Raw genomic sequence first — 56148 nt, 5'->3', positions numbered from 1 at the left:
GCATCCGCATCGGCGACACCGCCCGAGTGCGCCTGGGCGCCTATCTCGGCGAAGGCACCACGGTGATGCACGAAGGGTTCGTTAACTTCAACGCCGGCACCGAGGGCCCCGGCATGATCGAAGGCCGCATCTCCGCCGGCGTCATGGTGGGTAAAGGCTCTGACCTGGGCGGCGGTTGCTCGACCATGGGGACGCTGTCCGGCGGTGGCAACATGGTGATCAAGGTCGGCGAGGGCTGCCTGATCGGCGCCAACGCGGGCATCGGCATCCCGCTGGGCGACCGCTGCACGGTGGAAGCCGGGCTGTATATCACGGCGGGGTCGAAAGTCACACTGCTGGATGACCAGGGCCAGGAGGTCAATACCGTCGCTGCGCGCGAGCTGGCCGGCCAGGACGACCTGCTGCTGCGCCGCAACTCGCAGAACGGCCGCATCGAATGCCTGACCAATAAAAGCGCCATCGCGCTCAACGAGGCGCTGCATGCCCATAACTGAGCCGGAGGGGCTGTCGCCGACGCTGCAGCTGGCCTTTGATCTGCTGCGCCGCGCGTCGGTCACGCCCGACGACGAAGGCTGCCAGGATCTGATGATCGAGCGCTTGAGGGCGCTCGATTTCCACATCGAGTCACTGCCGTTTGGCGATGTGAAAAACGTCTGGGCGGTGCGCGGCCATCACGGCCCGGTGCTGGCCTTTGCCGGGCATACCGATGTGGTGCCCAGCGGGCCGCATACCAACTGGGAATTTCCGCCCTTCACGCCCTGCATCAACGACGATGGCATGCTGTGCGGTCGCGGTGCCGCAGACATGAAAGGCAGCCTGGCCGCCATGCTCACCGCCGTCGAGCGCTTCGTCGACGCCCACCCCGACCACGACGGACGCATCGCGTTTTTGATCACATCCGACGAAGAAGGCCCCGCCGTCGACGGCACCCGCGCGGTGGTCGAGCATCTACGCGAGCGCAACGAACGCCTCGACTACTGCATCGTCGGCGAGCCGTCCTCTACGGCGCGGCTTGGCGATGCCATCAAGAACGGCCGGCGCGGCTCGCTGGGCGGCATCCTGCATGTGAAAGGCGTACAGGGCCACGTGGCCTACCCTCACCTGGCGCGCAACCCTATCCATCAGGTAATGCCCGCGCTCGACGCCCTAGTCAATGAACATTGGGATGCCGGCAACGATTTCTTCCCGGCGACCAGCTTTCAGGTATCCAACCTGCGGGCGGGCACCGGGGCGACCAACGTCATCCCCGGCGAGGTGGAAGTGGTGTTCAATTTCCGTTACTCCACGGAAGTCACCCACGAAACCCTGCGGCGGCGTACCGAAGCGCTGCTGGATCAGCACGGCCTTGAGTATCACATCGACTGGACGCTCAACGGCGAGCCGTTCCTGACCGCCGAGGGCGAGCTGGTCGACGCCGCCATTCGCGGTGTCGAAGCGGTCACCGGCGAGCGACCGGCGCTTTCCACGAGCGGCGGCACCTCGGATGGCCGCTTCATTGCCACCCTGGGCGCCCAAGTGGTCGAGCTGGGGCCTCTCAACGACACCATCCACAAGGTAGACGAGCGCGTCCGGGCCAGCGACCTGGATGCATTGAGCCGGATCTACGAAGCCACGCTGCAGGCGTTGCTCACCTCCGGCGAGGTCAACGTATGATGGAGCGCTATCCGGATATCGAGATCTACCTGGCAAGCGTTGCCCACCCCGCCCTCAACGACTGGCTGGCGAAGGCGCTGGACGCCCCGCCGCTGACGTCGGCGGGCAAAGGCAAGTGGCGTACCCAAGGCCACCACCAGGGGCACAAGGTGCCGGTGCTGCTGGTCGAAAACGCCGCCGATGGGTTTGCCAGCCTGTGGCTCGATAGCGGCCACAGCCCCTGGCAAACCGATCAGGAAGCCGCCCAATACGCGGCGGAAGCCCTGCAGACCGAAATTCGCTGCTCGCTGGGCGGCTGGCATCCGGGCGATGATCCCGATCGTTTCTGGCAGGTGCTGCCCGACGGCCGTGAAGGGCCCATCGAGTGGCCCGACTCGGGCCGCTAGTTCCCCAAAACGTATTTGACCCCGCCGGAGCGGGGTCAAATGTCGTGCGAAGCAATCTCAAGCGGGACTGATCGTTACTCGATGATGCTCACGTCGTCGGCCTGCAAACCACGCTCGTTTTTAATCACGTGATAACGCACGATCTGGCCTTCTGCCAGCATGCGCGGCCCGCGACCACGAATCGCCCGGAAATGGACAAACACATCGTCGCCGTTATCGCGGGTAATGAAGCCGTAGCCTTTGTTGGTATTGAACCACTTCACTTCGCCCTCTTCGCGGCCGTCATTGGGGTCGATGATATCGTCATCGTCCGGCGCGCTGGGGGCTTGAGACTGACGCGGTGCCGGCTTGGCACGCACTGCCACATCCGGCGACACCACCACGGGTGGCGCCAGCGCGGCAGTCGCTAACGTACCGATACACAGCACAACGAAGCTGCCGATGGCCACGGCGATGTAGATGCCGCCAGCCCCGGTCACAGCCAGCTCGTCAAGCCACCGCTCAGCCAGCGGTGCGTCGGTTAAATGAACAATCCCCGCCAGCAGCAATGGCGTGGGGGCGGCAAGCAAGACACTGATCAAGATACAGCGAAACACAACTTTTGGGTTCATGGATAAAAAAAGCTCTCTTGTTGTATGGGTAACAGAAGAAGGACAATACCCAGTTCAGCCGGGCTTGACGACCCGATGAACCGAGCTACTACACAAGGTTGCAATGTTACCATGACATCTTCTTTATCGCCTGCCGACCTGATTCAACAGCTTGAATCTTTAGAAAGCCGCCTGGCCTATCAAGAGCACTGGCTCGACACCCTGGATCAAGCGGTCGCCCAGCAGGAGCGTCGGCTGGCGACGCTCGAACAGCTCAGCGCGCTGATGCGCGAGCGCCTGCGCGAACAGCACCAGGCGCTACAGGCCGGTGACGACCCCGACGGCAGCCGTCCCGAAGACGACATACCGCCCCACTACTGATCCACAATCCCGATCGATAACTTACCGGTTCACCGCCTCGGCGGGGTCGATGCTCGTCAGACCAAAGGCATCCGCCACCGCCGCGTAGGTTACCTGGCCGTCATGCACGTTGAGCCCCGGCAAGAAATGCGGGTTGTCGCGCAAGGCCTGCTGCCAGCCCTTGTCGGCCAGGTCGAGGACAAAGGGCAGCGTGGCGTTGGTCAGCCCCAGCGTCGAGGTGCGCGCGACCGCGCCGGGCATGTTGGCCACGCAGTAATGCACGATGCCGTCGACGATGTAGGTCGGCTCCGCATGGGTCGTGGGCTTGCTGGTCTCAAAACAGCCGCCCTGATCGATGGCCACGTCCACCAGCACGCTGCCAGGTTGCATATCCGCAAGCATCGCCCTAGTGATCAGCTTCGGCGCGGCGGCGCCGGGAATCAGCACCGCACCAATGATCATGTCCGCCGTTCTCGCCGCTTCGTCCAGCGCGTCCGCCGTCGAATAGACGGTCTTGATACGGCCCTGATAGCGGTCGTCCAGGACTTCCAACCGAGCAATCGACTTGTCGAGGATGGTCACCTCGGCACCCAGCCCCAAGGCCATCCGCGCGGCGTTTTCACCCACCACGCCGCCGCCGATCACGGTCACCTTACCCGGCGCCACGCCGGGGACACCCGGCAACAGCACGCCGGCGCCGCCCTGCGCCTTTTCCAGGCTGTGGGCGCCGGCCTGCACGGCCATACGGCCGGCCACGGTGCTCATGGGCGCCAGCAACGGCAGGCCGCCTTTCGCATCGGTAATCGTTTCATAGGCAATGCAGGTGGCGCCGCTTTCTATCAGCCCCTGGGTCAGCGATTCCTCGGCGGCCAGATGCAGGTAGGTAAACAGCGTGTGCTGAGGTGTCAGACGGGCGACTTCCTCCGCCTGGGGCTCCTTCACCTTGAGAATCAGCTCGGCGTCTTGCCAGAGCGTCGCCACATCGGCCTCGATGCGCGCACCGGCGGCTTCGTAGTCGCGGTCGGCAAACCCGGCGCCCTCGCCGGCGCCCGCCTGAACACTCACCTGATGACCACGGCCGGTCAGCTCCCGCGCCCCGGTCGGGGTCAAGGCGACCCGATATTCATGGTTTTTTATCTCTTTGGGAACGGCAATGCGCATGTCTGTTACTCCTGATGGTGTCGGTAGCAATTCGTTACTTTTCATCCATTACAGCACAGCTTTTATGCCTCTCCCTACCCCGAAATTAAAAACAAAAAAAACGCCGGTTAAGGCGTTTCTCAGGAGAAAAATCTAGCGATTACCGGCTAAAGGCAAAAAAATCATCGCTATTCGTCGACGACGGCGTCACCGTAAAGTCGTCGATACTCGTCGGGCAGACGCATGGGCCGCCCGCTGGACAGCGCCACACAGGCAAAGCGGGTGCGGGCATTCAACAGCGTTTTGCTATCGCTTATGCGCTTTAGCTGAAAGCGGCGGGTGAGACTAAAGCGGCCGTCGCAGGCGACGATCCAGGTCGCCAGCTTGAGCGCATCACCGGCGTAGGCCGGGGCCAGGTAATCCAACTCATGGCGATGGACGACCATGGCGCGATCCAACTCCCGGTAACGCGCAAGCGACAGCCCCAGCGCCTCCGAGTGGGCCCAGCTAATCTGTTCCACCCAGCGCAGGTATTCGCTGTTATTGACGTGCCGATAGGCATCGATCGCCTCATCGGTCACGTCAATCTCGATCACAAAAGGCTCGGGTAGCGCCCATTCCATTGTTCAGGCTCCTTCACCAGTCGTTGCGAACTAGTCGCGGAAAACGCGCACGCCCAGCGCCTTCAGGTACGACGTTTCCGGAATGGCCGGGTGCACCGGATGGTCCGGCCCCTGATGCCCCTGGTAGATCACCTGGCCGTGACGGTCCTGGTGGCGAACCGCGCCGCGCACCACGTCGACCAGGCGCTCAGGCGCCAGGTGCATCGAGCAGGACGCCGATAGCAGCAAGCCGTCGCGGCCGAGCAGGCGCATCGCCTCACGGTTCAGTCGCGCATAGGCGCGTTCGCCGTTGGGGATATCCTTGCGCTTCTTGATAAACGCCGGCGGGTCGAGCACCACCACGTCGAACTGCTCGCCGTCGGCCTTGAGGGCCGCCAGCGCCTCGAACGCATCACCTTCCCCCACGGCCACCTGTTCCTGAACGCCATTCAGCTCGGCGTTGCGGGCCACCTGCTCGAGCGCCGGGCCAGAGCCATCCACGCACAGCACCTCAGAGGCGCCGTTGGCAGCGGCCTGCACGCCCCAGCCCCCGACGTAGCTGAAGACGTCCAGCACGCGCTTGCCGGCGACCTGGCGATTGAGCCACGCACGGTTGACGCGGTGGTCGAAGAACCAGCCGGTTTTCTGGCCGTCGAGCACCGGCACGGCAAAGCGTACGCCGTTCTCTTCCAGCAGCACTTCGTCGGGCAAGGTGCCCTTGACCACGTCCACGTGGGCTTCCAGGCCTTCCTGACGACGGCCACCGGTGTCGTTGCGGAACACAATCGCGCTGGGCTTGATGACCTTTTCCAGCGCATCGACGATGTCCTCGGCCAGCGCCTGCATACCCGCGGTGTTCAACTGCACCACGACCACGTCGCCAAAGCGGTCGATCACCAGCCCCGGCAGCAGGTCACCCTCACCGTGGATCAGGCGGTAGAAGGGTTGATCAAACAGCTGCTGACGCAGGGCCAGCGCCTGGTTGAAGCGGTGCACCAACAGCGAGCGATCCAGACGCATCTCAGGGTCCCGGGACATCACCCGGGCGCAAATCAGCGAATGCGGATTCACGTAGGCCACGCCGAGGGTCTTGCCATTGGACGCTTCGACCAGGGCGGCTTCACCCGGCGCAAAATCCTTCAGCGGCGTTTCCTTGATATCGACTTCGTTGGAATAAATCCACAGGTGGCCCGCCTTGAGGCGGCGGTCAGCGTTTTTATTCAGGCGCAGGCGTTGGGTCACAGCAATCTCCAAAAGAGCGCCTCAAGAGCGTTGGCTCCCAAGGCACGGGCAAATCAGTAGCAAATCGTTAACGCTGGCAGCCGGGACAAAAAACGCTTGCCCGCTGGCCAAGGGTGATACGGCGTAGCTCTGTTCCGCAGCGCATGCAGGGTTGGCCGTGCCGGCCATACACATTGAGACGCTGGGCAAAATAACCGGGCTCGCCCTGGCCGCTGACAAAATCGCGCAGCGTCGTGCCGCCCTGAATGATAGCAGCGGCCAGCACCTCCTTCACGGCGGCGGCCAGCGTCTCGTAGCGGGCCAGAGACACTCGGCCCGCCGCCCGACGCGGATCGATACCCGCCATGAACAGGGCTTCAGCGGCGTAGATATTACCCGCCCCGACCACCACGCGGTTATCCATCAGAAACGGCTTCACTGCGACGCGCTTGTTGCGTGACAGGCGATACAGCCAGCGGCCGTTGAAGGCGTCATCAAGCGGCTCCGGGCCGAGGTGCGCCAGGCGCTTGTCGGCGCTGCCGTCACCCAACTGCCAGTCGACGAACCCGAAGCGGCGGGGATCGTGGTAGCGCAGTACATGGCCGCTTTCGGTCACCACATCCACGTGGTCATGTTTCTTGGGCAAGTCACCTACCCGGGCAATGCGCAGGCTGCCCGACATGCCCAGGTGCCATAACAGCGTGGCAGCCCCCGCCGGCGCCTCGAGCGGCATCTGCAGGTATTTGGCACGCCGCTGCAATTCCCCGACCCGTGCGCCCACCAGCCGCTCGGCGAGGTCCTCGGGCACCGGCACGCGCAGCCGCGGCTGGCGCACCCGCACTTCGGTGATTTCCTGGCCTTGCAGATACGGCGCGATACCGCGCCGGGTGGTTTCAACTTCGGGCAGCTCGGGCATGATGAGAGCCTTTGATGACAGCGTGGTGACGGTCGTTCAAGCCCGCCATATCGAGGCCTTGCCGGGGCATAACACCCAGGCATGCAAAAACCCGGCTGTGTAGGCCGGGTTTTTAACAGGTGCTCGCCTGCAGTGAAAGCCAGTCATCGCAACCGCGATTACTTGATTTTGGCTTCCTTGTACATGACGTGCTTACGGACCACCGGGTCGTATTTCTTGAATTCGAACTTATCCGGGGTGTTCCGCTTGTTTTTATCAGTGGTGTAGAAGTGACCGGTACCGGCACTGGACACCAACTTGATCTTATCGCGCATGGTTTAACTCTCCCAAAATGCAGTCTTAGATGGCGTCGCCGCGCTTACGGATATCAGCCAGAACCGTCTCAATACCTTTCTTGTCAATGATACGCATGCCCTTGGAGGATACGCGCAGCTTGACGAAGCGGCTTTCAGACTCAACCCAAAAGCGATGGGTGTGAAGGTTCGGCAAGAAACGACGACGTGTCTTACGCTGGGAGTGCGAAACGTTATTACCAGTTACCGGACGCTTACCGGTAACCTGACATACTTTGGACATGAGAGCCTCCAACTGCTTGGCCAGGATTTAATTACCTGAGTGTTCAAAACTGTCGGGCAAACCGGAGCAGGGAGGGCGTCAACGCGGTTAACCGCCTAGCTATACCCAAATCCGTTATTCAACCCAAGTTCAAAGGTGGCACTTTATACCAGAGCACTCGCCATTCAGCAAGAAAAACCGTGACAAAAGGCCGAAAAACCGCCTTTTGATCCATGCTACTTAACATCGTTGCTGATTGGCCGGGTAGCGTGCTTACAGCCAACCCCGCTCGGCAAATGACACCACGTCTCCGTCCCCCACCACGAAATGATCCAGCACCCGCACATCAAAGAGGGCGAGTGCTTCTTTCAAACGTTCTGTGATTCGTCGATCAGCATCGCTGGGCTCGGCCACGCCCGAAGGGTGATTATGCGCCAGGATAACAGCGCCAGCATTGTGCGCCAGGGCACGCTTGGCAACTTCGCGGGGATAAACGGATGCGCTATCTAGGGTACCGCGAAACAGGGATTCATAGCGAATAATTCGGTGCTGTGTATCCAAAAAAAGTACCGCGAACTCCTCATGGCCAAGATGGCGCAGCTGAGCGCTCAAATAGTGGCGTACCAGCGTGGGTGAGGTCAGCGCCTCCCCGCGCGCCAGCTGCGTGGCCAGATGGCGCCTGGAAAGTTCGAGCGTGGCCTGCAGCTGGGCAAACTTGGCGCTGCCCAGCCCGCGTGCATCACAGAAGCTTGCCTGGTCGGCCTCCAGCAGCTGACGAAGGCCCCCAAAGCTTGCCAGCAGATCTCGCGCCAGGTCGACCGCCGAGCGCCCCTGCACCCCGACGCGCAGAAAGATCGCCAGCAGTTCGGCGTCCGAGAGCGCCTGGGCGCCCAGGTTCAATAATTTTTCACGCGGCCGCTCGCCTTCCGGCCAGTGGTTGATACCCATCGCTGCCTCCCTGAGCGGTGTTTCACCTTTCCCTGTGCGTGGATGCAGCATGCCAAATTGTGCAGACGAATGGTATGGTAAGCGACCTAAAGAATGCTCAACGTGGGTCTACTGCCATGTCGTCCGTGATTTCGCCAACGCCGCCAATCGCTAACGGTAAACGCGTGCTGCTGGGCATCAGTGCCGGCATCGCCGCGTATAAAAGTGCGCTGATCGTGCGCCTGCTCAAACAGGCAGGCTGCGAGGTTCGCGTGGTGATGACCAGCGGCGCCCAGGCGTTCATTACGCCGTTGACGCTCCAGGCGCTGTCCGGTGAGCCGGTGCGTACCTCGCTGCTCGATCCCGAGGCCGAGGCGGGCATGGGGCATATTGAGCTCGCCCGCTGGGCCGACGTCGTCCTGGTCGCGCCCGCCACCGCTGACCTAATGGCCCGCCTGGCCCAGGGCATGGCCGATGACCTGCTCACCACGCTGTGTCTGGCCAGCACTGCCCCCAAGCTGATGGCCCCCGCCATGAACCAGGCCATGTGGCGCCATCCCGCCACCCTGCGCAATGCCCGGCAGCTGGAAGACGACGGCTGGCAGCTGATTGGCCCCGCCGCGGGCGACCAAGCCTGCGGCGACGTCGGCCCGGGCAGAATGAGCGAGCCAGAAACCATCGCGGACGCGCTGCTTCAGCATCTGGCGACCCCCACCATCGCGCCCGCCAGCAGCGAGGCGCCGCACGTGGTAATCACCGCCGGCCCGACCCGCGAAGCCCTCGACCCGGTTCGCTACCTCTCGAACCACAGCTCCGGCAAGATGGGCTACGCCCTCGCCGCCGCTGCGGCCACCCAGGGGGCGCGTGTCACCCTGATCAGCGGGCCAGTGAGCCTCGCCACGCCGCCGGGCGTTACCCGCATTGACGTGGAATCCGCCACGGAGATGCACCGTGAAGCGCTGGCCCTTGCTTCCCAGGCGGCGCTGTTCATTGGCTGCGCGGCCGTGGCCGACTACCGCGCCGCCAGCGCCGCCGAGCACAAGATGAAAAAGACCGACGACAACGACACCCTGACGCTTACCCTGGTCAAAAACCCCGACATTATTGCCGATGTGGCAGCGCTGCCCACCGACACCCGACCCTTCGTGGTCGGCTTTGCCGCCGAAACCCAGAACGTCGAGCACTATGCCGCCGACAAGCTGACGCGCAAGGGACTCGACATGATCGTGGCCAACGACGTCAGCCATCAGGGTCTCGGCTTCGGCAGCGACGATAACGCGGCATTACTGCTATGGCGCACGCCCCAGGGGGTTGAGCGTCGGGAAGAAGCCCCGCAACGCAAGACTCAGTTGGCGGCTCGCGTTATCCAACAAGCCCTTAGACTACTACCCCCGTCTACCACCGGAGTGCCCTCATGACCGCCCGCCCTTGCCTGCAGTGCAAAGTCCTCGATGAACGACTGCGTGACTATTTACCGCATTACGCGACCGACGGGTCGGCGGGCATGGACCTTCGCGCACTGCTTGACGAGCCGCTTACTCTGCACCCGGGCGACACACAGCTCGTACGAACGGGCCTGGCAATCTATATTGAAGACCCGGGCCTTGCCGGCATGATTCTGCCGCGCTCCGGTCTGGGGCATAAACACGGCATCGTGCTGGGCAATCTGGTGGGCTTGATCGATGCCGACTACCAGGGAGAGTTGATGATTTCCGTATGGAACCGCGGCCAAAGCGCCTTTACGCTCGCGCCGTTCGAGCGGTTGGCACAGTACGTGCTTGTGCCTGTGGTGCAGGCGGCGCTTGAGCTGGTCGATCAGTTCAGCGATTCCAACCGCGGCAGCGGCGGCTTCGGCAGCACCGGCCGTCATTAATCGGTACTGGCTACTTGAGTAAGGATACTTCCATGACGACAGCTACAATTCCCGCTTCGATCTTTCGCGCCTACGACATCCGCGGCATCGTCGATGACACCCTCACCGAAGACACAGTGGAATGGATCGGCCGTGCGATCGGCGCCGAAGCCACTGACCGGGGCGAGTCCACCGTGGTGGTCGCCCGCGACGGACGTCTTTCGGGCCCACGGCTTCAGGCGGCCCTGATGCGCGGCCTGAACGCGGCGGGATGCGACGTGATCGATATCGGCATGGTGCCCACCCCGGTGCTGTATTTCGCCACCCATATTCTTGACGGTACGCGCTCCGGAGTCATGGTCACCGGCAGCCACAACCCGCCCGACTACAACGGCTTCAAGATTGTGCTCGATGGCGACACCCTATCGGGCGATGCCATCACCGCCCTCTACGAACGTTTACAGTCAGGCGATCTACCCCAAGGAGAAGGCCACATTCGCCAGGAAGACGTGCGCGACGCCTACTTAACGCGCATCCTGGGTGACGTAACGATTAACCGGCCTATCAAGGCCGTGGTCGACTGCGGCAACGGCGTGGCCGGCGAGCTTGGTCCGCAATTGATTGAGCGTCTGGGCGTTGACACCGTACCGCTGTTTGACGAGATCGATGGTACCTTCCCCAACCATCATCCCGACCCCGGCAAGCCCGAGAACCTGCAGGATCTTATTCGCACGGTGCAGGAAACCAACGCCGATATAGGCCTGGCCTTCGACGGCGACGGCGACCGCCTCGGCGTCATTACCCCTCGCGGCCGGCTGATCTACCCGGACCATCTGTTGATGGCGTTTGCCACCGATATGCTGGGCCGCAATCAAGGCGCCAAGGTCATTTTTGACGTCAAGTGCACCGGCAACCTGGTCAAGGTGATAAGCGACGCCGGGGGTGAGCCGGAAATGTGGCGCACCGGCCACTCGCTCATCAAGGCACGCATGAAGGAAACCGGCGCCCTGCTGGCCGGCGAAATGAGCGGGCATATCTTCTTCAAGGAACGCTGGTACGGCTTCGACGACGGCATTTACGCCGCCGCTCGGCTGTTGGAAATCCTGGCCAACTACGCGGGCGACGCCGATGCGTATTTTGACAGTTTCCCCCAGGACCTCGGCACGCCGGAAATCAATATCACCGTCACCGACAGCAATAAATTCAACCTGGTCGATAAACTTGCTCGGGAAGGCGACTTCGGCGATGGTATCAAGACCACGCTGGATGGCATTCGGGTCGACTACCCGGACGGATGGGGCCTTTGCCGGGCCTCCAACACCACCCCCGTGTTAGTACTGCGTTTTGAAGGAAAAAATGAAGCGGCCTTAACGCGCATTAAAGCGCAGTTTGCCAATGCACTGAAAAACGTCGACCCCGCTTTGACGCTACCCCCGGCTTAGCAACGTCATTGCGTGGCGAGACCCTGCCCACTAGAAGGCACGGCTCGCCATGGGCGTCACAGTGCGCTTAATGCCCATAAGTTAGCCTCATCATTATCAAGGGACAACGTCATGAGTTCAGCCAGTCGCGACCCCCAGGTCGTTGTGGAGGTGCTTTCCGAAGCCCTCCCCTATATTCAGCAATTTTCCGGTAAAACCGTTGTGGTCAAATACGGCGGCAACGCGATGACGGAAAGCACCCTGATCGACTCCTTTGCCCGCAACATCGTCTTGATGAAGGAAGTGGGCATTAACCCGGTGGTCGTGCATGGCGGCGGCCCCCAGATTGGCGACCTGCTGGCCAAGCTCAATATCGAATCGCGCTTTGTCAACGGCATGCGCGTCACCGACTCGCAAACCATGGACGTGGTCGAGATGGTGCTCGGCGGGCTGGTCAACAAGAGCATCGTCAATCTGATCAACCAGAGCGGCGGCAAGGCGATTGGCCTGACCGGCAAGGACGGCGCGCAGATCCGTGCCCGCCAGTTGAAGGTCGAGCATCAAAGCCCCGAAATGAAAGCCCCGGAAATCATCGACATCGGCCATGTTGGTGAGGTCGAATCGATCTCCACCGACCTGATTGAAATGCTCGCGGCGCGGGATTTCATTCCCGTGATTGCCCCGATTGGCGTGGATGAGGCAGGCCACAGCTATAACATCAACGCCGACCTTGTCGCCGGCAAGATTGCCGAAGCCCTCAACGCCGAAAAGCTCATGCTGCTGACCAACGTGGCCGGCCTGATGAATGCCGAGAGCGAAGTCCTCACCGGGTTGACCACGGCTCAAGTCGACGCCTTGATTGCCGATGGCACTATTCACGGGGGCATGCTGCCCAAGATCCGCTGCGCGCTGGACGCCGTGAAAGGCGGCGTCAACAGCGCCCATATCATCGACGGTCGCGTGCCGCATGCCGTGCTGTTGGAGATCTTCACCAACGCCGGCGTGGGCACGCTGATCACCGATACCCACTAACCGCGACGGGAGGAGCAACGTCATGAGCGATGATCGCAAACCTCGCCGCCGCGAGCAGATACTCCAGGCCCTGGCCCTGATGCTGGAGGAAGACAGCGGGAAGCGTATCACCACCGCCGCCCTGGCCCGCCAGGTCGGGGTGTCCGAAGCCGCCCTCTACCGCCACTTCCCCAGCAAGGCGCGCATGTTCGAAGGGCTGATCGACTTTATCGAAGAAAGCATCTTTGCGCGCATTAACCGCATCATGGAAGAAGTGCCCGACGCCACTAACCGCTGCCACACGATCCTGTCGCTGGTGCTCGGCTTTGCCGAAAAGAACCCGGGACTTGCCCGCGTAATGGGCGGTGATGTATTGACCGGCGAGACCGCTCGGCTGCGCCAGCGGATTCACCAGCTGTTCGAGCGCCTGGAAACCCAGTTCAAGCAGATTCTCCGCGAAGCCGAAATGCGCGAGGGCCTGCGCCCCACCATCCCCGCCTCGGCCGCTGCCAATTTGCTGGCGGCCCAGGCAGAGGGGCGTATTTCGCAGTATGTGCGCAGCGATTTCAAACGCCTGCCCACCGACTACTGGGACGACCAGTGGACGCTGCTATCCGCCCAGCTGCTGCGAGAGGCGGTGCAGCCGGCATGACCCTGCGGCGCCCGGCATAACACCTGACCCAAAAAAACGGCGCTCCCTGATGGGAGCGCCGTTTTTATTGGGCTGAAACTGCTCGCTCATGCCGCGATGGCGTCGCCCATTTTCTGACGCAACTTTTTCATTGCATTCTTCTCGAGCTGGCGAATGCGCTCGGCGCTGACGCCATAGACATCGGCCAGATCATGCAGGGTTGCCTTGTTCTCTGCCAGCCAGCGACGCTGCAGGATATCCCGCGAGCGCTCGTCAAGGCCTTCGAGCGCCAGCTGCAAACGGCGTGTGGAATCTTCCTCGAAATCGCTGTCTTCCAGCTGTGTTGCCGGGTCAGACGCCGCATCATCAAGAAAATGCACCGGCGCCTGATAGGCACTGTCTTCGTCTTCGCTGGGCGAGGCGTCAAACCCTGCATCGTAGGAGGACAGACGCCCTTCCATATCGCGCACAACGCCTGGTTTAACGTCGAGATCCTTGGCAATCGCCTCGACCTCGTCGTTATTGAGCCAGGCAAGACGCTTCTTGGCGCTGCGCAGGTTGAAGAACAGCTTGCGCTGGGCCTTGGTCGTGGCAATTTTGACGATACGCCAGTTACGCAGCACGAACTCGTGAATCTCGGCCTTGATCCAGTGCACGGCAAACGACACCAGCCGAACGCCTTGATTGGGATCGAAGCGCTTGACGGCTTTCATCAAGCCGACGTTACCTTCCTGAATTAAATCGGCTTGCGGTAGACCATACCCCGAATAACTACGGGCGATATGTACCACGAAGCGCAAATGCGATAGTACCAAACGTCGCGCTGCTTCCAGATCGCCTTCATCGTGCAGGCGGAACGCAAGCTCGCGCTCTTCATCGGCACTGAGAACTGCAATGCCGTTGACCGCTTTGATATAGCCACCCAGGTCGTGGCCTGGGGAAAGCTGTCCCACCGGTAGAAGACTAGTGCTCATGTGCAGGTGGTCTCCCTGTAACCCTTACGTGGTTTAGTGTGTCACTGTGACCTTGCCGTATGGACAAGGTTCCCTCGCCGTCGCCTGATGAGCAACGCGGGCCTTTCAGCGCGGGCGGATACTGGCAAGGTGCCGCGATACGGCGAGCCATGCCCCCAGCCAGCCAAGTAGTGTACTGCAAGATAGCAACATTGTGGAGCCTGTCACGTCCAGTTGAGGCAATGAAAAGCTGGCACCGTAGCTCGCCGCCAAGGCGGCCACCGGCATCGACAGCCAATGGTTGCCCAACGTCAGCAGGCCAAGCGCCAGCACCCCGCCGCCAACGCCGTACCAGGCGCCGCTGTACAGGAAGGGACGCCTGACAAACGCATGGGTCGCGCCGATCAGCATTACCACTTCGATTTCACGCCGTCGGCTCTCCACCGACAGGCGGATGGTATTACCCACCACCAGCAGCACGCCCAGACCAAACAGTACGCCCAGCGCCAATGCCACCCGCGTGCCCAGCGCCGCCAAGTGGCGCAGGCGCTCGACCCAGGCCAGGTCGACGCGTACTTCGTCGACACCGGCCAGGCTCTCCAAGCGCTCGGCAAGGGCCTGCATGAGGTCAGGGTCAACGCTACCCGGACGCACCACAATACTGCTCGGCAGGGGGTTATCCTCAAGCCCGGAGAGCGCATCTTCTACGCCCAGGGACTGCTGAAAGTCGGCCATGCCCTGCTCGGCGCTGACAAAGCGGGTGCTTTGCACGTCAGTATCCGCACTGACGGCCTGCTCAATGCGCTTGGCCTCCCCAGACGCGACCCCGGTGTCGAGATAAACGGTGAGCGTCGCGCTGTCATCCAGTTCCGCATCCAGCAGCCGGGCGCTATCCAGCGTGAGCCACAGCGCCGCCGGCAGCACCAGGGCAATGGCGATGGCCAGCATGGTGAGCAAATTGCCCAGCGGGTAGCGGATCAGGCGATGCAGACTGTCGATCGCCATCGCCCGGTGGTGCCTACCCCAGGCGCGCAGGCGGCTGGATCGACGCGGCTGCTGCGATCGTGCGCCCTGCTTTTGAGGGCGCTGGGCTTCCTGGGTCGCCGCGCGGGGACGCCCTGAGCGAGGCGCGGCGCCTTTGGGTTTGATACCGGTGGGTCGTTTCATGCGGCCCCCTCGTCCGCCACCAGGCGGCCATCGCGCAGGCGGATCATCCGATGCTGGAGCCGCGCGATCAGCGCCAGGTCGTGACTGGCGATCACCACCGTCGTGCCGATACGGTTAAAATCTTCGAACAGTGCCATGATGTCGGCCGACAGCTGTGGGTCAAGGTTACCCGTCGGTTCGTCGGCAAGCAGCAGGGCGGGCTTGTTGACGACCGCCCGGGCGATGCCGACGCGCTGCTGCTCACCGCCGGACAGCTCGATGGGCAGCGCTTTCTCGCGGTGCAACAGCCCGACTTTATCAAGGGCCGCACGAACGCGGCGGGCGGACTCGCGGGGTTCGATGCCCTGAATGTCCAGCGGCAACGAGACGTTGTGGTAGACACTGCGATCAAAAAGCAGCTGGTGATCCTGAAACACCACGCCAATCTGTCGGCGGTAAAACGGCACCTGGCTGGCGTGCAACTGGGCAATATCATGCCCCGCCACCACCACTCGCCCGCGACTGGGTTTTTCCAGGCGCATGATCAGGCGCAGCAGCGAGCTCTTCCCCGCGCCGGAGTGGCCGGTGAGAAACACCATCTCGCCTCTCGCCACGCGAAAGTTGAGGTGCGATAGCGCTTCGAAGCGCCCTCCGTAGCGCTTCCCCACATGCTCAAAGGCGATCATGGGTTGGCATCGTCTCCCTGACGGTCGAACAGCGCGTTAACGAAATCCTTGGACGCGAAGGGCCGCAGGTCATCCAGCCCCTCACCCACGCCGATATAGCGGATCGGCGTTTTGAGCTGCTTCGCCAGGGCGAAAATAATCCCCCCCTTGGCGGTGCCATCCAGCTTGGTCAGCGTAATACCGCTGACCGGCACGGCCTCGTTGAAGGTGCTGGCCTGGGAGATGGCGTTCTGCCCGGTTCCGGCATCCAGCACCAGCATGACTTCATGGGGCGCTGTTTCGTCGATCTTCTTCATCACCCGATGGACTTTTTTCAGCTCTTCCATCAGGTGGCCCTTGTTGTGCAGACGACCGGCGGTATCCGCGATCAGCACATCGACGCCGCGCGATTTAGCCGCCGACACCGCGTCATAGATCACCGAGGCGCTATCGGCCCCGGTATGCTGGGCGATTACCGGTACGCTGTTGCGCTCTCCCCATACCTTGAGTTGCTCCACGGCGGCGGCACGGAAGGTGTCGCCGGCGGCCAGCATGACGCTTTTGCCCTCACGCTGAAAACGCTGGGTGAGCTTGCCGATCGTGGTGGTCTTGCCCACGCCGTTGACGCCCACCACCAGGATCACGAAAGGGCCGTCGCTGTCTTTCTCAAAGCTGAGCGGCTGGGTGACCGGCTCGAGCATGGCCGCCAGCTCTTCCTGGAGACCGCGATACAGCGCCTCGGGATCCTTCAGCTCTTTACGCGAGACCCGGGCTTCCAGCCGCTCGATAATCTCGCTGGTGGCCTCGATGCCCACGTCGGCCATCAGCAACTGGGTTTCAAGATCTTCAAGCAGCTCGTCGTCGATCTGCTTTTTGCCCAGGAACAGATCGGCAATGCCGTCGGTCAGGTTCGCGCGGGTTTTGCCCAGGCCCGACTTGATACGCGCAAGCCAGCCTTTCTTTCCCCCCTTGTCGGCCACCGGCTTGTCCTGCAGCGCCGGCTTTTGGACGGGCGCTGGCTCTGGCGCTGGCGCTGGCTCTGGCTCTGGCTCTGGCTCTGGCTCTGGCTCTGGCTCTGGCTCTGGCTCTGGCTCTGGCTCTGGCACAGGGTCAGGCGCCGTCGAGCGCGCGTCAACGTCGGCTTCCTCATGCTCGGCGCTTTGCGGGTCAGACTCTGGCAAAGGCGCTTCATCGGCCGCCTGCTCTTCCGACACATCGACCTGTGACGCGTCGTCCTGCTGTTTTTCCCGCTGGGAATCCTGCTTTTGTTTACGCTTGAAAAAACCAAACATTGAGGTCATCCGACTGATAAAAGTGAAGAATGGGATTATCCTACCACCGCCAACCAAGACTTTGGATAAGGAGCCCGCTACAATCCGCGTTATGACACGACAACGCTCATCTCGCTCATCGACATCGCGCCGCCCGGCGGCCAAACCGCCTGGCAAGCTGCGCATTATCGGGGGTGATTATCGCCGCCGCCAGCTGCCGGTTCTCGACCGTCCCGGCTTACGCCCCACGCCCGACCGGGTTCGTGAAACCCTGTTCAACTGGCTTGGCCAGGCCCTGTACGGCAAAGCGGTACTCGACCTGTTTGCCGGCACCGGCGCGCTGGGGATCGAGGCGCTGTCCCGCGGCGCCGCGCAAGTCACCTTTGTCGAGCGTGACCGCCAGGTGGCCGAGCACATTTCCCGTAACCTCGAGACCCTCAATGCGGACAAGGGCCAGGTGACCGCTGCCGATGCCGAACGCTTTCTGGCACAGCCCGCCGCCCCCTACGACGTCGTCTTCCTCGACCCTCCCTTTCACCAGGGCCTGGCAGCCGAGTGCTGCCGCGCGCTGGAAACGGGGGGCTGGCTGGCGGCGGACGCGATGATCTACCTGGAAACCGAACGCGACCTGGCCCTGGAGGTGCCCGCGCACTGGGCGCTGCATCGCGAGACCCACGCCGGTGAAACCACGGCCCGGCTCTATCAACGCCACGCCCGGTAATCAGCGCTTGCGGCATCGCATTCCGGGCGTTACGCTCGCTTCAACGATTTTTACCTATTGGTTTTTCAGGCAAGCATGTCGCTTGTTTTTATCTGGAGGTGGGCATGAGCCTAGAATTATTCAATCAGCTTGAACAGCGCGTTACCGATACCGTCGAGGCGCTGGAAATGATGAAGCTGGAAAACGAGACCCTGCGCAATGAAAACACCCAGCTCAAGCAGGAACACGAAGAATGGGAGCGCCGCCTGAGCGCGCTGCTGACAAAATTCGATGACGACCCGTCTTAAATAGACCGCGACATCAATAGCGCACTCTCGCGTCCGGCGGCGCCCTCAGCCGCCGGGTAGTAATCCCGTCGCATACCGTCCTGTTGAAAGCCTGCGCCTGCATAGAGCTTGCGCGCTGACGCATTGCTTTCTCGCACCTCAAGCAGCACTCGCTCGCTTTGCCAATCGGCTGCCACCGCCAGCACCGCACCGAGTAATTCGCCGCCAATCCCTGCGCCACGACGCTCGGGCAGCACGCCAATGGCCTGCAGTTCGGCATCGAACGGCAATCGGGCCAGCAACGCATAACCGATCAGTTGGCTTTCCTGCCAGCGTCCCGCTACATAGACCGTATCGTCGATCAACGCCTCTGTCAGCAGAGCTTCGCTGACGCCGCTCTGGGCGCGCGCTTCAAGCGCCAGAAGCGCCGGCGCGTCAGTGCGGTAAAGCTCAGCGATCATCTTGTGCCAGCGACGCTGCCTGCCAGTCTTTCGCCAGGGCGCACAGCTCAGGCCACAAAGCGCGCTTGGCCGCAGGGCTTTCCAGCAATGTGGTCAATGCCGGCGCCTGCCAGACCGGCAGGCCCAGGGTGCGACTGCGATCGGCCTCCACATCCAGCACCGTCGACAGCGACTCGCTATCCGGGTCAGCAACGTCGGCGCCCCACCACAGTATCTTTTCCAGCTGCCAGTGTCGGCGACTGGCCGCGCCGCTGATAAAGGCGGTGACGCCTTCGCGGGCTTCTTCCAGCGGGTCGTCCGACACAAAGGCGTTGGCCATGGGCGGCCATTTGAACCGCGTGACCTCCGGCAGCGTGCCGTCTGCAAGCCCCGCCGCCTGACATATATTGGCGAGTAACCGCTGGGCGGCCGCGCTGAGATCCCCGGCGTGCAGGCTTAGCCAGCGTCCACCGATACACACGCACGACACATGAAACGTCAGGGGCTTGGCGGGCGCTGCGTGAGGTGACGTAGCGGGTGCCTCGTCAGGCGTTGACGTCGCAGGCGCTTCTGCAGGGTTGGCCGGGGCCTTCTGACGATCGTCAAGCAGGGCACGCACCGCCGAGGGTGACGCGGGCACGTCGTCAACGACAGGCGGCGGGTCGGCGGGTTTGGGCGAAGGCGCATCATCCAAAAGCGCCTGCAAGCGCTCGCGCGGCGGGGTTGTCGCCGCCGGCGTATCATCCCACTCGCAGGCTTCGGTCGGCCGTGCGTTGGGCAGTTGATAGCGGCACGCCCAGGCGGTAATGCCCATGGCCTCCAGGTAATGCCGACGCGCAACCTCTGGTGTCACTGCCCGCCCCCTCGACAGTTCGGCGAGTCAGGGCGCTGGCCACGACGCACTTCCCATTCGTGGGGGGTATACAGATGAAGGGCGAGCGCGTGTACCGGACCCGACAGTTCGTCGGCCAGCAGCGCATAGATTTTCTGGTGGCGCTTGACCGGCATCAGGCCGTCAAAGCTATCGCTCACCAGGGTGACCTTGAAATGCGTCTCGGCGTTCGCGGGCACGTTGTGCATGTGGCTTTCATTTTCTACCTGCAGCACGTCGGGCGCGAGCGCCGATAACTTCTGCTCTATCTGTGTCTGCAGCGTCATGGAAGCTCTCCTTAGGTCGGAAACCCTTCCATTGTACGCGCTTACTGGCCGCCAGACGATGCCCGACGCGCAACCAGCGCGCGCTGCGCAAGCGATACCCGGGAAAGGCTCGCCAGCAGCGCCAGCAGCGTGGTCGCGGCGCCCAGCCACAGCGTTACCTGCACGGGAAGCCCCAGGGCCAGCGCGGCACCGACCAGCGCCACCCCCACCGACTGGCCCACCGTGCGTGTGGTACTCATCACCCCGGACACGTTGGCGCTGCGCTCGGGCGGCAGGCTGCTCATCATTTCGCGATTGTTGGGCGGCTGGAAAAGGCCGAAGCCGATGCCGCACAGCGCGGTGCGCCAAAGACTCCCGGCAACGCCCGTGGAAGAATCGACCAGCGCCAGCGCAATCAGGCCGATGATCAGCAGCACCAGGCCCGTGCTGGACAGCACGCTGGGATTGATGCGGTCGGCCAAGCGCCCGGCCAGCGGCCCCACCAGCATGATGGCCAGCGGCCAGGGCGTGAACAGCCAGGCGGTTTCCAGGGGCGAAAAGCCCATCTGTTCCTGATAGAAGAACGACAGGGCGACAAACGTCAGCCCCTGGCCGATAAAGGCAAGCCCAGAGGCCGAGACCGCCAGCGTAAAGCGCTTTTCATTGAATACGCTGAGCGGCAGCAGGGGATAAGGCGCCCGGCGCTGGCGTTTGATAAACAGCGTGCAGGCCAGCACCGCCAGCACGCCCCAGCCGCCGCTCTGCCACAACGGTGCCGCATGACCCACGGCATCCATGGCCAGAAAGAAGCTCGCCAGCATCATCATCGACAACAACGCACCCAGCACGTCGAACCCGCCCTGGCGCGGCGCTTCCCTAGGGAGCGCACGACGGGCAAGCCACAACGAACACACGCCAAGCGGCACATTCAGCGCAAACAGCCAGGGCCAATCGGCAAACGAAAGGATCACGCCGCTGAGCGTGGGGCCAGCCGCGTAGCCTCCGGCCACCACCAGAGCACTGAGCCCCAGGGCACTGCCCAGCAAGCGCGAGGGAAAAATCGCCCGATACAGCGACGGCCCGATGGATAGCGTCGCCGCCGCCCCCAGGCCCTGCAGCGCGCGAAACACAAGCAGCGTTTCCAGGTTGCGCGACAGCGCCGCCCCCAGCGCGGCCATGACAAAGGTGGCCAATCCGACCAGGTACAGCCGCCGCCGAGTCACCAGCTCGCTGATGCCGGCAAACACCAGCAAAAACGCGGCGCACACCACCTGAAATACGTTGGTTATCCACACCGCCCGGGAGGCCGACACGTCCAGGTCAGCGGCAATGGTGGGCAGGGCCAGATTGATCATGGTGGTGTCGACCACCGCCATCAGCGTACCGGTCACCAGCGCCAGTACGGCCAGAACGCGCTCGGGTCCCGGCAGGCCGTCATCGCCGGGTCGGGTTTCAAACAATCGCATGCAGGTGAGTTCCTAAACGGCCCCATTGAAACAGCGAAACCGGCCAAAGCCGGTTTCACGATACGCTAACACCAAGACGGCGACTGCTAGTCCTGTTCGTTATCAAGCAGCAGGGCATCATCGACGTCGGATATTTCAAGGGCCGTATCATCATCAAGGTCGATAGCGAGGTAGCTATGCTCGATGCGCAGAAACGTCTGAAACAGCGACCAATCGAGCTTCTCGGGCCACTGACGTTCATCCTCTTCCCAGGCGCGCAGCTCGGTCTCCAGGATTTCCACATACCGTTCGCGAACAAACGTCTCCAGCGCTTCGGGCGTATCCATCTCCGGGATGAGATACACCGTGCTTTCACGTTCGACGTCGTCCAGGGTCAGGTCGTCGTCTCCCATGGTGGGTTCGAGCGCATTGATCCAGTCCACAAAGGGCTGGGTCGGCCTGACGCTCAGGGCGGAGCGATTAAGCAGTTTCATGGGATTCTCCTCGCCGTCGAAACGTGGTCATTATGGGCGCTAAATCGCGCCCTTACCAACTTTTCATCCGCAAAACGTACGGCTGGATGCGTTTAGTCTACCTCGGGGCGCATCGCGGGGAATAACAGCACGTCGCGAATCGAGGGGCTGTCGGTAAACAGCATCACCAGGCGGTCGATACCGATCCCTTCACCCGCCGTGGGCGGCAGACCGTACTCCAATGCGCGGACGTAGTCCGCGTCGAAGTACATGGCTTCCAGATCGCCCGCGTCTTTCTCGGCGGCCTGTTCGCGGAAGCGCTCGGCCTGGTCTTCGGCGTCGTTGAGCTCCGAGAAGCCATTGGCAATTTCACGCCCGCCGACAAAGAACTCAAAGCGGTCGGTGACGAAGGGGTTGGCGTCGTTGCGCCGCGCCAACGGGCTGACCTCAGCCGGGTACTCGGTGATGAAGGTGGGCTGGTCGAGCTTGTGCTCGGCCACGTCTTCAAAGATTTCGGTCTGGAGCTTTCCAAGCCCCCAGCTGTCCTTGACCTTTATGCCGCATTTTTCCGCCAGCGCCCGTGCCGCGTCGAGGGAATCCAGATCGCTTTCGGTGATGCCGTCGCCGTGGTCGAGTATCGCCTGGCGCAGGGTCAGGCGATTGAACGGCTTGCCGAAGTCGTAGCCGGCCCCCTGGTAGTCGATCGTGGTGGTTCCCAACACTTCCTGGGCGGCCGTGCGCAGCATCGCTTCGGTCATGTCCAAAAGGTCGTTGTAATCCGCGTAGGCCCAGTAGAACTCGACCATGGTGAACTCGGGGTTGTGCCGAGTGGACAGCCCTTCGTTGCGGAAATTGCGGTTGATTTCAAAGACCTTCTCGAAACCACCGACCACCAGACGCTTGAGGTACAGCTCCGGCGCAATGCGCAGATACATGTCGATATCCAGCGCATTATGGTGGGTGACGAACGGCCGAGCGGCCGCCCCGCCGGGGATCGGCTGGAGCATCGGCGTTTCGACTTCCATGAAGCCGCGCGCTTCGAAGAAACGGCGCATGGAGCTGATCACCGCCGCGCGGGTCTCGAACACCTTGCGCGACTGGGGGTTCATGATCAGGTCGACGTAGCGCTGGCGGTAGCGAGCTTCCTGGTCGGTCAGGCCGTGAAACTTGTCGGGCAGCGGGCGCAGGCTCTTGGTCAGCAGCTGAGCCTCTTTCATCATCACGTACAAGTCGCCCTTGCCCGACTTGTGCACCGGGCCGTGGGCGGCGACGATATCGCCAATGTCCCAGCTCTTGATGTCGTCCAGCACGTCGGCAGGCAGGCCTTTCTTGTCGACGTACAGCTGGATCTGGCCCGCTACATCCTGAATCACGATAAAGGGCCCCCGCTGTCGCATGACGCGCCCCGCCACCGAGGCGTGATGATCCAGCGCCTCGAGCTCGGCTTTATCCTTTTCGCCCAGCGCATTGTGCAGCTCGACGGTCAGGCTATCGCGGCGAAAGTCATTGGGAAACGCACTCTTGCCCTGCGCGGCCGCGCTGTCGCGACGCGCAGCAAGCTTGGCACGCCGCTCGGCGATCAGGTGGTTTTCGTTGTCTGCGGAAGACGCGTCTTGATTAGCCATCGGGCACCCTGTAAATGATCAAACCCTGAAAAGATTACAAACCTTGCTTGAGACTGGCGACGATAAACTGGTCCAGATCGCCATCGAGCACTTTTTCGCAGTTGCTCGACTGGACGTTGGTACGTAAGTCCTTGATGCGCTGGTCGTCGAGCACGTACGAACGGATCTGGCTGCCCCAGCCGATATCGGACTTGGCGTCTTCCGCCTGCTGCTTGGCCTCGTTGCGCCGCTGCATCTCGTGTTCCCACAGCTTCGCCTTCAACTGTTTCATGGCGAAGTCCCGGTTGGCATGCTGGCTACGCTGGCTCTGGCACGCCACGACAATGCCGCTGGGCTCGTGGGTAATCCGCACCGCCGAATCGGTGGTGTTGACGTGCTGGCCGCCCGCGCCGCTGGAACGATAGGTATCCACGCGCAGGTCGGAAGGGTTGATGTCCACTTCGAAGCTATCGTCAATTTCCGGCGACAGAAAGACCGAGGCAAACGACGTATGCCGACGACCGCCGGAGTCAAACGGGCTCTTGCGCACCAGCCGGTGAACGCCGGTTTCGGTACGCAGCCAGCCGAAGGCGTAATCGCCCTGGATATGCAGCGAGGCCGATTTTATCCCCGCCACGTCACCGGCGGAAATTTCGATGATATCCGCCTTGAAACCGTGGCTTTCGGCCCAGCGCAGGTACATGCGCAGCAGGATATTGGCCCAGTCCTGCGCTTCCGTGCCGCCCGACCCTGACTGGATATCCAGATAGGCGTTGTTCTGATCCATCTCGCCGGAGAACATGCGCCGAAACTCGAGCTTCTCGAGATTGGCCTGCAGGTTATCCAGCTCCTTGCGGACTTCGTCGACAGTCCCTTCGTCGTCTTCCATTTCGGCAAGCTCGAGCAGATCCTGGCTGTCGCCCAGCCCCTGTTCAAGGTCGTCAATAGTGGCCACGATCGTCTCGAGGGAGGCTCGCTCTTTACCAAGCTTCTGCGCGTAGTCCGGATCACTCCAGACGTTAGGGTCTTCCAGCTCGCGGGTGACCTCTTCTAGCCGATCCTGCTTCTCGGCATAGTCAAAGATACCCCCTAAGAACCTCTGTCCGTTCAGACAGGTCCTTGATCTGGAGGTGAATCGGGTTAGTTTCCAACATGGAGTGCCCTGGCCTTCATCAGTAAAAAAGTTCAGTGAAACGCGCTTCGAGAGAAACACGCGCCGCTGGGGTGATAAGCGATCAATCAGCGCTTAGCGTCCCAGCGGCGAAAATCTGTGACGCGTATTGTAACGAAAGCCCGCGCCTACCGCATCCATCTCACCGACTTTAGCACTGTCGCAAAAAACCCGGCCGAAGCCGGGTTTGGGTCGATGTAGCCTGACGCTAACGTCTCAGAAGCGGTAGGTCAGTTGGGCACCGAAGCCGTGGGCTTCGTTTTTGTAGTCGGCCGAATAAGTTGCGCCGCCGGCGCCATTCAACAGGTCGTTGCGGTCTTGTTCAACAAAGGTGCCACGCTCGCTCAGGTAGGAGTAAGCCACATCGATGGTAACGTCATCGGTCGGCGTCCAGCCTGCACCTAGCGAGAATATACGCCGGTCGTCGGACGGAATGCGCACGCTACGGTCGTCGTCGTTGGTCGGCGTAAAGTCGAGCGATACCCCGGCGCGTAGCGCCAGCGTTGGCGTCAGCTGGTACTCGCCGCCAGTGGCAAAGGCCCAGGCGTTGGAATAGTTTTGCTGCTCATTGGTGATCGGTCCGCCTTGATCATCCACGACGCGGATTTCCTCGAACTGGCTCCAACGCACCCAGGAGGCGCCGAACATCAGTTTCAAGCGATCGCTCATCTGCTGTGTCAACGAGAAGTTGACCGTCTCAGGCGTCGTCAGGTCCAGGTTGGCAGCGCTGGAGCGAACCACGGTCCCTGTGGGGCCGGTGGCGCTGAAATCGCCTTCCAGCTCATAATCCACTTTCGAGCGATAGGTCAGGCCCAAGGTGGTTTCAGGCACCGGCTGATAGATCACCCCGAGGTTATAGCCCCAGGCTTCATCATCACCGTCCACACGGGAGTCAATGTCGGCACTCGGATTGTACGTCGCCTCGCTGGGTACCTGGCGACGTAGTTCACCTTCTACCTGGTTGTAGGTGATACCCGCCCCGACGGACCACTGGTCGTTGAACCGGTACGATACCGTTGGCTGGGCACTCGCCACCGTTACCTCGGTAAAGTTGCCGAAGTAGCGGCCCTGGAAGTCGTCCTCGTAATCGGTCTTGGAGCCGAAGGGCGCGTATACCCCAAACCCGAAGGCCAGCTTGTCGTTGACCGGGTGAGCATAAAACGCATAGGGAATCAGGGTGCCAGGCACCATGTCACCCTCATTGCCGCCGGGTACCGCGCCTACCGGCACCTGTGAACCAGTCGGTGCCCCGCCCTGAGCGACGCCTGCATCTAGCGTGCGGCTGGCCTGCACATTAGAAAGCTCACTATTGACGTTCAGATATGTCCCACCGGCGGAAATCTGCGCGCGATCCAGGAACGACATGCCGGCGGGGTTACCGTACACGATGGTCGCGTCTTCCACATTCGAGCTGCGCCCCGCGTGACCATAGCCCTGGCCACTGACACTCTGCTCGTTGATTTGATACCCACCTGCCTGGGCTTGGCTGGCGAAAGCGGCGGCGGCAACGGCGGCTGCCAGGGCGAGCTTGTTGAATTTATTGTGCATAGTGGGCCTCTCTTCCCGATGATCCGACGAGATGGCGTTCATCCGTCATGCTTTTTTTGTACACACCAGTTTTGGCCCAAAACACCGATTCGTTCAAGGGCAAACGAGCGTTTTATTTTGTTTTTGCCTTATACATTAGTCGCACGACCGTTTTAAATCATTGTTTTATGTTTCCAGGAGGCTTTTTGTCGCCATCGCTTGACCTTTGTGTAACCCATAGGTTCTAGACTTACTTTATCTTTGAAACATGCCTGGGGAGTTCCATGAAAGTCAGCGAGCTGGCCAAACGAGGCGGCGTGACCCCCGAAACGGTGCGCCATTACACCCGGGAGCAGCTGCTCGCTCCCTCACGCCATCCTGAAAACGGCTACCAGCTGTACTCCGCCACCGACCTAGAACGGCTGCATTTCATTCAGCGGGCGCGCAAGCTGGGCTTCAGCGTCGCCGAGATTCGCGACATCCTCGCCCATGCCGACCAGGGAGACTCGCCCTGCCCGCTGGTTCGTGACCTGCTGGCCAACCGGCTGCCGCAAATCCGCGCCCAGATCCAGGAACTCGAGGCGCTAGCCCAACGGATGGAGCAGGCGCTTGAGAGCTGGCAGCACATGCCCGATGGCACCCCGGACGGGCACAGCCTTTGCCGTCTGATCGAGAGCTTCCCCGAGAAACAGGAGACCCCATGAACCAACACACCCTGACGCGCACGGTTCCCGGCATGAACTGCCAGGGCTGTGTAAAGCGCATGCGCGAGGCCATTCAACAGCAGGATCACGACGCCGACGTCGTCGGGTCGCCGGGGGAAAAGCGCCTGGATGTTACCACGACGCTCGACGACGCCACCCTTGACCAGACCCTTGAGCGGGCAGGCTACCCGCCCGGCGAGCAGTCCAGCGGTGTCCCGCCAAGTGCCGAGCAGCCCGACGACGCCGGCGATAAGCCTACGCAAAGCGACCGTTCTCAAGGCTCGGGGCATCGCCAGCAAACTCGACTGGCGATCAGCGGCATGACCTGCGCGAGCTGCGTGAAGAGCGTTCAAAAGGCACTGGAGCGCACGGCGGGGGTCGAAACCGCCAGCGTCAATTTCGGGACGCATACCGCGCAAGTGGTGGGTGATGCGAACGAGCAAGCCCTGATCGATGCCGTCAAGTCGGTGGGGTACGGCGCCGAACCGATCGTCGATATGCGCGAGGCGGAGGCAACTCGCGCCGATCAGGAAGCCCGCGACTACAAGCGGCGCCTGAAAGGCAGCGCCTGGTCGCTGGCCCTGGCCGTTCCGCTGATGCTCAGCATGTTCGTCTATCACCCTCACCCGGAGGGCGTCGGCCGCGTCTTCTGGCTGGTCATCGGGCTTTTGACCCTGGGCATTCTGGCCTTTCCCGGCCGCCACTTTTTTGTCAACGCGTGGAAAAACCTCAAGCACCATCAAGCTAACATGGACACCCTGGTGGCCATGGGCACCGGCACCGCCTGGCTTTACTCGATGATGGTCGTGGTTTTTGCCCCCTGGTTACCCGAGGTGGCGCACGGCATTTATTTTGAAGCCTCGGCCATGGTGATCGGCCTGATCCTGCTGGGTAACGCCATGGAGCTGCGCGCGCGCGGGCGCACCAGCGATGCGCTGAAACGCCTGCTTGACCTGCAAAGCCGCACCGCCCGGGTGATCCGCGACGGCGAAGAACGTGAGGTGGAGATCGACGCCGTGCGCGAAGGCGATCATATTCGCGTGCGCCCCGGCGAGCGGCTACCGGTAGATGGCGAGGTCATCGAAGGCGCCAGTTACATTGACGAATCCATGCTGACCGGCGAACCCGACCCCATCAAGAAGGGCCAGGGCGATGACGTCAGCGCGGGCACGGTCAACGGCAAAGGCGGACTGGTGTACCAAGCGACCCGCGTAGGGGCGAACACCCGCCTGGGGCAGATCACCGAACAGGTGGCCAGCGCGCAGAACTCGCGCCCGCCGATCGGCGAGCTGGCCGACAAGGTGTCGAGCATTTTCGTCCCCTCGGTGATGATCATCGCCGTGCTCACGGCCCTGGTTTGGTTCAATGTCGGCGCCGAGCCGCGGGTCATTCACATGCTGGTGACCGCCACCACGGTACTGATTATCGCCTGCCCCTGCGCACTGGGCCTGGCGACGCCGATTTCCACCATGATCGGCGTGGGCAAGGCCGCCGAGCACGGCGTGCTGGTCAGAAACGGCGAGGCACTGCAGACCGCCAGCAAGTTGACCACGCTGGTGGTCGACAAGACCGGCACACTGACCGAAGGCAAGCCCCGGGTGACCGAGGCCGAGGTGCTGAGCGACGATACGTCCACGGCACTGGGTTATATCGCGGCGCTGGAGCGCGGCTCGGAGCACCCGCTTGCCGCGGCGCTGATGGCCTATGCCGACGAGTATGACGCAGCGCCTGGCGAGATCCGTGATTTCGATAGCGTCACCGGCGGCGGGGTCAAAGCGCAAACCCGCGACGGCCAGTCGCTGCTGCTGGGCAACGCGCGCCTGATGGAAGACGCCGGGGTCGACCTTTCCGCGCGTCAGGAAAAGGCCCGCGAACTGGAAGAGAAAGCCCGCACGCTGGTGTACTTTGCCCTGGACGGGCAATTGACGGCGCTGTTTGGTATCAGCGATCCGCTGCTTGACGACGCCGTTGCCGCCGTCAAGCGGCTGCAGGATGACGGTTTGAACGTGGTCATGCTGACCGGCGACAACCCCCACACCGCCGCCGCCATTGCCCGCCAGGTCGGCATTGACGACTATCGCGCCGGGTTGCTGCCCGAGGACAAGCACGCCGACATCGAGCGGCGCCAAAAAGCAGGCGAAGTGGTCGGCATGGTCGGCGACGGCATTAACGACGCTCCGGCACTGGCCCGCGCCCACGTCGGCTTCGCGATTGGTCAGGGCACCGACGTGGCGATCGAAAGCGCTGGCATGACGCTGATGCGGGGCTCGCTGCACGGCGTCGCCGATGCCATCGAAATCAGCCGCGCCACCCTGCGCAACATCAAGCAGAACCTGGTCGGCGCCTTTGGCTACAACGTGCTGTGCATCCCCATCGCCGCCGGGGTGCTCTACCCGCTGACCGGCACGCTGCTCTCGCCGATGATTGCAGGGGCGGCAATGTCGCTTTCCTCGATCACCGTGGTCAGCAACGCCAATCGCCTGCGCCTGTGGAAAACCAGCGCCGCCCCCGCCAAAGGAGGAACCTCATGAGCTTAGTGGTCAATCTCGCCGGCCTCGGCCTGATCGCCGCCATCGTGTGGTGGTTCTGGCTGGCTTAGCCAGTACCTAACTGACGCCGATATAGCGCCCCGGCTTGTGATTCAGGGCGATGATCAGGTTGAGCGTCAGCGCCCCCAGTACCGAGTAGGCCACGCGGTCCAGCGGCAACTGGGTGAGCGCTACCAGCAGGATCACCCCGTCGATGCCCAGTTGCACGTAGCCTGCACGCAGGCCGTGTTTTTCCTGGAGGTAAAGCGCCAGGATATTGATGCCGCCGAGGCTGGTGCGGTGGCGAAACAGCATCAGCATGCCGATGCCGATCAGCGCACCGCCCATCAGCGCGGCGTACAGCGAGGGCACGGCGGCAAACGCGACCCACCCCTGGGTCAGCTCTGAAAACAGCGACACCAGGCCGATCGCCAAGAAGGTGCGCAGCGTAAAGCTCAACCCCATGCGCTTGATCGCCAGGTAGTAAAACGGCAGGTTGATGGCAAAAAACCACACCCCGAAGCCCCAGCCTGTCAGGTAGTTGAACAGCAGCGCCATGCCGGCGGTACTGCCGGTCAGCAGCACGGCGTGGGTGTAAAAGGTCACCCCGAGCGCGACAAACAGCGTGCCCAACAGCATCGCCATGACATCCTCATAGGGTTTATGAGGATCGGCAGGCAGGTCTTCCATGCGCATAGTGGCGTCCTTTTTTCATGATCCAAGCGGCCGTCAACGCAGCCAAGGGCGCGAGGATAGCCGAGCGGGTCAAACGGGGCTAGCGTGCTCCACCATCAGCTGCAGCGTTTCGCGCCCCCGCCAGCGATTGCGGTTTAGCTTGTAGGCGCAGTGCAGCGTATCGCCGACATCAAACGCCGGCAGCTCGCCGGGGGTCAGCGCGCGAAACCAGATGGCCTTGCAGGTCACCGCGCCCATGGAAAGCTCCATCATCAAATGCGCCCCTTCGGCGCCCACCGGACGCAGCGCCTCGACGATAAAACGGCCTTCGAACAGCGGCGGGTCGAATTCACGGCCATAGGGCCCCAGCGCTTCGATATCGCCAAGGGTTGAAAGCGACAGCTGTGCCGTGGAAAGCTCACCGTCGGTCCACAGGCGCGGATAAAGCACCCGCCCTTCCAACTGCTCGCCCACCGCCTGCAGGAAAGCCGCCTTGAAGGCGTCAAGCTGCTCCCGTGGCACGCCCACGCCGGCGGCGCCACTGTGGCCACCAAAGCGGGGCAGCGCTTCAGGGGCAAGCTCGTAGGTGCGCTGCAGGGCGTCGCGCAGATGCAGACCGTCCACCGAGCGCCCGGAGCCGGTGAGCATATTGGGGGCGGCCGCCCGGGTCAGCACCAGCGCCGGGCGGCCGTAGGCCTGCACCAGCCGTGAGGCGACGATGCCCTGCACCCCGGGGTGACCGTCTTCCAGCAGCACCACCACTGCCGGCTCGTCGGCGTCAAGTGCGCTGACGGCGAGGCGCCGCGCCTCTTCGGCCATGTCCGTCTCGATGGCTTTGCGGGACTGGTTATCCTGGTCGAGCACGTCGAGCTGGCGGCTGGCGACGCCGTCGCTCTCGGCGAGCATGAAGTGCAGCGCCGCATAAGGATCATCCAGCCGCGAGCGGGCGTTAATTCGCGGCCCCATCTGAAAGGCCAGGGTTTCGGCGTTGAACGGCACGCTGTCGGCGCCCAGGCGCTCGGCCATGACGCGCCAGCAGGCAGCGTCCATCCGGTTGATCAGCGTCAGGCCGTGATTGACCACGGCACGGTTGGCGGGGCTGCCGCCCAGCGATACACAGTCCGCGACCGTGCCCAGCGCCACGTAGGAAAGCCAGGGCGACAGCTTGGGTGTGGTCTCGGAAAGCACGCCCCACTCGATAAGTACGCCGCGGGCGAGTGACATCGTAAGCCACGCCACCATGCACCCGGCAATGGTGTTGTCCGGGTAGTCGCAGTCGTCCCGCGTCGGGTTGACGCAGGCGTAGGCGGAAGGCGGCGGTCCTTCGAGCGGCAGCGCGTGGTGATCGCTGACCACTACGTCGATGCCGGCGGCTTTCAGACGGGCAATACGCGGCTCGTCCGAGCTGCCGCAGTCGGCGGTGATCACCAGGGTCGGCAGCGGCTCGAGCGCCAGCGTGCGCTCGACCAGCGGCAGGCTGATCCCGTAGCCGTCGTGAATACGGTGGCCGATCAAGCTGTGCAGTTTGTGTTCAGGTACGCCAAACAGCTCGACCAGGGTCCGGCGGATCACCACGTGGGAGGTGATGCCGTCCACATCGTAGTCGGTGAGAATCCCGATCGGTTCACCTTCGGCCACCGCCTGGGCAATCCGCTCGGCGGCGCGCCGGCCGTCGGCCAGCTTTTGCGGATGCGCCAGATAGCGCAGGCTGGGCGACACCAGCGGGGCCAATTCGCCCTGATAGCCCGGCAGCCGTGACGCCAGCAGGCGCGCCTGCAGCTCGTTCAGGCCTTCCGCCTGGGCGCGCGCATAGACGGCCTCGTCCAGCGGACGAGGCTCAAGGCGGGGACGGCTGGCGAGCTGGCGCCGCTCACCGCGCTGGGCGTGAGGCGACGCGTCGGTCACATCGACCATACGTCCTAGCGCCGGTTGTCAGCGACGAACTGCTGAACCGCGGCGAGCTCGGCGGGCAACACCGTATAGCGCTCTTCGCGCTCCAGCAGGTCGTCCATGTGGGTGGGCAACGGCACCCCCTGGAAGCCGGCTTTCACCACGGCGTCGGCAAACTTGGCCGGATGCGCGGTGGCCAGGGTGATCACCGGGGTGGTCTTGTCGGCGCGCGCACGCTCGGCCGCCCGGTAGCCGGTGGCCGTATGCGGATCGAGAAGCTCGCCGGTGCGGTGATGCGCCTCGCGGATGACTTCCAGGATCGTCGCGTCGTCGACGCTGTGGCTTGAGAACTTTTCGCGCAGCTTGGCAAGCGGCGCGTCGGCCAGCGCCGTCGGCTCCTGCTGAAAACGCTCGAGCAGTGCCGCGACGGCGGCGCCATCCTGGTCGTAGGCATCAAACAGCAGGCGCTCGAAGTTCGACGACACCACGATGTCCATGGACGGCGCCAGCGTGGCGGCCAGCTCCTTCTTGGAGAAGTCATTGGCGGCCAGGGTGCGGTGCAGAATGTCGTTGGCGTTGGTGGCAATGATGAACTGCTTCACCGGCAAGCCCATCTTGTAGGCCATGTAGCCGGCGAATACGTTGCCGAAGTTGGCCGATGGCACACAGAAGCTGACTTCGCGCTGCGGCGCGCCCAGCGCCACGCCCGCGGCCACGTAATACACGATCTGAGCCATGATGCGCGCCCAGTTGATCGAGTTGACCGCCACCAGGCGTGTACCTTTCAGAAAGTCCTGATTGGCAAAACTGGCCTTGACCATCGCCTGGGCGTCGTCGAAGTTGCCTTCGATGGCGATATTGAAGACGTTGTTGGCCAGCACCGAGGTCATCTGACGGCGCTGAACTTCCGAGACGCGGTTGTGCGGGTGCAGGATAAAGATATCCAGGTTGTCGCAGTGACGGCAGCCCTCGATCGCCGCCGAACCGGTATCCCCGGAGGTGGCGCCCATGATCACGGCGCGTTCGCCGCGCTTCTGCAGGAAGTGGTCGAGCAGGCGGCCCAGCAGCTGCAGGGCGACGTCCTTGAACGCCAGGGTCGGGCCGTGGAACTGTTCGAGCAGGAAGTGGCTGGCATCCAGCTGCTTGAGCGGCAGCACCGCGTCGTGATTGAACGTCGCGTAGGCGTCCGTCACGATCTGGCGGAAGGTGTCATCGTCGATCTCACCGTTGACGAACGGCTTCATCACCCGAAAGGCAATCTCCGCGTAGGAGAGCCCGGCCATGTCGGCCAGGTCTTCTTTCGATAGCGACGGCAGCGTTTCCGGCACGTAAAGCCCGCCGTCGCTGGCCATGCCGGTCAACACCACCTCTTCAAAGGAGAGCGCGGGCGCTTGCCCACGCGTGCTGATATAGCGCATGCGGTTGATTACTCCCCTTCGTCCAGGCTTTCCACACGAATGCGGGTCACCGGGCCGGCGATATCCGCCATGGCTTCGATTTCGCGGATCGCTTCGTTCATCTGCTTCTCCTTGGTGCGGTGGGTCAGCAGAATGATCGGCACCAGCTCGCCTTCGGTCGCCTCTTTCTGGATCAGCGCCTCGATCGACATGCCCTGCTCGGCAAGGATGGTCGCCACGCGGGCCAGCACGCCCGGGCGATCCACCGCCAGCAGGCGCAGGTAATACGCCGTGGTAATGTCTTCCATGGGCATGATCGGCAGTTGGCTGACGTCTTCGTCGATACCGCTGAAGGCCAGGTAAGGCACCCGATAGTGGTGATCGGTGGCGATATCCCGCGCCACATCGAGGATATCCGCCACCACCGCAGAGGCGGTCGGCTCAGCGCCGGCGCCAGCGCCGTAGTAGAGCGTCGGGCCGACGGCATCGCCCATCACGGCGATGGCATTCTTGACGCCGTGGACGTTGGCCAGCAGGCGCTCCTTGGGAATCAGCGTCGGGTGGACCCGCAGCTCCAGGCCATTTTCGGTGCGCTTGGAAATCCCCAGGTGCTTGATGACATAGCCCAGGTTATCCGCCTGTTCGACGTCTTCGGCGGTAATCCGCGAGATGCCTTCGGTGAAGGCCTTCTCGAACTGCAGCGGGACGCCATAGGCGATCGAGGCAAGGATCGTCAGCTTGTGCGCGGCGTCGATGCCTTCCACGTCAAAGGTCGGATCGGATTCGGCATAGCCCAGTGCCTGGGCTTCGGCGAGCACGTCTTCGAAGGCACGGCCTTCGTCGCGCATGTGGGTCAGGATGTAGTTGCCGGTGCCGTTGATGATGCCCGCGACCCATTCGATACGGTTGGCCCCAAGGCCCTCGCGCAGCGACTTGATCACCGGAATCCCTCCGGCTACGGCGGCTTCGAACGCCACGATCACGCCTTTCTCGTGCGCGGCCTTGAAGATTTCGTTGCCGTGCACCGCAATCAGCGCCTTGTTGGCGGTGACCACGTGCTTGCCGTTGGCAATCGCCGTGAGCACCAGCTCGCGGGCCGTGTCGTAGCCGCCCACCAGCTCGACCAGCACGTCGACATTGGGGTTGGTGGCCACCTCGAATACATCCGTGGTGGCGTTGATACCGGTAATGTCGCAATCGGGGTGAATACTGCGGTGGGCCACCTGCTCAATCACAATCGGACGACCTGCACGGCGTGCAATATCCTCTGCGTTGCGCGTCAGCACGTTGAACGTACCGCCACCGACGGTACCCAGCCCACAAATGCCTACTCTTACCGGTTTCAAAATACTTCCCCTTTCATGTTGTGCACCCGTCGGTGCAGTGTCTCAGCGTGATGTTATTGGATCAATCGGCGTCATCAAGTTCCAGCATGTCCATCATACGGTTCGGCGGTACAAACCCCGGCACCATCTGCCCGTCGGGCAGGATAATCGCCGGAGTGCCCTGGACGCCAAGCTGGCGGCCCAGTTCATACTGCTCGGCGACCGGGTTGTCGCAGCTGGCGGTCGTGGACAGTGTTTCTCCCTGCTTGGCCCGTGACATAGCCTCGCTGGGGTTATCCGCACACCAGACCCGCTCCAGCGTCTTGGCGGCATTGCCGTTCATGCCGCTGCGCGGAAACGCCAGATAGTGTACCGCAATGCCCCGCTCGTTGAGCTCGGGCACGGTGTCATGCAGCCGCACGCAGTAAGGGCAGGTTGGATCGGTAAATACCACGATCGTCGCTTTGGGCGTGTCTTCCCCGCGAAATACCACCCGTTCGCTTTCCGGGATCGCCGCGATGGCCTCTGCGCGCGCCTGGTTCCGCGACTGCTCGGTCAGGTTGACCAGCCCACTATCGGCGTTTTCGTACAGGTCGCCAACCAGAAAATGGCTGCCGTCGGCATTTGAGTAAAACGTTTCGCCGTTTTCCAGGCGAACATGATAAATGCCTTCCATCGGCGTTTCACGCACCTCGTCAACCGGCATTGCCTGACCATTGACGCTCAGCGAGTCACGAAGCTCATCGGGCACGCTATTCGCCTGCGCTACCATGGGTATCAACGCACTGGCCAGCAGCCAGCCCATGAGTCTACGCGGCCTGCCCGGTAACGTCGTGTGTTCTAAACCTCGGCGCATCATGCATTCAACCTCTTGGGTGATGTTCGGCATGTAGGCTTTCCAGGCGGGCCTGGGCCACATGCGTGTAAATTTGCGTGGTGGATAGGTCGCTATGACCCAGCAACAGCTGTACGACCCGTAAATTCGCCCCATGATTCAATAAATGCGTGGCAAATGCGTGACGTAGCGTGTGCGGCGACAGCGGCCGCGAGATCCCCGCCGTGATGGCATGCGCCTTGATACGGTGCCAGAAGGTCTGCCGCGTCATTGCTTTATCGCCCCGTCCTGGAAACAGGGCCGGGCGCGTAGGATCCTGCATAAGCTGGGGGCGCGCCGTTTTCATGTAGTGAGCCAGCCAATCGGCCGCCTCCTCGCCCATGGGCACCAGACGATCCTTGTCGCCTTTCCCGCGCACCCGGACCACGCCCTGACGCAGGTTCACCGCATCGCCGGAGAGCCCCACCAACTCGGACACCCGCAACCCGCAGGCGTAGAGCAGCTCCAGCATGGTGCGGTCGCGCACCCCAAGCGGAGTATCCAGCGCCGGGGCCTGCAGCAACCGCTCTACCTCATCCTCCTCGAGGGTGTTCGGCAAGCCGGGCTGCACGCGCGGCAGACGCACATCGGCGAGCGGATCACTGGCAACATGCCCCTGTATTCGCGCCCAGCGGTAAAAGCTGCGCAGACTCGACAGCACCCGTGCATTGCTGCGCACCTGATAACCCGCTTCGCGACGGCTGGTAAACCAGGCATCCAGTCGCCCCGATGAAGGCGACAGCAGTGATTCGTCGTGCGCTTGCAGGTGTTGCTGCCAAGCGACCAGATCGCGCCGGTAAGCCGCTAGCGTATGCTCACTGGCCCCGCGCTCCAGCCACAGGGCATCCAAAAAAGCATCAATGACACGCATACGCAAGCCGCCCGTTAGGATTATTCATCTCTTAGATAAACAAAACCCCGCCCCGCTGAGCGGTGACGGGGTTTTGCTACCCAGGCGTAAACGCCTGTGGAAAAGACGTGTCTTAGGACAGCTTTTCCTTGATACGTGCGGACTTGCCGCTGCGCTCGCGCAGGTAGTACAGCTTGGCCTGGCGCACGTCACCACGACGCTTGACTTCGATCGAGTCAACCAGCGGGCTGTAGGTCTGGAACGTACGCTCGACGCCGACACCGTGGGAAATCTTACGCACGGTGAAAGCGGAGTTCAGACCGCGGTTACGCTTGCCGATCACCACACCTTCAAATGCCTGCAGACGCTCACGGTTGCCTTCTTTCACTTTGACCTGAACGACGATGGTGTCGCCCGGTGCAAAGTTCGGCACCTCTTTGGACATTTGCTCGGTCTCGAGCGCCTGGATCACTTTGTTTTTACTGCTCATCGTCTTGCTCCTGAATAACGTGGTGGCTAAACCGCTCAGTCATGGAAGGCGGTCGCCGTGATCCCGGCGCTCAACACGAGCGGCGCGGGAGTCGTTATGGGTGACACAGGTGCGCAGGCTAGTCGCCTTTGTCGCCCTGCACCGCCGCCCCGGCCTGCCGATTGGTCAGGGCGTATTCCTCGATAAACTCGTTCAGCAGCCGTTGCTGCCCGGCTTCTAGCGTGCGTCCTTCCAACAGGTCGGGACGCCGTTGCCACGTTCGGCCCAATGATTGCTTCAACCGCCAGCGCTCGATGGCGGCATGGTTGCCGCTCAGCAGCACCTCCGGCACCTGACGCCCGTCAATCATTTCGGGACGGGTGTAGTGCGGGCAGTCCAGCAACCCATCGTTAAACGAGTCTTCGATGGCGGAGTCCTGATGCCCCAGCACACCGGGAACCAGCCTTGCCGCCGCATCGATCAACACCATGGCCGGCAGCTCACCGCCGCTTAGCACATAGTCGCCAATCGACCATTCTTCATCGATGTCACTTTCCACTACTCGCTCATCAATGCCTTCATAGCGCCCGGCCACAACGACCAGAGGGCCTTTGGAGGCCAGCGTCCGGACGCCCTGCTGATCCAGCTTGCGCCCCTGGGGCGACAGATAGATCACGGTAGGCACCTGGCCGGTCGCGTGATGCGCCTCGCGGCGGGCATCATGAATCGCGGCGCGTAGCGTGTCGACTTTCATCAACATGCCGGGGCCTCCGCCATAAGGGCGGTCATCAACGCTGCGATGGCGGTCGGTGGCGTAATCCCGCGGATTCCAGAACGCCAGTGCAATGCGCTGCTTTTCGATGGCTCGACCCACAACCCCTTGCTGAGTCAGGGCATCGAACATCTCGGGAAACAGCGATACCACACCGATCCACATCGCGGGGTGGGCGCCTTCGCTTCCGCTCTCCGGCACGTCTTCACCGTTCAAAATTCAGGATCCCAGTCAACGACCATGCGGCCATCTTCGAGGCTGACTTCGACAATGACGTCGTCCGGCAGAAACGGCAGCAGTCGCTCGCGCTTGTCGATCGACTCGACATCGCCGCGCACCACCATGACATCGTTGGCGCCGGTTTCGAACAGATAACTGACCTGTCCCAACCGCTCGCCGGCCTGAGTGAAAACCGCCAGGCCTTCAAGCTCATGCCAATAGTATTCGTCGTCGGAAAGCTCCGGCAGGGCGGCTTTGGGCATCAGGATATCCGCCTGGGCCAACGCTTCGGCCGCGTCACGGTCGTCAACGCCTTTCAGCTGCACCACAAGGCCTTTACCTTGCCGACGGCCCTGAACAATGGCTATTTGCGTCAGGCTTTCGCCTTGGCGCACCCACCACTCGGGGTATTCCAGAATGCTGTCCATGGGACTGGTATAGGAATATACCTTCAGCCAGCCTTTCACCCCGTGAGGGCTTGTCAGCTTGCCTAGCACCACATGTGTGTCGTCAGTTTGGCTTGTTTCAAAACGCGTCATCGACGACCCCAACGTACAACAGCACTTGCTTCATCGCGAACGGGCTCAGGCCTGTTTACGCGCTTCTTTTACCAGCTCAGCAACGCGACCCGACAGCTGGGCACCCTGGCTCTGCCAGTGTACGACGCGATCCAGATCAACGCGCAGACGCTCTTCCTGACCACGGGCGACCGGGTTGAAGAAACCGATACGCTCAATGAAACGGCCGTCGCGGGCATTGCGCGAGTCGGTCACGGTCAGGTGGTAAAAGGGACGCTTCTTGGCGCCACCACGTGCCAAACGAATGGTAACCATACGATAACTATCCTTCGGTTGAGGTTACGAGAGCGGGGTTAGCGATTTCGCTACCGGAGACACTCTTCATACTTTATTAAGGTCTCCATGGCAGGTATTTGACGCTTCATAGCCAACACCCACGCACGAAGAGGCCGCATTCTACGCAAATGCGCGCGGCTTGGAAAGCCTGGCCGCCAGAAAACTGTCAGGCCGTCAAGCTCGCCAAGTGCCGTTCAACGCCAGGGCATGCCGCCGGGGCCCCCCATACCGCCTGGGCCACCCGGGCCGCCGGGACCACCGCCGCCGCCGCCCATCATGCCGGACATGCCGCGCATCATTTTTTGCATGCCGCCTTTCTTGCCAGCTTTCTTCATCATTTTCTGCATCTGCTTGTGCTGCTTGAGCAGACGGTTAAGGTCTGGCACCTGGAGGCCTGCCCCTGCGGCAATGCGGCGCTTGCGCGAGCCGTTGATGATCTCCGGCTTGTGGCGTTCCTTGGGGGTCATGGAGTTGATCAGCGCCTCGAGCTTGCCGAGCTCTTTCTCGGGCCCCGGCCCCTGGGCCATGTCGGCCATCTGTCCCATGCCCGGCAGCTTGCCGAGCAAGCCGCCCATGCCGCCCATTTTCTTGAGCTGCTGGAGCTGCTCGCGGAAGTCTTCCAGATCAAAGCCATCGCCTTTCTTGACCTTCTTGGCCAGTTGGTCGGCCTTGGACTTGTCGACCGTGCGCTCGGCTTCCTCGATCAGCGAGAGCATGTCGCCCATGCCCAGAATCCGCGAGGCAACCCGGTCCGGATGGAAGGGCTCCAGGGCGTCCACCTTTTCACCCACACCCATGAACTTGATCGGCTTGCCGGTAATGTGACGCACGGAAAGCGCGGCGCCACCCCGGGCATCACCGTCGGCCTTGGTCAGGATAACGCCGGTCAGCGGTAGCGCATCGTGGAAGGCCTTGGCCGTATTGACGGCATCCTGGCCGGTCATGGCGTCGACGACAAACAGGGTTTCATCCGGCGTGACGGCTTTATGCAGCGCCTGGATTTCCGCCATCATCGCCTCGTCGATCGCCAGGCGGCCGGCGGTATCGATCAGTACGACGTCGTGGAACTGGATCCTGGCGTGCTTGATCGCCGCTTCGGCGATCGCCACCGGGGCCTGGTCGGAGCGCGAGGGGAAGAAATCCACCTCGACTTCTTTAGCCAGGGTCTCCAACTGGTCGATCGCCGCCGGGCGGTAAACGTCGGCGGAGACGACAAGCACCTTTTTCTTTTCGCGCTCGCGCAGGTAGCGGGCCAGCTTGGCCACCGAGGTGGTTTTACCCGCGCCCTGCAAACCCGCCATCAATACCACGGCCGGCGAGCTCTTCAGCGTCAGGCCTTCGTTGGCCTCGCCCATGGTCGCTTCCAGCTCTTGCTGGACGATCTTGATGAACTGTTGCCCGGGCGAGAGGCTCTTCGACACCTCCTGCCCCACGGCACGCTCGCGCACCCGTTCGACAAAGTCCTTGACCACCGGCAGCGCCACGTCAGCCTCGAGCAGCGCGCGGCGGACTTCGCGCAGGGTATCTTTAACGTTGTCTTCGGTCAGGCGTGCCTGACCCTTGATCGATTTTAACGTCTGGGAAAGACGCTCACTGAGATTCGAAAACATGGGGCCTCTCTGCCTCCGTCGCTGTCGCCGGGCGTGACCGCCGCTGGACTAATGTGGAAAAGATTATACGCGCTCGCCGCATGAGTCTCCATGGGGCAGGAGGTGTCGATGGCTGTGCGTCACTGTAAGGATTCGTTATAGTAGACGGATATCGGTTCGCCGTATTCAATGATCACGCTCATTGCCACTTTCATCATGACGCGCTGCAAGGCGCACGGATAGCATCATGCAGGCGCTCCCTTTCGCCACTATCGCCTTTGTATTGTATGTCGCCGCCGCCATCTGGCAGGGAATGACGCTGTTCCGGCGTGTCCCGCCCCGCCAGACCATGGTTCGCCTTGTCGCCGCCCTGGGGCTGCTGCTGCATATCCCGGTGGTCGTGCAGCTGGTTGGCCAGACCCCCGGCTTGCTCCCCGGCTTTGCCACCAGCGCCACGCTGCTCATGGCCGTTGCCGTCAATGTGGTGCTGGTCGCCAGCCTGTTCAAGCCGGTGCTGAATGCGGGCATTGCGCTCTTCCCGCTTGCCGGGATTGCCCTGCTGGCGGCCACCTGGCTACCCAGCCAGGGCGGCCACAGCGGGTTGACGCCGGGCATCCTGGTACACGCGGTCAGCTCGGCGCTGGCCTTCGCGGTACTCGCCATCGCCGCCGTCCAGGCGGTACTCGTCGGGCTACAGAACCAGGCGCTACGCCACCACCACATTCGCGGCATCGTTCAATCGCTTCCCCCGCTCACTACCATGGAGCGCGTGCTTTTCGAGCTCATCTGGGCCGGCATCGTGCTGCTGACCCTGTCGATCGTCAGCGGCCTGCTCTTTCTCGACAACTTCTTCGCCCAGCACCTGGCGCACAAAACCGTGCTGTCACTTTTCGCCTGGGTGATTTTCACCACGCTCCTGATTGGCCGCTACCGCTATGGCTGGCGCGGCATGCGCGCGGTACGCTGGACGCTCGGCGGCTGCACGCTTTTGATCCTGGCCTATTTTGGCAGCAAGTTCGTGCTTGAAGTGGTACTCAATCGCTAACCTGCAGGCAAGGCGGTGTATTGACACCCCTGTGACAACCTCTTACAAATCGAGCTGAACACGGCGTAAAGGAATTTCCGACTTGAGCGATGACTTCCCCCTGGGATTACTCTTTGGCCTGCTGGCCCTGCTAATTGCCCTCTCTGCCTTTTTCTCAAGTTCAGAAACCGGCATGATGTCGATCAACCGCTATCGGCTCAGCCACAGCGCCAGCAGCGGCGACCGCCGCGCCAAACGTGTCATGCGCCTGCTGGCACGCCCCGACCGCCTGATCGGCGTTATCCTGATCGGCAATAATTTCGTCAACAACCTTGCCGCGTCCATCGCTACCATCATTGCCATCCATTTTTTTGGCGATGTCTCGGGGCCGGCCATTTCCACCGCGCTGCTGACCATCACGATCCTGATTTTTTCCGAGGTGACGCCCAAGACCTACGCGGCGATCAAACCCGAGCGTATCGCCTACCCCAGCTCCTACGCTCTGGAACCGCTGCTCAAGCTGCTCTATCCGCTGGTGTGGCTGGTCAACGCCGTATCCAACACCCTGCTGCGCCTGATCGGCGTCAAGAGCGTCGAAAACGGCGGCGACAGCCTGACCCGTGACGAGCTGCGCACCGTGGTGCACGAAGCCGGCACGCTGATTCCCTACCGCCACCGGGCCATGCTGCTGTCGATCCTCGATCTCGAAAACGTCACCGTCAACGACATCATGGTGCCCCGCCACGAAGTGCTGGGTATCGACCTGGACGACTCGCTCGACGACATCCTGGCGCAGATCCGCACCAGCCAGCACACGCGATTGCCGGTCTACAAAGGCGACATCAATAACATCATCGGCATGCTTCACCTGCGCAATGCGGCGCGCTTTCTATCCCGCAGCGAAGTGACCAAGGCGTCGATCGTTCAGGAAGCACGGGAACCCTACTTTATTCCCGAGTCCACGCCGCTGCATACCCAGCTGCTCAACTTCCAGAAGCAGAAGCGTCGCATTGGCATCGTGGTGGACGAATACGGCGACGTTGAAGGACTAGTGACGCTGGAGGATATTCTCGAGGAGATTGTCGGGGAATTTACCACCGACGTGTCGGAAGACGACGAGATACACCAGCAGGCCGACGGCAGCCATGTCATCGAAGGCACGGCGACCATTCGCGACATCAACAAGATGCTGGGCTGGCAGCTGCCCACCGACGGACCCAAAACCCTGAACGGGTTGATCCTGGAGCACCTGGAAGGGTTTCCGGAAGGCCCCGCCTGCTTGCAGATCGGCAACACGCGGATGGAAATTCTGGATATCCGGGAAAACCTGATCACCTCAGCGCGCTGCTGGAAGGCCGCGCTCGCCGGGCTCAATCACTAAGATCCCGGTCGGCTTGCGCCTTGAGGTCGCGCACCTGCTGCTCAAGGTGGCGGCGCAGCGCCAGGTCGCCGATTGCCCGCGGGTCGACAGGGTCGCCGAAGTGAAGACTCACCGGCGCGCGGAAGCGCCTGGGCCATTTCTTCAGCGCCTTGCCGTCGTAGTGCGACGTCCAGGATCCCCACAGCCCCGCAAGCGCGGCAGGCACCACGGGGACACTATCGCGCATGAGGATCGCCTCGAGTCCGCGCCGAAAGGCATGGATCTCGCCGTCGGGCGTCAGCCGCCCTTCGGGAAACACCATCACCACCTCGCCATGCCGCAACGCCTGGCTGACGTCTTCCAGCGCGCGACGCAACGCACCTGGGCTGCGCCGTTCCGATTCGATGGGGATGGCCCCCACCAGCTGAAACCACCACTTGAGCCAGGGCGAGTCGAAAATCGGCTGATCCATGACAAAGCGCAACGGACGCGGACTGCCGCCGCCCAGCACCAGCGCATCCATGAAGCTGACATGGTTGCATACCACCAGCGCCGGCCCTTGCCTGGGAATATGGCAGCGCCCTCGAACGCGCAGGCGGTAGCAAAGCCGCATGATCAGGAAAATACCGCCGCGCAACAGATGGCGCACTGGCTTCACCACGCTCATTCCGCGTCTGGCCCTCGATGGCGCAGCCCCGCAAGAATGGTGCTCAACAGCTGGTCGAGCAGCTCGTCCACCTTGAGCTGATGCCCCTGCCAATAGCCCAGGCGCTCGTTCAGCCCCAGCTGGACCAGGCCGTGCACGCTTCCCCAGAGGGTGCGTCCCAGCCGCCGGGCTTCGGCATCATCCAACGCCGGCTGATAACGTTTGAGCGATGTTTCCACCTGGGTGAACAAGGCTTCGATCAATTGACTCTGGCGTTGGTCCAGCTCGCCTTCCTGGGCCAGCGGATGGTCGAACAGCAGTTGCCAGCGATAGCAGTCCTGCTCGGCGAAGCGCCAGTAGGCGTTGGCGAGCGCCCGCAGCCACGGCTCGGGTTCGTCGGACGCCAGGCTGGAAATGGTCAGCTGCAGGCGCGCCAGGGTCTCGACGTTGACGTGTTGCAACAGGATGTTGAAGCTGCCATAAAGCTTGAGCAGCGTACTGGGCGCGCAGCCGACGTCTCGGGCCAGAGCACGCAGCGAAAGGCCATGAATGGGCTGTTTGGAAAGCCATTCATCGCAAGCGCGCATCACCTGCGCATGTAGGGCATCGGGCGCGTGCTGTCTGGGGCGGGCCATGGCGATCTCTTAAAGTGAACGGCAAACAGGAAGATTGCCTTATCGCGCTTTAGCGTGAACAAGGGATACTATAGGATACCCCACATCGAACACTGTTTTCGACTCTAAACCGCGACATTTCATGCGTAAAGGCCCCTTAACGGGCAACGACAACGCGTTAGCGTAAAAAGGAGACCTGCATGGCCGGGCGTCTACACGTGCAGCAACTGCCGCTTGCCCGCCTACTCCCACGCCTGAAGATGACTGAACCTTTGCTTGAGTCTCCCAACGTGGCGCCGCGCCAGCCGGTATCGGCGATCCGCGCGGTCGATGGCACCCTCTGTTTACAGTCATTGTTCTGGGGGTTGACCCCGCCCTGGCTGACCGTGCTCGACAACGCGCCCCACTGCGCACGGGCGGAAACCCTGACGCAGCGCAACATGTTTCAGGAAGCCTACCGTTCGCGTCGCTGCCTGGTGCCGGTGAGCGGTTTTTATATCTGGAAGCGGCTGCCCCGCGCCAAGCAGCCCTATCTGGTCACCCAGGTAGATCGCGGGCCTTTGTTGCTGGCGGGACTGTGGTGTCGCTACCACACCACCTTGACGGCCTATACCGACTCCACCGCCTTGATTACCGTGCCGGCCAACGCCTGCCTATCGCCGCTGACGGATCGCCTGTCGGCCGTGATTGCCCCGCAGGACGCCGACGCCTGGCTGAACCCGGACACCGACCATGCGACCCTTGACCGGTTATTGACCCCTGCGCCGCTGGAACTGTTGGGCGCTTTTCCGGTATCAAAACAGATCAACTTCCCCACCTACCAGTCACCGGCCTGCGCGCACCCCACCGGGCCGATGATACGCTGGACCACGCCATAGGAGCTTACATGCGTCAACTTATTGGTTTAAAACGCTTTTCACGTTGGAATATAGCGTTGCCTGGAGGCGCTCTGCTGGGCATGGCCATGGGCAGCCTTTGGTTTGCGCCCACGGCACTGGCTGCCGACGAAGAGAACATCAAGGGCGTCATCACACCTCACGTCAGCCCGTATGACGAGCGCGACTACCGCGTGCTCGAACTGGAAAATGGATTGAATGTGCTGCTCGTCAGCGATGACGAGGCCGATAAAGCGGCGGCGTCGATGAACGTACGGGTCGGCAGCGCCCAGGACCCTGATGACCTACAGGGACTCGCCCACTTCCTCGAGCACATGCTGTTTTTGGGCACCGAAGCTTACCCAGAGGCTGACGCCTATCAGCGCTACCTATCGCGCAACGCAGGCTCGCACAACGCCTTTACCGCCTCTCAGGATACCAATTACTTTTTCAGCATTGAGCCTTCCGCCTTCGAGGGCGCACTGGACAGATTCAGCGCTTTTTTTGTTTCACCGCTGTTCAACGCCGACCGGCTTGAAAGCGAACGCAACGTCGTTCACTCCGAATACGTTGCGCGTCGGCGGGACGAAGGACGGCGCGAAAACGCGGTACTCAACCAGTTGCTGAACCCGGATAACCCCACCACCCAGTTTGCCGTGGGTAACCGCGAGACGCTGGCTACCCCCCCGGAAGGCGAAGCCACCCTTCGCGAACGGGTGATGGCGTTTTATCAGCGCCACTACGACGCCAATGTGATGAACCTGGCCGTCGTGGCACCCCAGTCGCTGGATACCCTGGAAGACTGGGTCGTCGAGCGTTTCGCCGAGATTCCCGATAACGACCGAGAGACCCCCAGCATCGACACACCGCTGGTGGAAAGCGACACCCTGCCCCGCTATGTCGAGCGCCATTCCCTTGAAGACCGTCACCAGGTTCGCTTCTACTTTCCGATTCCCGACCCGTCCGACGCCTATCGCCAAAAGCCGACCCAGTTGATTGCCCACCTGCTCGGTGATGAAGGCGACGGCAGCCTGCTCGCGGTACTCAGGGACGCGGGACTCGCCGATGGGCTTTCTGCCGGGGTCAGCCGTGCCGACGGCCAGGACGCCCTCTTGACGGTATCGATCAGCCTTACCGACGACGGCGCCGAGCGCCTGGACGATATCCAGGCCACGCTGTTCGCGGCGATCGCGCGCATTCGCCAGAGGGGGCTGGAAGAATGGCGCTACGCCGAGCAAGCCGACCTGAACGAGCAAGCCTTCCGCTTTCAGCAGCCCGGCGAACCCCAGCAGGAAGCCATTCGGCTATCGATGAGCCTCGCGCGTTACCCGGTGGAAGATGTCCAGTACGCCGCCTACCGCATGGACGGCTTCGACCCCGAGCAGCACCGGCGCTACCTGGACGCCCTCACCGAGGACAACATGCTGCGCCTCTACTCAGGGCCGGAGGTTGAAAGCGACCAGGTAACGCCCTGGTTCGATACGGCCTGGCGAGAACAATCGCCCCGCCAGGAAGGACAGCCATTGAGCGGGCTGGCGCTGCCTGCGCCCAACCCGTTTATCGCCAGCGACCTGACCCTACTGGACGGCCAGGACGAACGCCCCAGCACGCTGATCGACACGCCCTCGTTTACTGCCTGGCATATGCAGGATGCGCGATTCAACACCCCCAAGGTCGAGTGGCGCCTGAGCCTGCAGCACCCCAGCACCAGCTATTCCGCCGAGGAAGCCGTGCTTACCCGGCTGCTGGCCAACTGGCTGAACGACAGCCTCAATGAATCGCTGTACCCGGCCTGGCTGGCGGGCCAGTCGTTCAGCGCCTACGCCCACTCTCGTGGCATGACGCTGTCGTTCTCCGGCTGGCGGGACGGCCAGACGCCGCTGATCGAACAGGCGCTGGAACAGCTCAGCGGGGCCGACATTCGTCAAGGCGATTTCGAGCGGGTACGCAACCGGCTTCAGCGTGAATGGCGCAACGCGCCACAAGAATCCTTATATGGCCAGGCGAGCGGCACGCTGGGCGAGGCGCTACTGACGCCCCAATGGTCAACACAGGCGTTGCTCGACGCCAGCCAGCGCCTGGAACGCGGCCATTTGATCGACTTTCGGCGGCGTTTCCTGGATGACCTTTACGTCGACGCCATGGCCGTGGGCAACCTGGGCCCTGAGCTTGCCCGCGAGCAGGCAAACCTGATGCGCGGCAAGCTCACCCCGCGACTGACGCGCGACGACATTCCCACCCTCACGCCGCTGGCGGTGGAAAGCAACGACAGGGTGCTGCACCCCCACAGCGAGCGCGAGGAGTCCATCGTGTTGCGCTACCTGCAAGGCCGCGATCAAACCCCGCGCGAGCAGGCGGCTACCCAGGTACTTGCACAGTGGTTGGAGACGCCGTTCTACCAGCGCTTGAGAACCGAAGAACAGCTCGGCTATGTGGTGAATGCCGGTTATTTTCCGCTGCTCGACGCACCGGGCATCGCCATGGTGGTGCAGTCACCCGACGCGGACAGTGAGACGATTGCCGAGCGCATGGACGCGTTTCTGGAGGACGCCGACGAACGGCTCGCGCAGTTGGACGACAGTGAGCTGGACGCCTATCGCCAGGCTGTGAACAGTCGACTGCGCCAGCGCGATACCCAGCTTGGCCAGATGGCCAATCGTTACTGGCAGGCCACCGCCCGCGACGACGTGCGCTTTGACCGCCGCGAGCGGCTCGCCGAACTGGCCCTCGAGGTCACCACGGACGAGCTTCAGGCCCTGTGGCCTGCGCTTCGCGAACACCAGCTGGACGTACGCTTCAACCCTGGCGACGCGCCCAGCGACGTGGCGGAGATCCGCGAGCAGCTTGATCCCCTACCCAAGAAGGCGAGCGAGTAAGCGCATGCCCTGCCTGCTCAGGCGTCAAACGCCTGGGCAGGCAGCATCGCCTCCACGTAAAGCACCAGCTCTTCCAGCACCTGACGCTGGTGATCAGTCAGGGTCTGCTGGTTGTAGTGCTCGATTTCCCGGGCGAACCCCTTGAGAGTCAAACCCGATAGGGTCGCATCGTTGATGCGCATCCAGCGAAACGCCTCCCACTGCTCCAGCTCGTCACCTTCCAGCGTTTCCGGGTAGCTGCGGGCACGAAATCGAAACAGCATTTCTTCCAGACGCGGATCCTGAAAGGCAAACCGCTCGCCCACCAGGTCCCAGGGATCCATGGCGCGCACGCGCTCCATCTGCCTGCGATCGGCCGCCGAGAAAAACGACCCCGCGTAGAGCATCAAATCGGGGTCCTGGGGTGCATCGTCATAGCCTGCACTGAACACCTCGGCCACTTTCTGGGCCACGCCCGACGCCTCACGGAGCATCTTCCAGTGCGTTCGGCAGGCGTCCATGTCCAGTCCCAGGCGGGCCACGATATCGCCGTACTCACCCTTGTGGGGGCCGTCGACATCTTTGAGTGCCGTCGCCGGAAAGACCACCGGGCAGCGGTTGATATGAATAACCTTGAGGGGAATGCGAGCCTCGCCTTCCGACAGGTCTTGCTGGCTGACGAAGACCCGCTCGCGGATCTGCTCGGCGGACATCGACAATAGCTCGCTGGGGTCGACGCTGAGATCGTAGACGATCACCCCGTTGGGGTTGCTGGGGTGTTCCGCCAGCGGCACCACCAGGGCACTGCACCCGCGGCTTGCCGGGTATCGACGCGAGATGTGCAGCACCGGCTTGGCGCTGGGCAAATCCAGCTGCTGGGCCACCGCCCGCTTGCTGCGGAGCCCCAGCAGATAGTCGAACAGCTTGCCGTTGCGCGACTTGAGCAGGCGCGCCAGCGCAATCGTGGCGCGCACGTCGGCGACCGCATCGTGGGCACCTTCGTGGGCGATACCATTGGCGGCAGTGAGGTGTTCAAGCTTGAAACTTGGCGCCCCGTCGTCGCGCTGCGGCCATTCGATGCCTTCCGGGCGTAGGGCGTAAAATGCCCTGACCACGTCGATCAGATCCCAGCGCGAGTTGCCGTTTTGCCATTCCCGCGCGTAGGGGTCGAGTAAGTTGCGGTAGAACAGATGACGCGACACTTCGTCGTCGAAGCGCAGGCTGTTGTAGCCCACCACGCAGGTACCCGGCTCGCTCATGTGGCGCTGCACTTCACCCGCAAACTGCGCTTCGGGCAGGCCGTGGCGCTGGGCTTTTTGCGGTGTGATACCGGTAATCAGACAGGCGGCAGGATGGGGCAGGTAATCGTCAGCGGGGCGACAGAACAGCTCGATGGGCTCACCGATCTCGTTCAGATCCGCATCGGTGCGCAAGGCGGCGAACTGAGCGGGCCGATCGCGACGCGTATCGGCCCCGAAGGTCTCATAGTCATGCCATAGAAAGCTGGCGGGGGCAGCAGTGGGTGACGCCATGGACAAGCACTCCGCGGGGCAAAGAAAAGCCCAAGCCTAGCATATCCACGGCGGGTTTCGCCGCGTATCCCGCAAACCGCCCATCAGCTTTTGGGCAGCGTCACGTTCAACTCCAGCACCGAGCAGTTATCTTCGCTATCCAGGGATATCTGAATAGCGTCGTCATCCACATTCACATAGCGGCGGATGACCTCGAGCAACTCACGCTCCAGCATGGGCATGTAGTCGGGCTGCCCTCGCTGGCTGCGCTGATGCGCCACGATAATTTGCAGGCGTTCCTTGGCCACCGAAGCAGATTTCTTGCGCTCACGCTTCAAGAACTCCAGCAGTTTCATCGACGACCTCCCCCGAACATCCGGCTCAACAAGCCTTTGCGCTGCATTTCGTGAAAGCGTAGCGGCATGTCTTCACCGAGCAACCGTGCCACGGTGTCGCTGTAAGCCTGGCCTGCATCGCTTGAAATATCGTGGGTCACCGGCACGCCCTGGTTAGACGCCCGCAGCACGGCTTCCGATTCGGGAATCAGGCCGAGCAGGTTGATCGCCAGTATTTCGCGGATATCGTCCAGCGTAAGCATATCGCCCGAGGTGACACGTTCAGGGTTATAGCGCGTGACCAGCAGGTGTTCCTTGATGGGGTCGCTGCTATCCTCGGCGCGCCGCGTCTTGGACGCCAGCAAGCCGAGAATGCGGTCGGAATCGCGAACCGAGGAGACTTCCGGGTTGGTCACCACGATGGCTTCGTCGGCAAAGTACATGGCGAGCTGGGCGCCACGCTCGATGCCGGCAGGCGAATCGCAGATGATAAAGTCAAAGTCTTCTTTCAGTTTATCAAGCACCTCGGCAACGCCTTCTTGGGTCAAGGCGTCTTTGTCGCGGGTTTGCGAGGCCGGCAGGATAAACAGGTTTTCGACACGCTTGTCGCGAATCAGCGCCTGATTGAGACCCGCTTCGCCCTGGATCACGTTCACCAGGTCGTACACTACCCGTCGCTCGCACCCCATGATCAGGTCGAGATTGCGCAAGCCGACGTCGAAATCGATCACCACTGTCTTCTTGCCGCGCAACGCTAAGCCTGTCGAAATAGCGGCAGCGCTTGTGGTTTTACCGACCCCCCCTTTACCTGAGGTCACTACAATGATTTTGGCCAAGAGTCACTTCCTTCTTGAAGTCGTTCTGCGCAAGCGCGGTAGGCGCACTACGGACAACGGGAACGTCTATGTCATCAACAAGCCACACGGCAACGCCGCGTGACTGGCATTCTCAACGGGTTGCGCCGTTATCTCTAGTTCAGCGGCTTAATGTCCAACTGTTCCTGGGCAAAATGCACTTCGGCCGGCGCTCCCAGCAGCTGAGAATCGATATCTTCCAGACGCTTGTAATTACCCGCCACCGACAGCAATTCGGCGGCGAGCTCACGGCAATAAATACCCGCCTGGGTATTGCCATGAATACCCGCTAACGCACGCCCCCGCAATGCGCCATAAACATGAATGCTGCCAGCGGCCAATACTTCGGCCCCCGCATTGACGGCGCCGATCACCACCAGATCGCCGCCGGAAGCGCTGACCTGCTGCCCCGAGCGCACCGTCCCCCGGTACAGTCGCGTGGTGTCGGCAGCGGCACCTTCCTCTTCCTTTTCCTCGGCGGCAGCGTCATTGATGGCCGCCACGGAGGCTGTGCTGTCGTCGGCGGGCTCGCCATTGACGCTCTTGAGCATCTGCGCGCGGCTCTCGTCGACCGGTGCGAACCAGCCCAGCCCCAGCGCCCACGCCGACTGGCGAACCGGCTCGGTACCGCCCCTCACTGCCACGGGGAGCAGCTTATGATCCCGGCAAACCGCGCAGATTCGCTCAAGCGACAGGTGGGGCTCATCGAGTTTTTCCACGCTGAGCACAACCGGTGTATGCTGAAAGAATGCAGGCGATTGCGACAGCTTGCCTGCCAGTTGACGTCGGATATGTTCTGGGTCAGCGCTGCTTAGCTCCATGACGGTCATCGGCAGCATGCCGCCTTTAAAGGTAAAGGCCACGTCGGCACTATCCACATTGAGGCTCATGGCCGAACTCCATGTCATGATCAGGTAAGATACAAGGTAGCGCATTCGCGCACTTTTTGGGCGGTGAGCATTGACCCTCGTCATACCCACATCATAACTCAACGCTAAGCGACAGCGCCGACGACTGCAACCTTACGAACGGTCGTCGTCTGAATTTTATCACGCAAAGCGCCTAACAGCAGGATGATCCATGCACGGACTGTTAAGACGCCTGTTCGCACCTCGCTGGCAACACCCAAACCCCGAGGTACGTCGCCAGGCTCTCCATCGCCTAGACCCCGATCATGCGGAGCAGCGCAAGGCGCTTACCGCCCTCGCCAGGGACAGCGACAGCGCCATTCAGCTCGCTGCACTGCTCGCTCTGGATGACCTGGAAGGCCTGGTGGTGGCCTACCCTGCACACCAAGACGCGCCCGACTGGCACGAGGCGTTGCGCCAGCGGCTGAGCGGCCGGCAGGGGCAAACGGGGCTCGGCCAGCGTGAGGCGCTTGTCGCGCGTATCGACGATGCCAGGTTGCTCAATGCCGTGGCGCTGGAGGGCGATAACCTCAACCTGCGCCTGACCGCGCTCGACAGGTTGGCCGACGAGCAGGATCTGATCGAACAGGCTTGCCACAACGGGGTCGCCGCGGTTCGTCACCAGGCCGCGGATCGTGTGGCCAGCGAAGCCGGATTAAAGCAGCTGTTAAAACAGGCGCGCCGTGATCGCCAGGTGACCCGTATGGCCCGCGAGCGGCTGCAAGCCCTGCGGGCCGACGCCGAGTGGGAAGAGGCCCAGCAACAGCAGCGCGAAACGCTTCTTCAGCAGCTCGAGCGTCACGCCCAATCTACCTGGGAGCCGCTTTACGGCGGGCGGTTGCGCCACTTGCAGCGCGAGTGGGAACAGCTCGGCCAGTCCCCCAGCCAGGAACAGGAGGCCCGCTATCACCAGGCGGTGCTGACCTGTCGCAAGACGCTGCACGATCACGAAACCCAGGAGCAGGCGCGCCAGGAGCAGGAGCAGCAGCGCGAAGCCACCGACCTGACGCGTGACCAGCTCCTGGAAGGGCTTGAAGAAACCCTGGAGGGACTACGCCTGGGCAACGCCCTGACGGCACAGGACATCGACAGCCTGCGTGCCCAACGCCAACTGCTCGGCCAGCGCTGGCAGCACCTTTCGGATGTACACCCGCCCAGCGAGGCTACCCGCCAACGCTACACCCGCGCGCTCAAGGACTACGACGCCTGTATTGAAGCCTGGCAGCGCTGGCAGGGCGTCAGCGCCGACGTTGAGCAAGCGCTCGCCGATGGCGACCACGCCAGGTTGGCGACGCTGCTTGATGCGTGCCGCTGGCCCGACCGCCTGACGATGCCGGCGCTCGCTCGCCAGGCTCAGGAAGCACTCGCGACGGCCCCTGACACAGCGCCCGCCCAGCATGACGCCCCGTCACTCAGCGCTTACCAGGCCGAACTGGACAGCTTCGAGCAATTGCTCGAACGCGGCGCCTTCAAAAGTGCCAGCCGCCTCCATCAGCGGCTCAAGCCAGGTATCGAGGCCCTCCAGGACACCGAGGCCAGGCCGCTCAAGGCGCGCCTCAAACACCTCGGTGCGCAGCTCGCCGAACTGCGCGACTGGCGGGGCTTTGTAGCAGGGCCCAAGCGCGAACAGCTGTGCGACGCCATCGAAGCCCTGGCCAACGACGGCTACATGGAAGAGGCGGCGCTGGATCGCCATCATCGCCAATTGGTGAAAGAGTGGAAATCGCTAGGGGATGCAGCGGCCAATCGGGATCTGTCCGCGCGCTTTCGCGCAGCATCCGACCGCATTCACGAACGGCTCGCCCCGTGGCGCGAACGACTGACCCAGGAACGCACGGCCAATCTGCACGCCCGGGAAGCCTTGTGCGAGCAGTTGGAAACCCTGCTGGATCAGCCGGCGGCGGACGCCGACCCGGACATGCTGCGCGAGATCCGCGATAAAGCACGCCAGCAGTGGCGGCATCACTCCCCGGTGCCGCGTGACCAGGCAGAGGCGATCGGCCGGCGGTTTGGCCGCATTCGTCATCGGTTACAGACCCTGATCGACGCACGTGCCGAACATATGGCCGACCAGAAAAAAGCCCTGATTGCCGACGTTCAGGCGCTCCACCAGGACGAGCGCCCTCTCGCCCAGCGCATCGAGCACGCCAAGCAGCTCCAGCAACAATGGCGTCAGCTGGGGCGTGCGCCCAAGGGCGAGGAGCAGACACTATGGAAAACCTTCCGTCACGAGTGCGACCAGCTTTTTGCGCTGCGTGATGCACACAAGCAGGAACAGCGCGCCCAGCAACAGCAGCAGCTCGACGCCCTGCAGACCCTGATCGACGAGATGGACAGCTGGCAGCCTCAGGACGCCAGCGAGCACGCCACGCTGGATGCTTTCGTCAATCAGGCAACACGCCTGGAGCCACTGCCGCGCAACCGTCGCAGCGACGGCATGCAGCGACGCCTGAGCGGCATCATACGCGCCCGGCGCGAACGCCTGAACCGCCTTGAAGTGGCCAGCGCGGTCACCACCTGGCAGCAACTGATGCCCCTGATGGAAGCCCACCTGGCGGCCGATGAGCGTCGCCTGGTCGGCGAGGCGACCGACGACGTGGACGCCGTCGCGGTGTTGGGCGAGCAGCCGTTGCCGGCAGCGTTTACCGACGCCCATCATCAACGCAACCAGCGCCGCCGAGAAGCCCTGCCCGAATCACTCGAGGCGACCTTGCAGGACCAACTCGCCCGGCTGCGTGTGCACCTTTCACTGCTGGCCATGGGACGCGTTCGCCAGCACGACGAGCCCCTGCGGCTGGCCATCCAGGTAGAGCGTCTTAACGACGGGCTTCAACAGGAACGCAGCCGCGCCCAGGAAGTCACCGATGTGCTGGCCGGGCTCGTCGCCCTTGGCCCAATGCCAAGAACGCTGTGGGTGCAGGAGGTCAACGAACTCGACGAATTGCTAACGCGCCTCGCCCGAACACCACCGCCCTGACAAACGACAAAAGCCAGCGAGGCATCCTCGCTGGCTTCATCGTCACGGGACATGTCGTCCAGAGCATTTAGCCCATGAACTGACCGCCGTTGATATCGATATTGGCCCCGGTGATGAACCCGGACTCCTCATCGGCTAGAAATGTCACCAGTCGACCGATTTCTTCTGGCTTGCCGTAGCGCTTGACGGGGATCGTCTCACGGATCGCCTCGCGCACTTTTTCGGGAATGTTCATGATCATATCGGTGGCGATATAGCCCGGCGACACGGTATTCACGGTAATGCCCTTGGTTGCCGTCTCCTGAGCAAGCGACATGGTCAAGCCGTGCATCCCCGCCTTTGCCGCCGCGTAATTCACCTGGCCAAATTGTCCTTTACGGCCATTGATCGACGAAATATTGATAATCCGGCCGTACCCATGCTCGAGCATCATCTCGATCACGCTGCGGCAGGTGTTGAAGACACTGTTCAGGTTGGTATCGATTACCTCGTGCCACTGCTCGTAGGACATTTTCTTCATGGTGCCGTCGCGGGTGATTCCCGCGCAGTTGACCAGCACACTGATGGGGCCATGCTGCTCCTGGATTTGCTGAGCACCTTCAAGACAGGCTTGATGGTCGGCGAGATCGACACCGGACAGCGCGATGTTGTTATAGCCATCTTCCTGCTGCGATGCCAGCCAGGTCTTGGCCTTCTCGGGGTTGTGATAACCCGCTACGACCAGATAACCCGCATCCGCCAGCGAACGACAAATCGCCGTACCGATACCACCAGTTCCACCAGTTACCCAGGCGACGGGGGCTTGATTGGCCATTGACTACCTCCCTGATATGACGAATGGCTTGGGCACTGCATGATGAAAACCGCAAGCCATTGTGAAAAGCGCCTTGGCGCTTGAGTACCAACGGCAAATCGCAATACAGATACGCGACTTGCCGAGAGTCAGCATTGTTCTTGTTGCACTAACCTCAGCATAGCGCTACTCGTCTCATGTTGCAGCACCCAGACCATCAACGGCTATAGGGCAAACGTTTTAAAATCCCCTGTTGACGAAACGTAAAAAAAGCGTAGAATACGCCACACGTTGATGCGGGGTGGAGCAGTCTGGTAGCTCGTCGGGCTCATAACCCGAAGGTCATCGGTTCAAATCCGGTCCCCGCTACCATACATAGAAAAAGCCGATACTTTTACGAGTATCGGCTTTTTTGTGTTTGTCCAGCCGGTCATGGGTGAACCCGGCGACCCCTCTTTTTTGAGTAGAGCTACACTTTAAAGTCCGATCCCATGGGCAAGCAGATTGGACATAAAGAAGTGTTTCAAGCGTTATGCAAACCCCTTAAAAGCGTGGTCGCCGAGCACCAATCGATTGTGTTCCTTGGCGATATGTAAGGGACGTAACCGGCACATGGTAGGTTGGATCATGTGCCGGTTGGTTCAATTAAACTGCCTGAATAAGCCCGTTATTGCCGCTTTTATCTAGCCCTCCTCCATACATTCTTGAAATACCTTTTCCCGGAAGGCTTCAACGGAATGACTGCTGATATCGTACGCATAGACCTTGTCATAGACCGACTTAGCCATACGGGCGGACTCGCTATCGTCATCTGGCGGAATTCCTTGCAAGACCTCTTCCTTTGAAAAGCCGTCCAAACGTCCCTGCATCGCGGCTTCTGCAAAATCAGCTTCATAGCCACACACACCCTCAAGTGAGGCTCGTTCGTCGCGTGCCTCAGCGCTGCCAGCGATCAGGAAAAATCCCGCGGCCAGAATAGTCGTCTTTATGCGCATAATATCTCCAATCTAAAAGTCCTAATTGATTTCTATCCAACCTGAGCGTTGGCATTAGCAGGGCAGAACCCCAAAAATCAGGGCGGATGCAGGCTCTGAGTGCAACACCGTCAATGTGTCGATGACGGAACCTCATGGTACTTCGCCAGCTCCTCGCTCATCACCTCAATT

At 62.1% G+C, this 56148-nt stretch carries 57 protein-coding genes and 1 tRNA gene (1 of these 58 only partly in view); 19 read left to right on the top strand and 39 right to left on the bottom strand.

Translation table 11 applies throughout. From position 1 onward, the window contains the following. The 3 genes in view from dapD to QC815_RS10550 are tightly spaced (each overlapping or abutting the next) and all read left to right on the top strand, a layout consistent with a single transcriptional unit that may run on beyond the window. Window positions 1–494, top strand: partial view of a 2,3,4,5-tetrahydropyridine-2,6-dicarboxylate N-succinyltransferase gene (dapD, locus tag QC815_RS10560; RefSeq protein ID WP_309768393.1) — the final stretch only. The gene continues 532 nt to the left of window position 1, outside the view; 494 of the gene's 1026 nt are visible here — the last part of the coding sequence; the start codon falls outside the window, past its left edge; the stop codon is at window positions 492–494. Beyond that, window positions 481–1653: a succinyl-diaminopimelate desuccinylase gene (dapE, locus tag QC815_RS10555; RefSeq protein WP_230447218.1), complete on the top strand. Its 1173-nt coding sequence runs from the start codon at window positions 481–483 to the stop codon at window positions 1651–1653. The genes dapD and dapE overlap by 14 nt, the downstream gene beginning before the upstream one ends. Then, the gene (locus tag QC815_RS10550) at window positions 1650–2039 is read left to right on the top strand and encodes a hypothetical protein (RefSeq protein WP_230447219.1); all 390 of its coding nucleotides are present in this window, start codon (window positions 1650–1652) and stop codon (window positions 2037–2039) included. Before dapE ends, QC815_RS10550 begins: the two co-directional genes overlap by 4 nt. Before the next feature lie 74 nt (window positions 2040–2113). Here the strand turns inward: QC815_RS10550 and QC815_RS10545 are convergent, their stop codons facing one another. Beyond that, window positions 2114–2650: a cold-shock protein gene (locus QC815_RS10545; RefSeq protein WP_309768389.1), complete on the bottom strand. Its 537-nt coding sequence runs from the start codon at window positions 2648–2650 to the stop codon at window positions 2114–2116. A gap of 111 nt (window positions 2651–2761) precedes the next feature. On the opposite strand from QC815_RS10545, the gene QC815_RS10540 reads away from it, so the two are divergent. Beyond that, a complete protein-coding gene (locus QC815_RS10540; RefSeq protein ID WP_230447220.1) occupies window positions 2762–3010 on the top strand; it encodes a SlyX family protein in 249 nt (82 codons plus the stop codon). A 21-nt stretch (window positions 3011–3031) separates the two neighbouring features. Here the strand turns inward: QC815_RS10540 and ald are convergent, their stop codons facing one another. The 7 genes from ald to radC all read right to left on the bottom strand — a co-directional run bounded on the left by ald (window position 3032) and on the right by radC (window position 8371). Continuing rightward, window positions 3032–4150 (bottom strand): alanine dehydrogenase, encoded by a 1119-nt coding sequence (gene ald / locus QC815_RS10535; RefSeq protein WP_230447221.1) that lies wholly within the window; start codon window positions 4148–4150, stop codon window positions 3032–3034. 167 nt (window positions 4151–4317) lie between these two features. Next, window positions 4318–4752, bottom strand: coding sequence for an acyl-CoA thioesterase (locus QC815_RS10530; RefSeq protein WP_230447222.1), 435 nt, complete (start codon window positions 4750–4752; stop codon window positions 4318–4320). Between the two features lie 30 nt (window positions 4753–4782). Beyond that, window positions 4783–5973: a class I SAM-dependent rRNA methyltransferase gene (locus QC815_RS10525; RefSeq protein ID WP_230447223.1), complete on the bottom strand. Its 1191-nt coding sequence runs from the start codon at window positions 5971–5973 to the stop codon at window positions 4783–4785. A 67-nt stretch (window positions 5974–6040) separates the two neighbouring features. Beyond that, the gene (gene mutM, locus QC815_RS10520; RefSeq protein ID WP_230447224.1) at window positions 6041–6868 is read right to left on the bottom strand and encodes a bifunctional DNA-formamidopyrimidine glycosylase/DNA-(apurinic or apyrimidinic site) lyase; all 828 of its coding nucleotides are present in this window, start codon (window positions 6866–6868) and stop codon (window positions 6041–6043) included. Between the two features lie 158 nt (window positions 6869–7026). Beyond that, entirely contained in the window at window positions 7027–7182 is a 156-nt protein-coding gene (gene rpmG, locus QC815_RS10515) for a 50S ribosomal protein L33 (RefSeq protein WP_027337782.1), read from the bottom strand. 25 nt (window positions 7183–7207) lie between these two features. Next, window positions 7208–7444: a 50S ribosomal protein L28 gene (rpmB, locus tag QC815_RS10510; protein WP_230447225.1), complete on the bottom strand. Its 237-nt coding sequence runs from the start codon at window positions 7442–7444 to the stop codon at window positions 7208–7210. 252 nt (window positions 7445–7696) lie between these two features. Continuing rightward, window positions 7697–8371 (bottom strand): RadC family protein, encoded by a 675-nt coding sequence (gene radC, locus QC815_RS10505; protein WP_309768383.1) that lies wholly within the window; start codon window positions 8369–8371, stop codon window positions 7697–7699. Between the two features lie 116 nt (window positions 8372–8487). Between radC and coaBC the strand changes: the two genes are divergently transcribed. The 5 genes from coaBC (at window position 8488) to slmA (ending at window position 13286) form a co-directional block, all read left to right on the top strand. Next, window positions 8488–9768 carry a bifunctional phosphopantothenoylcysteine decarboxylase/phosphopantothenate--cysteine ligase CoaBC gene (gene coaBC, locus QC815_RS10500; protein ID WP_230447227.1) on the top strand — a complete coding sequence of 427 codons (1281 nt, stop codon included), beginning with the start codon at window positions 8488–8490 and terminating at the stop codon, window positions 9766–9768. Continuing rightward, on the top strand, window positions 9765–10223 hold the full coding sequence (gene dut / locus QC815_RS10495) for a dUTP diphosphatase (protein WP_230447228.1): 459 nt from the start codon (window positions 9765–9767) through the stop codon (window positions 10221–10223). The genes coaBC and dut overlap by 4 nt, the downstream gene beginning before the upstream one ends. A gap of 32 nt (window positions 10224–10255) precedes the next feature. Next, complete coding sequence (locus QC815_RS10490; protein ID WP_230447229.1) at window positions 10256–11644, top strand: phosphomannomutase/phosphoglucomutase; 1389 nt, start codon at window positions 10256–10258, stop codon at window positions 11642–11644. 111 nt (window positions 11645–11755) lie between these two features. Then, window positions 11756–12655 (top strand): acetylglutamate kinase, encoded by a 900-nt coding sequence (gene argB, locus QC815_RS10485; RefSeq protein ID WP_230447230.1) that lies wholly within the window; start codon window positions 11756–11758, stop codon window positions 12653–12655. Between the two features lie 22 nt (window positions 12656–12677). Then, on the top strand, window positions 12678–13286 hold the full coding sequence (slmA, locus tag QC815_RS10480) for a nucleoid occlusion factor SlmA (RefSeq protein WP_230447231.1): 609 nt from the start codon (window positions 12678–12680) through the stop codon (window positions 13284–13286). A gap of 86 nt (window positions 13287–13372) precedes the next feature. Here slmA and rpoH read toward each other — a convergent pair whose 3' ends face one another. From rpoH to ftsY, 4 genes are all read right to left on the bottom strand, one after another. Further along, window positions 13373–14239 carry an RNA polymerase sigma factor RpoH gene (rpoH, locus tag QC815_RS10475; protein ID WP_230447232.1) on the bottom strand — a complete coding sequence of 289 codons (867 nt, stop codon included), beginning with the start codon at window positions 14237–14239 and terminating at the stop codon, window positions 13373–13375. A 105-nt stretch (window positions 14240–14344) separates the two neighbouring features. Continuing rightward, entirely contained in the window at window positions 14345–15385 is a 1041-nt protein-coding gene (gene ftsX, locus QC815_RS10470; RefSeq protein ID WP_309768379.1) for a permease-like cell division protein FtsX, read from the bottom strand. Further along, a complete protein-coding gene (gene ftsE, locus QC815_RS10465; protein ID WP_230447234.1) occupies window positions 15382–16050 on the bottom strand; it encodes a cell division ATP-binding protein FtsE in 669 nt (222 codons plus the stop codon). The genes ftsX and ftsE overlap by 4 nt, the downstream gene beginning before the upstream one ends. Continuing rightward, window positions 16047–17321 (bottom strand): signal recognition particle-docking protein FtsY, encoded by a 1275-nt coding sequence (ftsY, locus tag QC815_RS10460; RefSeq protein ID WP_309768376.1) that lies wholly within the window; start codon window positions 17319–17321, stop codon window positions 16047–16049. The genes ftsE and ftsY overlap by 4 nt, the downstream gene beginning before the upstream one ends. A gap of 91 nt (window positions 17322–17412) precedes the next feature. Here ftsY and rsmD point away from each other — a divergent pair, with 91 nt between their 5' ends. Both rsmD and zapB read left to right on the top strand, forming a co-directional pair. Continuing rightward, the gene (rsmD, locus tag QC815_RS10455) at window positions 17413–18021 is read left to right on the top strand and encodes a 16S rRNA (guanine(966)-N(2))-methyltransferase RsmD (RefSeq protein WP_230447236.1); all 609 of its coding nucleotides are present in this window, start codon (window positions 17413–17415) and stop codon (window positions 18019–18021) included. Window positions 18022–18125: 104 nt separating this feature from the next. Further along, entirely contained in the window at window positions 18126–18308 is a 183-nt protein-coding gene (zapB, locus tag QC815_RS10450) for a cell division protein ZapB (protein ID WP_085918314.1), read from the top strand. Here the strand turns inward: zapB and QC815_RS10445 are convergent. From QC815_RS10445 to QC815_RS10410, 8 genes are all read right to left on the bottom strand, one after another. Continuing rightward, a complete protein-coding gene (locus QC815_RS10445) occupies window positions 18305–18748 on the bottom strand; it encodes a GNAT family N-acetyltransferase (RefSeq protein WP_309768373.1) in 444 nt (147 codons plus the stop codon). The genes zapB and QC815_RS10445 overlap by 4 nt on opposite strands. Further along, entirely contained in the window at window positions 18738–19580 is an 843-nt protein-coding gene (locus QC815_RS10440; RefSeq protein WP_309768371.1) for a hypothetical protein, read from the bottom strand. The genes QC815_RS10445 and QC815_RS10440 overlap by 11 nt, the downstream gene beginning before the upstream one ends. Next, the gene (locus QC815_RS10435; RefSeq protein WP_230447239.1) at window positions 19577–19885 is read right to left on the bottom strand and encodes a BolA family protein; all 309 of its coding nucleotides are present in this window, start codon (window positions 19883–19885) and stop codon (window positions 19577–19579) included. The genes QC815_RS10440 and QC815_RS10435 overlap by 4 nt, the downstream gene beginning before the upstream one ends. A gap of 41 nt (window positions 19886–19926) precedes the next feature. Next, entirely contained in the window at window positions 19927–21330 is a 1404-nt protein-coding gene (locus QC815_RS10430) for an MFS transporter (protein ID WP_309768368.1), read from the bottom strand. Between the two features lie 86 nt (window positions 21331–21416). Next, window positions 21417–21803 carry a hypothetical protein gene (locus QC815_RS10425; RefSeq protein ID WP_230447241.1) on the bottom strand — a complete coding sequence of 129 codons (387 nt, stop codon included), beginning with the start codon at window positions 21801–21803 and terminating at the stop codon, window positions 21417–21419. A 92-nt stretch (window positions 21804–21895) separates the two neighbouring features. Further along, window positions 21896–23407, bottom strand: coding sequence for a lysine--tRNA ligase (lysS, locus tag QC815_RS10420; RefSeq protein ID WP_309768366.1), 1512 nt, complete (start codon window positions 23405–23407; stop codon window positions 21896–21898). Between the two features lie 34 nt (window positions 23408–23441). Then, a protein-coding gene (prfB, locus tag QC815_RS10415; RefSeq protein WP_340330875.1) for a peptide chain release factor 2 occupies window positions 23442–24540 on the bottom strand; the annotation gives its coding sequence in 2 pieces (ribosomal slippage) (window positions 23442–24464 and window positions 24466–24540; 1098 coding nt in all). A 233-nt stretch (window positions 24541–24773) separates the two neighbouring features. Then, a complete protein-coding gene (locus QC815_RS10410) occupies window positions 24774–26105 on the bottom strand; it encodes an OmpP1/FadL family transporter (RefSeq protein ID WP_230447243.1) in 1332 nt (443 codons plus the stop codon). A 263-nt stretch (window positions 26106–26368) separates the two neighbouring features. Here QC815_RS10410 and QC815_RS10405 point away from each other — a divergent pair, with 263 nt between their 5' ends. Continuing rightward, the gene (locus QC815_RS10405; RefSeq protein ID WP_230447244.1) at window positions 26369–26788 is read left to right on the top strand and encodes a MerR family transcriptional regulator; all 420 of its coding nucleotides are present in this window, start codon (window positions 26369–26371) and stop codon (window positions 26786–26788) included. Then, window positions 26785–29319: a heavy metal translocating P-type ATPase gene (locus QC815_RS10400; RefSeq protein ID WP_309768362.1), complete on the top strand. Its 2535-nt coding sequence runs from the start codon at window positions 26785–26787 to the stop codon at window positions 29317–29319. Before QC815_RS10405 ends, QC815_RS10400 begins: the two co-directional genes overlap by 4 nt. A gap of 75 nt (window positions 29320–29394) precedes the next feature. Here QC815_RS10400 and QC815_RS10395 read toward each other — a convergent pair whose 3' ends face one another. From QC815_RS10395 to ffh, 11 genes are all read right to left on the bottom strand, one after another. Further along, complete coding sequence (locus QC815_RS10395; protein ID WP_230447246.1) at window positions 29395–30012, bottom strand: YitT family protein; 618 nt, start codon at window positions 30010–30012, stop codon at window positions 29395–29397. Window positions 30013–30081: 69 nt separating this feature from the next. Beyond that, window positions 30082–31905, bottom strand: a complete 1824-nt coding sequence (locus QC815_RS10390; RefSeq protein WP_230447247.1) for a single-stranded-DNA-specific exonuclease RecJ — start codon at window positions 31903–31905, stop codon at window positions 30082–30084. A 5-nt stretch (window positions 31906–31910) separates the two neighbouring features. Next, a complete protein-coding gene (gene thrC / locus QC815_RS10385) occupies window positions 31911–33299 on the bottom strand; it encodes a threonine synthase (protein ID WP_230447248.1) in 1389 nt (462 codons plus the stop codon). Between the two features lie 8 nt (window positions 33300–33307). Beyond that, window positions 33308–34624 carry a homoserine dehydrogenase gene (locus QC815_RS10380; protein ID WP_230447249.1) on the bottom strand — a complete coding sequence of 439 codons (1317 nt, stop codon included), beginning with the start codon at window positions 34622–34624 and terminating at the stop codon, window positions 33308–33310. Window positions 34625–34685: 61 nt separating this feature from the next. Then, window positions 34686–35492 carry a DsbC family protein gene (locus QC815_RS10375; protein ID WP_309768358.1) on the bottom strand — a complete coding sequence of 269 codons (807 nt, stop codon included), beginning with the start codon at window positions 35490–35492 and terminating at the stop codon, window positions 34686–34688. Then, window positions 35467–36348 carry a site-specific tyrosine recombinase XerD gene (gene xerD, locus QC815_RS10370; RefSeq protein WP_230447251.1) on the bottom strand — a complete coding sequence of 294 codons (882 nt, stop codon included), beginning with the start codon at window positions 36346–36348 and terminating at the stop codon, window positions 35467–35469. The genes QC815_RS10375 and xerD overlap by 26 nt, the downstream gene beginning before the upstream one ends. A 112-nt stretch (window positions 36349–36460) precedes the next feature. Next, the gene (rplS, locus tag QC815_RS10365) at window positions 36461–36817 is read right to left on the bottom strand and encodes a 50S ribosomal protein L19 (protein ID WP_230447252.1); all 357 of its coding nucleotides are present in this window, start codon (window positions 36815–36817) and stop codon (window positions 36461–36463) included. Between the two features lie 118 nt (window positions 36818–36935). Then, a complete protein-coding gene (trmD, locus tag QC815_RS10360) occupies window positions 36936–37733 on the bottom strand; it encodes a tRNA (guanosine(37)-N1)-methyltransferase TrmD (protein WP_230447287.1) in 798 nt (265 codons plus the stop codon). 47 nt (window positions 37734–37780) lie between these two features. Further along, the gene (gene rimM / locus QC815_RS10355) at window positions 37781–38326 is read right to left on the bottom strand and encodes a ribosome maturation factor RimM (protein WP_230447253.1); all 546 of its coding nucleotides are present in this window, start codon (window positions 38324–38326) and stop codon (window positions 37781–37783) included. A gap of 45 nt (window positions 38327–38371) precedes the next feature. Then, window positions 38372–38620 carry a 30S ribosomal protein S16 gene (gene rpsP, locus QC815_RS10350; protein ID WP_007111767.1) on the bottom strand — a complete coding sequence of 83 codons (249 nt, stop codon included), beginning with the start codon at window positions 38618–38620 and terminating at the stop codon, window positions 38372–38374. Between the two features lie 215 nt (window positions 38621–38835). Further along, window positions 38836–40251 carry a signal recognition particle protein gene (gene ffh, locus QC815_RS10345; RefSeq protein WP_230447254.1) on the bottom strand — a complete coding sequence of 472 codons (1416 nt, stop codon included), beginning with the start codon at window positions 40249–40251 and terminating at the stop codon, window positions 38836–38838. A 226-nt stretch (window positions 40252–40477) separates the two neighbouring features. On the opposite strand from ffh, the gene QC815_RS10340 reads away from it, so the two are divergent. Further along, the gene (locus QC815_RS10340) at window positions 40478–41275 is read left to right on the top strand and encodes a cytochrome C assembly family protein (RefSeq protein ID WP_309768354.1); all 798 of its coding nucleotides are present in this window, start codon (window positions 40478–40480) and stop codon (window positions 41273–41275) included. Window positions 41276–41357: 82 nt separating this feature from the next. After that, window positions 41358–42635: an HlyC/CorC family transporter gene (locus QC815_RS10335; RefSeq protein ID WP_230447256.1), complete on the top strand. Its 1278-nt coding sequence runs from the start codon at window positions 41358–41360 to the stop codon at window positions 42633–42635. On the opposite strand, the gene QC815_RS10330 is transcribed toward QC815_RS10335, so the two are convergent. Both QC815_RS10330 and QC815_RS10325 read right to left on the bottom strand, forming a co-directional pair. After that, a complete protein-coding gene (locus QC815_RS10330; RefSeq protein WP_422828717.1) occupies window positions 42625–43227 on the bottom strand; it encodes a 1-acyl-sn-glycerol-3-phosphate acyltransferase in 603 nt (200 codons plus the stop codon). The genes QC815_RS10335 and QC815_RS10330 overlap by 11 nt on opposite strands. A gap of 50 nt (window positions 43228–43277) precedes the next feature. After that, complete coding sequence (locus QC815_RS10325; RefSeq protein WP_230447258.1) at window positions 43278–43895, bottom strand: TetR/AcrR family transcriptional regulator; 618 nt, start codon at window positions 43893–43895, stop codon at window positions 43278–43280. Between the two features lie 179 nt (window positions 43896–44074). On the opposite strand from QC815_RS10325, the gene QC815_RS10320 reads away from it, so the two are divergent. Then, a complete protein-coding gene (locus tag QC815_RS10320; protein ID WP_230447259.1) occupies window positions 44075–44752 on the top strand; it encodes an SOS response-associated peptidase in 678 nt (225 codons plus the stop codon). A gap of 8 nt (window positions 44753–44760) precedes the next feature. Beyond that, the gene (locus QC815_RS10315; RefSeq protein WP_309768351.1) at window positions 44761–47625 is read left to right on the top strand and encodes an insulinase family protein; all 2865 of its coding nucleotides are present in this window, start codon (window positions 44761–44763) and stop codon (window positions 47623–47625) included. Between the two features lie 17 nt (window positions 47626–47642). Here the strand turns inward: QC815_RS10315 and sbcB are convergent, their stop codons facing one another. From sbcB to minC, 4 genes are all read right to left on the bottom strand, one after another. Further along, window positions 47643–49136, bottom strand: a complete 1494-nt coding sequence (sbcB, locus tag QC815_RS10310) for an exodeoxyribonuclease I (RefSeq protein ID WP_309768349.1) — start codon at window positions 49134–49136, stop codon at window positions 47643–47645. A gap of 83 nt (window positions 49137–49219) precedes the next feature. Continuing rightward, a complete protein-coding gene (minE, locus tag QC815_RS10305) occupies window positions 49220–49471 on the bottom strand; it encodes a cell division topological specificity factor MinE (RefSeq protein ID WP_230447262.1) in 252 nt (83 codons plus the stop codon). Continuing rightward, window positions 49468–50286 carry a septum site-determining protein MinD gene (minD, locus tag QC815_RS10300; RefSeq protein ID WP_230447263.1) on the bottom strand — a complete coding sequence of 273 codons (819 nt, stop codon included), beginning with the start codon at window positions 50284–50286 and terminating at the stop codon, window positions 49468–49470. Before minD ends, minE begins: the two co-directional genes overlap by 4 nt. A gap of 134 nt (window positions 50287–50420) precedes the next feature. Next, window positions 50421–51194 carry a septum site-determining protein MinC gene (gene minC / locus QC815_RS10295; RefSeq protein WP_230447264.1) on the bottom strand — a complete coding sequence of 258 codons (774 nt, stop codon included), beginning with the start codon at window positions 51192–51194 and terminating at the stop codon, window positions 50421–50423. 190 nt (window positions 51195–51384) lie between these two features. On the opposite strand from minC, the gene QC815_RS10290 reads away from it, so the two are divergent. After that, on the top strand, window positions 51385–54189 hold the full coding sequence (locus QC815_RS10290; protein ID WP_309768347.1) for a DUF349 domain-containing protein: 2805 nt from the start codon (window positions 51385–51387) through the stop codon (window positions 54187–54189). Between the two features lie 67 nt (window positions 54190–54256). On the opposite strand, the gene phbB is transcribed toward QC815_RS10290, so the two are convergent. Continuing rightward, complete coding sequence (phbB, locus tag QC815_RS10285; RefSeq protein ID WP_230447266.1) at window positions 54257–55003, bottom strand: acetoacetyl-CoA reductase; 747 nt, start codon at window positions 55001–55003, stop codon at window positions 54257–54259. Window positions 55004–55277: 274 nt separating this feature from the next. On the opposite strand from phbB, the gene QC815_RS10280 reads away from it, so the two are divergent. Beyond that, window positions 55278–55354: transfer RNA gene (locus QC815_RS10280), tRNA-Met, on the top strand. A 311-nt stretch (window positions 55355–55665) separates the two neighbouring features. Here the strand turns inward: QC815_RS10280 and QC815_RS10275 are convergent. Further along, window positions 55666–55977: a hypothetical protein gene (locus QC815_RS10275; RefSeq protein WP_230447267.1), complete on the bottom strand. Its 312-nt coding sequence runs from the start codon at window positions 55975–55977 to the stop codon at window positions 55666–55668. Window positions 55978–56148 lie beyond the last annotated feature (171 nt).

Source organism: Vreelandella gomseomensis, assembly GCF_031451645.1.
GTDB lineage: Bacteria > Pseudomonadota > Gammaproteobacteria > Pseudomonadales > Halomonadaceae > Vreelandella > Vreelandella gomseomensis.
Note: the sequence above shows the minus strand (reverse complement) of the source record. Positions and strands in the feature narration are given on the sequence as shown.

Bases quoted from the DNA above. Each gene is read 5' to 3' on its own strand.
- dapE (WP_230447218.1), top strand. From the start codon at position 481: ATGCCCATAACTGAGCCGGAGGGGCTGTCGCCGACGCTGCAGCTGGCC.
- QC815_RS10550 (WP_230447219.1), top strand. From the start codon at position 1,650: ATGATGGAGCGCTATCCGGATATCGAGATCTACCTGGCAAGCGTTGCC.
- QC815_RS10545 (WP_309768389.1), bottom strand. From the start codon at position 2,650: ATGAACCCAAAAGTTGTGTTTCGCTGTATCTTGATCAGTGTCTTGCTT.
- QC815_RS10540 (WP_230447220.1), top strand. From the start codon at position 2,762: ATGACATCTTCTTTATCGCCTGCCGACCTGATTCAACAGCTTGAATCT.
- ald (WP_230447221.1), bottom strand. From the start codon at position 4,150: ATGCGCATTGCCGTTCCCAAAGAGATAAAAAACCATGAATATCGGGTC.
- QC815_RS10530 (WP_230447222.1), bottom strand. From the start codon at position 4,752: ATGGAATGGGCGCTACCCGAGCCTTTTGTGATCGAGATTGACGTGACC.
- mutM (WP_230447224.1), bottom strand. From the start codon at position 6,868: ATGCCCGAGCTGCCCGAAGTTGAAACCACCCGGCGCGGTATCGCGCCG.
- rpmG (WP_027337782.1), bottom strand. From the start codon at position 7,182: ATGCGCGATAAGATCAAGTTGGTGTCCAGTGCCGGTACCGGTCACTTC.
- rpmB (WP_230447225.1), bottom strand. From the start codon at position 7,444: ATGTCCAAAGTATGTCAGGTTACCGGTAAGCGTCCGGTAACTGGTAAT.
- radC (WP_309768383.1), bottom strand. From the start codon at position 8,371: ATGGGTATCAACCACTGGCCGGAAGGCGAGCGGCCGCGTGAAAAATTA.
- coaBC (WP_230447227.1), top strand. From the start codon at position 8,488: ATGTCGTCCGTGATTTCGCCAACGCCGCCAATCGCTAACGGTAAACGC.
- dut (WP_230447228.1), top strand. From the start codon at position 9,765: ATGACCGCCCGCCCTTGCCTGCAGTGCAAAGTCCTCGATGAACGACTG.
- QC815_RS10490 (WP_230447229.1), top strand. From the start codon at position 10,256: ATGACGACAGCTACAATTCCCGCTTCGATCTTTCGCGCCTACGACATC.
- argB (WP_230447230.1), top strand. From the start codon at position 11,756: ATGAGTTCAGCCAGTCGCGACCCCCAGGTCGTTGTGGAGGTGCTTTCC.
- slmA (WP_230447231.1), top strand. From the start codon at position 12,678: ATGAGCGATGATCGCAAACCTCGCCGCCGCGAGCAGATACTCCAGGCC.
- rpoH (WP_230447232.1), bottom strand. From the start codon at position 14,239: ATGAGCACTAGTCTTCTACCGGTGGGACAGCTTTCCCCAGGCCACGAC.
- ftsX (WP_309768379.1), bottom strand. From the start codon at position 15,385: ATGAAACGACCCACCGGTATCAAACCCAAAGGCGCCGCGCCTCGCTCA.
- ftsE (WP_230447234.1), bottom strand. From the start codon at position 16,050: ATGATCGCCTTTGAGCATGTGGGGAAGCGCTACGGAGGGCGCTTCGAA.
- ftsY (WP_309768376.1), bottom strand. From the start codon at position 17,321: ATGTTTGGTTTTTTCAAGCGTAAACAAAAGCAGGATTCCCAGCGGGAA.
- rsmD (WP_230447236.1), top strand. From the start codon at position 17,413: ATGACACGACAACGCTCATCTCGCTCATCGACATCGCGCCGCCCGGCG.
- zapB (WP_085918314.1), top strand. From the start codon at position 18,126: ATGAGCCTAGAATTATTCAATCAGCTTGAACAGCGCGTTACCGATACC.
- QC815_RS10445 (WP_309768373.1), bottom strand. From the start codon at position 18,748: ATGATCGCTGAGCTTTACCGCACTGACGCGCCGGCGCTTCTGGCGCTT.
- QC815_RS10435 (WP_230447239.1), bottom strand. From the start codon at position 19,885: ATGACGCTGCAGACACAGATAGAGCAGAAGTTATCGGCGCTCGCGCCC.
- QC815_RS10430 (WP_309768368.1), bottom strand. From the start codon at position 21,330: ATGCGATTGTTTGAAACCCGACCCGGCGATGACGGCCTGCCGGGACCC.
- QC815_RS10425 (WP_230447241.1), bottom strand. From the start codon at position 21,803: ATGAAACTGCTTAATCGCTCCGCCCTGAGCGTCAGGCCGACCCAGCCC.
- lysS (WP_309768366.1), bottom strand. From the start codon at position 23,407: ATGGCTAATCAAGACGCGTCTTCCGCAGACAACGAAAACCACCTGATC.
- QC815_RS10410 (WP_230447243.1), bottom strand. From the start codon at position 26,105: ATGCACAATAAATTCAACAAGCTCGCCCTGGCAGCCGCCGTTGCCGCC.
- QC815_RS10405 (WP_230447244.1), top strand. From the start codon at position 26,369: ATGAAAGTCAGCGAGCTGGCCAAACGAGGCGGCGTGACCCCCGAAACG.
- QC815_RS10400 (WP_309768362.1), top strand. From the start codon at position 26,785: ATGAACCAACACACCCTGACGCGCACGGTTCCCGGCATGAACTGCCAG.
- QC815_RS10395 (WP_230447246.1), bottom strand. From the start codon at position 30,012: ATGCGCATGGAAGACCTGCCTGCCGATCCTCATAAACCCTATGAGGAT.
- QC815_RS10390 (WP_230447247.1), bottom strand. From the start codon at position 31,905: ATGGTCGATGTGACCGACGCGTCGCCTCACGCCCAGCGCGGTGAGCGG.
- thrC (WP_230447248.1), bottom strand. From the start codon at position 33,299: ATGCGCTATATCAGCACGCGTGGGCAAGCGCCCGCGCTCTCCTTTGAA.
- QC815_RS10375 (WP_309768358.1), bottom strand. From the start codon at position 35,492: ATGCCGAACATCACCCAAGAGGTTGAATGCATGATGCGCCGAGGTTTA.
- xerD (WP_230447251.1), bottom strand. From the start codon at position 36,348: ATGCGTGTCATTGATGCTTTTTTGGATGCCCTGTGGCTGGAGCGCGGG.
- rplS (WP_230447252.1), bottom strand. From the start codon at position 36,817: ATGAGCAGTAAAAACAAAGTGATCCAGGCGCTCGAGACCGAGCAAATG.
- trmD (WP_230447287.1), bottom strand. From the start codon at position 37,733: ATGTGGATCGGTGTGGTATCGCTGTTTCCCGAGATGTTCGATGCCCTG.
- rimM (WP_230447253.1), bottom strand. From the start codon at position 38,326: ATGACGCGTTTTGAAACAAGCCAAACTGACGACACACATGTGGTGCTA.
- rpsP (WP_007111767.1), bottom strand. From the start codon at position 38,620: ATGGTTACCATTCGTTTGGCACGTGGTGGCGCCAAGAAGCGTCCCTTT.
- ffh (WP_230447254.1), bottom strand. From the start codon at position 40,251: ATGTTTTCGAATCTCAGTGAGCGTCTTTCCCAGACGTTAAAATCGATC.
- QC815_RS10340 (WP_309768354.1), top strand. From the start codon at position 40,478: ATGCAGGCGCTCCCTTTCGCCACTATCGCCTTTGTATTGTATGTCGCC.
- QC815_RS10330 (WP_422828717.1), bottom strand. From the start codon at position 43,227: ATGCGGCTTTGCTACCGCCTGCGCGTTCGAGGGCGCTGCCATATTCCC.
- QC815_RS10325 (WP_230447258.1), bottom strand. From the start codon at position 43,895: ATGGCCCGCCCCAGACAGCACGCGCCCGATGCCCTACATGCGCAGGTG.
- QC815_RS10320 (WP_230447259.1), top strand. From the start codon at position 44,075: ATGGCCGGGCGTCTACACGTGCAGCAACTGCCGCTTGCCCGCCTACTC.
- QC815_RS10315 (WP_309768351.1), top strand. From the start codon at position 44,761: ATGCGTCAACTTATTGGTTTAAAACGCTTTTCACGTTGGAATATAGCG.
- sbcB (WP_309768349.1), bottom strand. From the start codon at position 49,136: ATGGCGTCACCCACTGCTGCCCCCGCCAGCTTTCTATGGCATGACTAT.
- minE (WP_230447262.1), bottom strand. From the start codon at position 49,471: ATGAAACTGCTGGAGTTCTTGAAGCGTGAGCGCAAGAAATCTGCTTCG.
- minC (WP_230447264.1), bottom strand. From the start codon at position 51,194: ATGAGCCTCAATGTGGATAGTGCCGACGTGGCCTTTACCTTTAAAGGC.
- QC815_RS10290 (WP_309768347.1), top strand. From the start codon at position 51,385: ATGCACGGACTGTTAAGACGCCTGTTCGCACCTCGCTGGCAACACCCA.
- phbB (WP_230447266.1), bottom strand. From the start codon at position 55,003: ATGGCCAATCAAGCCCCCGTCGCCTGGGTAACTGGTGGAACTGGTGGT.
- QC815_RS10275 (WP_230447267.1), bottom strand. From the start codon at position 55,977: ATGCGCATAAAGACGACTATTCTGGCCGCGGGATTTTTCCTGATCGCT.